Consider the following 57,671-nt stretch of genomic DNA (forward strand, 5'->3'; position numbering starts at 1 on the left):
GCAGCGCAAGGACTTCGTAGCCTTTCTGGCGGAACTGCTCGGCAGGATCGAAGTAGAAGCTGGAAGTGTAGTAGAGGTTGCCCGATAGCGTGAGTTTGCCGCCGCCAAGGTCAAGGCCGTAACTCGCCCCGATATTGCCGGTGAATTCGGGCGCCCGTTGCATCTTGAAGCCCGAGGCATCGGTCGAGGTCTGCGTCAATGCGCCGGGTCCGGAACCGCCCAGTGAAGTCGGGATACAGGCCATCGAGTTGGTGAGATCGATGACCGCCGGATCGCAGTAGCTGTAATAGGGCGCGTTGGCGAACGACTTGTAGCGGGCATGCGTCCAGGATGCGCCAGCCAGCAGCGAGAACGCGCTGCTCACCTTGTAGCGCAGCTGCGCCTCGATCCCGTAGATTTCCGAAGAGGCGGCATTTCGGATTTGCGCAGTGCCGTTCTGGTAGCTGGAAACCTGAAGGTTTTTGTAGTCGTAATAGAAACCCGCAAGATCGGCCGAAAACACCCGGTCGTCGTACTTGTAGCCCACTTCGAAGGCGTTGATCTTCTCAGGCTTTACCGGTTGCTGCGAATAGCCGCCCACGTTGAGGATGCCCGCCTTGTAGCCCTTGGTGTACGAGGCATAGACGCTCGATTCCTCGCTGGGCTTGAAACGGATCACCGCGCGGGGCGTGAAGCTGTCGTTCTTCAACGTCGCGACCGGGATGTGGACGCCGGCGCCGCCTGTCCAGGGCACCACCTCGCCATTGGGCCCGGTGTAGCCGGTGGTGGTGAAATTGGTAATGAAGAAGGCATCCCCAACCGTATCGTGGCTGTAACGGCCGCCCAGCGTCAGGAACAGCTTGTCGTTCACCTCATAGGTCGCGTCGACGAAGGCCGCGTAGGACTTCGTCGTCGTGCTGGAGCCGCCGAACGGCAGATAAGGCGATCCGCCGAAGCTGGCACCAATGTCCCAGGTGTCGCGGATCTGGAAGTAGTTGAGGCCTGCTGTCCATTGCAGCCGCGATCCCGGCTTGGAATTCACCAGGAATTCCTGGCTCCAGGTTTCGTCATTCACGCCCACATAGATGTTGAACATCGGGATCGCAGTGGCATCGAGATCGCCGTAATAGGGCGATAGATCCTTGCGATACTGCGTGTACGAGGTGAAGTCCGCAAAGCCCAGATCAGCCTTCAGCGTCGCCTGAAGCGCATCGGAATTCGACCGGAAGCTCACTGGCGTATTCAGCAGCACATCGCCCGGCTTGGTCGCATAAGTGCCCGAAGGCGCGTAGAAGTAGACGAGCGGCAGCCCCTTGGAACTGGACGTTCCATAGATTGCCTGACCGGCCACCGAAACCTTGTCGAAGAAGCCGGCACTACCGGTCTTGTCGACATCGGCGTTGACCAACTGGGTTGTGGGATCGTTGGTCTCCGCGTGGACCCAGCGCAAGAGCAGGGAAACATCATCGGTCAGGTCGGCCTTCATACCGACACGAAGCGACCAGTCCTCGTACTTGCCGATGTTGTCGTTGCCGTTCGAAAGGTCCGTGAAGTAGCCGTCCCCGCGCCGATAGAGCCCCTCGACATCGATCGCGACCCGGTCGCTGATCCCGAAGGTGGCGTAAGCCTGTGCGTTCAGCGCGTTGAAACGACCATAGCTGATTTTCGCCTCTCCGCTCGTCTCGGTGCTGGGATCGGCAGTGGTGACGATGATCGCGCCGCCCGTAGTATTGCGGCCAAACAGCGTGCCTTGCGGCCCCTTCAGGACCTGGATGCTGCGCACGTTGAGCAGGTCGAAGTCCGACATGTAGGTGTTGGCCTGGAAGAACCCGTCGACGTAAATGCCGACGTTGGGGCCGCCACCGGAGGTCGTAATCGCCGTGCCGACACCGCGAATGGTCGGCTGGACGGCCGGCCCTTGCGTATCGAACCGCAGGCCAGGAGTGATCTTCGCCGTGTCAGACAAGCGCTCCACGTTGGCTGTCGCCAACTGTTCGGGGGCCAGCGAGGTAACGCTGATCGGCACATCGCGGGATGCTTCCGAGCGGCGCTGAGCGGTGACCACAATTTCGGACGCTACCGGCCCGCCGGGGTCGCTGTCTGATTGTTGGGCTAGCGCCATCTGGGGGCTGCTCACTAGCCCGCAAGCGACCGCCAAAAGCGAAGCTGATCGCGCAGTGATACCAATCATGAAATCCTCCCGTCGATGCGCGAGGGTTTCTGCACGCGTTTATGCGCCTCGCGATCCGCCTTTGGCGTTTCGCTCAGATGAAACGGTCACTCGGCCTAAATCTTGATCGATCATGACAAATTGACACCTACCGTCGAACTTCGCCGACGCGATGCTACGGGCTTTACGAGTAGATTGGGCAATACGTCCAAACCTGCCTCCCCAAGTCCGTCCTTCCCGACATCAATGGCTCCCGTCAGACCAGAGCCTCGACATGAATTTACGCACTTCCCGCGTGATGTGATGCTCCTCCGGAGCTCCGTGAAAATTCCCGTGTGAAGCCGCTTCGGTGACGTGAAGTTCGGCCTCTACGTCCGCTGCACGCAGCCTAGCGTGCATCCGGACCGTATCGGATAGGAATAAGTCTCGCGTTCCCGTACTCAGAAAGGTGGGAGGAAAATCCTCAAGTTCCCCGAACAGCGGCGAGAGATACGGGTTCCTATAGTCCCCCCCAGGTGCATAGATTGTGGTGATCGCGTTAAGATCGTTTCCCGTGAGGACAGCGTCTAGCCCGCGATTGGCATAAAGCGTATCGCTTCCGTTGGTCATATCGAGATGCGGCGTGTGAAGGATCAGCCCCGCCGGAAGCAACAAACCTTCAGCGCGCGCGCGGTGCATCAGCGCAGCTGACAAATTGGCACCCGCCGATGCACCGCCGACAACGATATTGCCGGCGCCATGGCGCTCGACCAATGAACGGTAGACCGCAAGACAATCATCTAGCGGCGCTGGATAGGGGTTATCTGGCGGAGAGCGATAATCGACCGAACACACCCGGATCTTGAGGTCCCCTGCTACCCCGATCGCCTGGGCTCGGCAGGCTTCGCCAAACCCGATGATGTATGCCCCCCCATGAATGTCGAGCAAAATGCGCGGGTCGGCATGATCCCGCTTGGCGGGCACGACATCGTAAACTCGGACGCCCTCGATCTCACTGTCGATGCATGTGGCGTCAACTTGTGCGGCGCGCGCCTGCATGGGCCCGATGATTGCTTGGTTCACTGCATTGGCATACCGCCGCCAGCTCTCGAGATCGGTCACCTTGGGATAATCGGGAAAGACGCGCGGCGGAGCGGTCAGGATAGCGCGCGCTTCGGCGCTAATCCCCGTCGGTACGGGTACGTCGCGGGCGGGAACGTGCAGCATCATGGCCTTGCTCCTTCAACTGACCCATCGGGCTGTCCCACATCAATGCGGTAGTTGGCACCATTGATGAAGTCGGAAAATCGACTGGCCAGGAAGCCCGGTCTATAACCGCACAATCAAAGGTAGCGGTGTGAGATGGCGATAACAGTCTCGCCCTCGGGAGAGATGCTGCGTCTGCCGTCCGCCTATCGCTAGCTCGGTAGACACAGCACAGACCTCGCCCACCACGATATTCGATAGATGATTGCGATCATCAACTGTTGGGCGAAAGTCCTGCACGACGAGATCTCGGCCGGCTGCCGAGTTGATCGAGTGCATCTGCATTTTGGTAGCCCCAAGCATAGAGCAGTTCGATCGGCTCCACGAACCGCCTGCCAAGCAAGGTGAGACGGTATTCCACCGCTGGTGGAACAGTGCCTTGCACATGGCGGGTAACCAGGCCGCTCGCCTCCATCTCTCGCAGCGTCTGGGTAAGCATCTTTTTCGATATCCCAGGCACACTGCGGAGCAGCACGCCGGTCCTCGCCTTGCCGTCCAGACGGACGTGAAGAACGTGCAGAAGCATGCTGGTCCATTTCGAGGCGAACAGTTCCAGCACGCGGCGCGGTGCGCAGTCTTCGCGCCAACTGTCATCGATAAAGGAAGCGTCCACGTGGTTACCTTATGGTGCCTATGTTCCAAAAAGGTGCCGTCTAGTACGATCGGCTGCGCTTGCCTAGCTATTCGCCGTAATCGAACTGGAGATTGATTGTATGGGCAGCACGGCACTGGTGGTGGGCGCGAGCGGAATCGTTGGGAGTGCGATGGCGGCGCTGCTAGTCGAACAGGGCTGGTTAGTTCACGGCTTGGCGCGGCGGCCCGTGCAGCAGACCGGCGTCGAGCCCATTCCAACTGATCTGCAGGATGCCGAGGCAACCCGGGTCGCGCTGGCCGGCCTGCGCCCGGACGTAGTCTTCATCACGACCTGGCTGCGACAGGAAAACGAAGCGGACAACATACGCGTAAACTCGGCTATGGTGCGTAACCTGCTCGAGGCACTACGCTCTGATTGCGCGGCACCGCGTCATGTCTGCCTTGTCACCGGGCTAAAGCATTATCTCGGGCCGTTCGAGGCTTACGGCCAGGGCGTTCTCCCGCGGACTCCGTTTCGCGAAGAACAGGGGCGCCTCGATGTCGACAATTTCTACTACGCGCAAGAGGACGAGCTATTCGCTGCCGCCGAGCGCGATGGCTTCACTTGGAGCGTGCATCGTCCGCACACCATCATCGGCCAAGCAGTCGGCAATGCGATGAACATGGGAACCACCTTGGCGGTTTATGCGACGATATGTCGTGAAACGGGGCGACCTTTCCGTTTCCCGGGTTCGGCTGCCCAATGGGAGGGCCTTACTGACATGACCGATGCTGCTCACTTGGCGCGGCACATGCTTTGGGCCGTGGAAACGCCTTTGGCAGCCAATCATGCGTTCAACGTCGTCAACGGCGACGTCTTCCGCTGGAAGTGGATGTGGGAGCGGATTGCAGCGTGGTTCGGGTTGGAATCTGCACAATTCGACGGCAAGATCATTCCGCTGGAAAAGCAGATGGCACAGGATTCTGCCGTTTGGCGCCACATCGCGGAACGAGAGCGTCTCGCGGAGATGGATATTGGACGGTTAGCCTCACCATGGCACACCGATGCCGATCTTGGTCGACCGATTGAGGTGGTCACCGACATGTCGAAGAGCCGGCGATTGGGCTTTACGGCATATCAGCCAACTGACGATGCTTTCTTCCGGCTCTTCGAGCGACTGAAAGCCGATCGGTTGGTCCCATAGCGGCCGGCCGCAGGGGGGCGTAAGGCCTGCTAGCCTCGCGTCCCCTGGCGCTAATAGCCATGCCGGGATTTTGATCGAGACCGGGCGTGGTGGCGTCTCATCATAACCAGCGTTTACGCGTAAGCCTGGTCTGTAAAAGCAACTTCGACACGAGCTTACGCCCTTCCTCAGTGCGAAGGAGCGTGACAGGCAAACCGTCTAGGGCCGGGACAGGCCGATCAAACCAATCGAGGAGGCAAGCCCTTGCGTCGAAGCCCTCGGGATTTCCCGTCTCCTCGACCATCGTTTCAAACTACGAAAGCAGCTCTGCAAAGCCCGTGAGGTGGCCAATCTCCCCTATGGAGCTGTGCTTAGTATCCACTATGCTTGATAGATCATGGCCTACTTCGATCCAGATCATAACAAGCTCCGCGCCCTCAAGCTCATTCGCCGATCCGAGAGCATGTCCCGTGCCGAACTCGCAGCCGCGCTCGAAATCACTAAAACGTCGGTTACAGGTTTGGTCAGTGACCTGATCGATAGAGGCCTGGTAATCGAAGATCGCACCGTCGCGCTGGGCAGGGGCCGTCCCAAAACGGCGCTGCAAATCAACGCCCAGGCCGGCTTTGCCCTAAGCCTATTCCCCGTCCTCGATGGGCCGACACCAGTCGATATCGTCGATCTGAAGGGTACACCCGTTTCATCTCACAGTATCGATCTTGGCGGCCTCAATGGGTTGGAAACGTTACCCGCCAGGATAAGCGAGGCTCTCGAGGAAGCTCTGCAGAGCACCTCCGTACGCCGACAATCCATTAGCTGCATCGGAATCGGCCTACCTGCCTTGGTCGACCATCGGAAAGGGATCGTCCACTGGTTGCCAGCCTTTCAGGATAAGGGGGCCATTCCCCTTAGGCAGATGATTGAAGATCGGTTCGGCATAGCAGTTACGATAGATAGCCGGACGGCGACCATTGCACGGGCTGAACATTGGTTCGGGCATGACAGTGATCTGGACACTTTCACCGCCATTTCGCTGCTCGACCTGGGAATCAACGCGGCGCGCTATCGCAATGGACTGCTCCAGACCGGGCACAACGGAATGAGTGTCGAATTCGGCCACGTCAAAGTCGCGTTTGCGGGCGGACGGACCTGCAGTTGTGGTGGCTCAGGGTGCTTGACGACTTATGTCGGAGGCAACGGGATCGTGACGGCGCTATTTGAAGAGCGAGGACTGCCTTCTCCCCCGCCTTCGGAGCGGGCAGGAGCGCTCAGGCAGGTTTGTGCGGAAGCCATTGCGGGTGTCGAGGACGCAGGCGCGGCGTTTCGCTCTGCCGGAGAAATTCTTGGGGTTGCGGTCGCAAGCCATATCAATGAGCACGACCCCGGCCGCGTCATCATCACCAGCAGCATGCCGGAAATCCCACGATTGTTCAGCCAATCTGTAATGAAGGCGGTAGAACGTGAGTGCTTGTCGCCGATATTAAAGCGAACGAGGATTGAGTTTCGACTCCTATCCCAGAGCGACTACTGGAAGGGTACGGCAGCCTTGGCCTTGGAGCATATTTATCGCGAGCGCGGAACGCTCCGATAGCTCAACTATAGCCCCTCAAAGCTATTTTGTGAGTTGACCTCACTAAATGCTCCCGTTTAGGAAGTGAGCACATCGCATACGTGGGTGAATACCCACGCACGCGGTGCGTAATTCGTCTTCAAACGCAGCGGACGGAGGCGACAACGCCACTCTGCATTCAGCTTCAGACCGCATCGATCTACTCGCCTCCACCGGCGGGCACCGAATTGCGCTCTGTATGCGGTCAGGGGAAAATCAGTCGCAATGTTGCCTGCAGCCAACCGAAATCTCAAAAACAACACTGCTCTCGCCGCGTCTTCGGTGATCGCGCTTGCCATGCTCAGCGCACCTGCGCGCGCGAAACAAACAGAGCTCCCAATGGCCAACCCTGATATCGTTGTGACAGCGCAAAAGCGCAGCGAGCGCCTGCTGGACGTCCCCCTTGCGGTTGCCACGCTGTCAGGCGATCAACTCGCAGCCAGGCAAATCAACGATACAAGAGCGCTGACGCTCGCGGTACCATCGCTGACCTTTCAGCAGGCCGCCAATCCGGTCGCCAGCAGCTTTCGTATTCGTGGCGTCGGTACGTCACTATTTGGCCTCGGTACAGAGCCGGCCGTCTCCCTGGTAATGGATGGGGTAGTAAGTGCTCGGCAGGCGCAAAATTTTTCAGATTTTGCAGATATCGAGCGCATCGAAGTCTTGAGAGGGCCCCAAGGCACCCTGTTCGGCAAGAACGCCACTGCCGGCGTCATCAGCATCATCACCCGCGCGCCCTCGAAAGAGTTCGAGGGACAGGTATCGGCTACTGTGGCGGAAATGGGCGAATATCGGCTTTCCGGAACCGTCTCGGGGCCAATCACAGACAATTTAGGCGTGCGCCTCTCTGGCTACTACAACGACGTCGGTGGCAATCTCGATAACGTTCTCACCGGGCACGATGCCAACAGCGAGCGCAATTGGGGCGTCCGGGGCAAGGTGGAATGGAGCCCAACCAGCACTTTGACGTTGTTGCTTTCGGCCGATTACCGAAAATCTGACGCAAATTGTTGCCAGCCGGTCCTAGTTCAAGCGAACAATCCGCTGCGGCCACAGGTGGCCGGCCCCGTCTCAATCGGCCCCGACAACAGGCAGGTCTGGAATAACGACCTCACCTTGGCTGACAGCACCCAGCAAACGTACTCGCTCAAAGCTGACTGGGATCTCGGTGGTTCCACCGTCACATCGATATCCGCTTATCAAATCTACCACCTCACCCAAAACCTGGAGGTAGACAACATGGGCTACGAGAAGCCGATCTATATAAGCCCGTTCGCCACCGCGCAAATGAGCCTGAATTTCGGTACGACCGATCTTCATAACTTCAGCCAGGAGCTGCGCCTCGCGTCCAATGGACAAGGCAATCGTCTGACCTACGTCTTTGGTGTCTACTACAACGATCTCTCGGTCGACCGCTATTTCGCGCGGCGCCGAGCGGTTTGCTCCACTGGCACATTCGGACAGCCCTGCCCGGCTCCAGCTTTCCAATCGCTTGCCAGCTTCTCCGAACTCTCGAACAAGAGCATAGCCGGCTTCGGGCAGGCAGAGCTTAAGGTTGTCGGTAATCTCAGCGTCATCGGGGGAGCTCGCGTCCAGCGAGAAACTCTCTCAGTCTATGGGCAAACCCTAGGTCCGATCGTCGCAGGCGATAGCTACTTCGGTGGGGTGCCTAGCGATTGGGCAGGTCAATCGTTCAGGAACACGGGGTTCAGCGGCAAAGCGGGCTTGCAGTATAAATTCAGCCATGACGCTCAGCTCTACGCAACCTATACCCGTGGTTACAAGGGGCTCGGCCTTTACACCGACATTGGAACAAATTTCGCCAGCCAGGCGCCGGTGCGCCCGGAACACGTTGACGCATGGGAAGTCGGTTTCAAAGGGCAAACATCGGACGGAACCTTAAGTTTTGCCGCAGCCGTCTATCTGGCTGACTATACCAACCTCCAAGTGCAGACAAACCGATCGGACGCCGTCAGCGGTGTCATCGCCTTTGTGCCGACCAACGCCGGATCCTCGCAATCCGAGGGCTTTGAAATCGAAGCGACTTTACGGCCCAGTCGCGAGTTCTCGGTCAATGCCAGCCTGGCTTACACGAAAGCGAACTTTGATATCGATGGGCTGAATTGCCCCTCACAGTTCCAGGCCACGGCGCCGACGATCGCCTTTGGCGCGGCCCGCCCCATCAACAGCTGCTATCGTTACCAGTATCGCAACGCTGCTGGCGCACTGTTGACGAGCGGACCGGTGCAGGATGTGCGCGGTGGGACGCTGCCGGCATCCCCGGAATGGCGGATCAATGTCTCGCCGGGCTACGAGCGAGCGTTTGATGATAACCTGATCGGCTTCGCCCAACTCGACCTGACATTCCAGAGCGGTCAGCAATTCGCCTTGGAACAGGACCCGCTGCAGCGGACCGATGCCGTCGCGCTCGTCGATCTCTCCGTCGGAGTTCGGCAAGGCAAGAAGGGTTGGAGCGCCGCAGCTTTTGTCAAAAACCTTTTCGACACAAACTATTACACGGGTGTGTCGCCTACCGCGCTGAACCCGCTCACCCCTGCATTGATTGATGTCTACGCCTTCCGGCCGAAGAATGCCGACCGATACTTCGGCGGGACTGTGGGCTTCAGTTGGTGATCCGCTAAACAAATTGGGAGATGGATATGTTGGTCAATCGTAGGATTATGCTTGGACTGCTCGGCTCGACCGCCCTGTCCGCTATGATTAGGCCGAACCTGTTGTCGGCGCGGACTGCTCGCAAACCGAATTTCATCGTCATCTTGTGCGATGATCTTGGTTACGGGGACATCCAGCCAACGGGTGGCAAGACTATACCCACTCCCAATCTCAATCGGATGGCGCGAGAAGGCTTGGTCCTCACCGACTATTATGCGCCGCAAAATCTCTGCACCCCCTCGCGTGCCGGTCTGCTGACGGGCCGCTACCCGATCCGCAGCGGCCTGGCGTGGGGTGTGATCATGGAGAACGACAAGCGTATTCTTCCCACCAGCGAGGTTACCATCCCGCAGGCTCTGAAGCCCGCGGGCTACATTTCTGGTCTCTTTGGAAAGTGGCATCTGGGCCACCAAGGACCGGACTGGCAGCCGAACCGCCACGGTTTCGATTATTTCTTTGGCATTCCATATAGCCACGACATGGCGCCGCTATCGCTTATCACTGATACGAGCCCGGATGTGCCGCCGGTTTTCGAGCCTGCAGACCTCAGTGAGTTGCAGCAGCGATTTTACAATGAGGCCATCAAGTTCGTCGAAACGAACAAAGACCGCCCATTCTTCGTCGAACTCGCCCTCAGCGCGCCGCACATTGAAAACTATCCAAACGCCAAGTACCGCGATCCCAAAATGGCGAGTGCATACGGCGAGGTGGTTGAGGAGATCGACGGCATCGTCGGCAGACTCTTGGCAAAATTGCGCGAGTTAGGGCTGGAGAAGGACACTCTCGTCATCTTCACGTCGGATAACGGCCCGTTCTTCGAAGGCTCCTCTGGCGTGCTGCGCGACCGCAAGGGTGGTGCAGGTTATGACGGCGGCTATCGCGTGCCATGCATCGCCTGGCAGCCGGGGACCGTACCATCTGGCCGCCGCACCAATTCCATCGCAATGGGCATCGATTTCTTACCCACCTTCTGCGCAATGGCAGGATCGGCGAATCCGGCCTCGGTCGTTCTAGACGGCAAGGATATCAGCGGCCTCCTAAAGCGTGGCGAACCATCCCCGCACGACGCTCTGTTCCTATTCGACGATGAAGAAGTGACCGGCATAAGAACGCAGCGTTGGAAATGCATTTCCCATGCCGACTACCACGGCCACATCTTGCCAATCGATCGCAAATACCCCCAGCTTTACGACGTCGTCGCCGATCCCAGAGAGAACTACAGCGTACACCAGCGCTACCCCGAGGTCTTGGCAGAGATGCGTAATAGACTGGCCGAGGCGCGCTCTACCTTTGGTCCGCTCAAACGAGGTATGCCCTCGTTTAGCGGGCCCGCGCGCGTGGGGACGTCGCGTCAACAGGACTAATAGATTTGCTTCGAGCCTATGTTTTGTTTCGCCACTATTCCAAGCGCCTCGGCGATGGAAGCGAACATCGAAGATGTAGGCTCGACGCCGCATTGACAGCGGAATTAAATGTACTACTCGTAGTTCTATCAGCAAGGACCTCCCTCCTTTGCTTGTGCGAACCGCAAGCCCGCTGACTACCTTGCCGGGCAGCCAAAAGTGACGGTTTTCCCCTCATTTGTCGTGCTGCCCGGCCCGTTTCTCACATGGGCGCTAATTGAGCGAAGCGACTTTGGTTTGCCAGAGGAGGAGAATTGCGATGGAAATAACCAGAAGGCGTGCGGTAGTCGCAGCGTCAGGTGCCCTGATTGCCGGTTTGTTCGCCGGGATTGAACGCTCCGCGGCGGCAGGCACGCAGCATTTGCCCAATATCCTGTGGCTTGTGAGCGAGGACAACAATCCATTCCTCGGCGCTTACGGCGACACGTTAGCCCACACTCCGAATCTCGATGCCCTCGCAAAGAAGGGCGTCGTTTATCGAAATGCGTTTTCCAACGGTCCCGTATGCGCGACTTCACGCTTCGGCATTCTTACCGGAGCATATGCGGAAAGTTGCTCGCCAGCCCAGCACATGAGGGCAAACGCGCATTTGCCGGAGCAACTCAAAACCTATCCGCAGTTCCTTCGAGATGCAGGCTACTACTGCGTCAATAACTGGAAGGAAGATTACAATTGTGACGTCGATGCGAAGCGGATTTGGAATGAGTCCAGTCGCAAGGCGCAATGGTACAATCGTCCTTCCGGAAAGCCTTTCATGGCGGTGTATAATGACTTCACGACCCACGAATCGCAGGTCTTTTATACGACCCCTGGCCGCGTAAAGCCCGAAGACGTAAGAGTTCCTGGCTATCTGCCAGACACGCCGGAAGTTCGGGGCGATATTGCAAGTTACTACAATCGCATCGAGATCATGGACAAGAACTGCGGGGACAGGCTCGCCCAGATTGAACAGCAGGGCGTAGCCGACGATACAATCGTCTTCTATTATTCGGATAACGGAGGTATCGCACCGCGTAGCAAGCATTTTGCCTACGATGAGGGCTTCCGTACAGCCCTTATTGTTTACGTCCCTCCCAAATGGCAGCACTTGGCTCCGGCCCCTCCCGGCAGTGAAATTTTCACGCCGGTGAGCTACATCGACCTTGTCCCTACTCTCTTGTCATTGATTGGTCAGCCCAAAGCCCCCCACATGCCGGGCCGCGCGTTGTTGGGCCCCTTCAAGGGGAAACCTGAAGAATTCGCGTTTGGAAGTCGTAACCGCATGGATGAACGGTACGACTTTGTCCGCACAGTCTGCGACGGCAGGTTCAGATTGATTAGGAACTACAATCCGGATCGTCCTTCGGGCATCAACGAGGCCTTCGCCTGGCTCATGAAAAGCTACCAGTCATGGGAGTTGGAGCACCGAGAGGGACGGCTTAATACGGCCCAGGACAGCTTCTTCCAAGTTCGACCGTTCGAGGAATTCTATGACCTTCACACGGATCGGGATGAGCTCAGCAATCTGATTGATGATCCAAAACACCAATCACGGATCGCCAAAATGCGGCGCGCGCTCGATCGGCATATGCTGGAGATCAATGATAATGGCTTCATCCCCGAGGGGGCGCCCGGAGAAGGTTACTTCGAGAGCCGGAACCGATCTGTCTATCCGCTAGAAAAGCTGATGCGCTTGGCAGAGCGCAGCGCCAAGCGCGACTCTGCCAACCTTGCTGAATTCATGGCCAATTTGAACGACAAGAACCCGCTGGTTCGCTACTGGAGCGCTACCGGGTTACGGGGCCTCGCAAAATACGCTGGCCAAGCCCTTAGCGGCCTTACGAAAATGGCTAACGCCGACGCATGTGTCCATGCGAGGATAGCTGCTGCGCATGCGGTCGCTGAAGTCGGCGAGGCCGAAGCCGGTGTGTCGCTGCTGACCCAGATTTTCGACAGCGATGAAACTGTGCCGGTCCGGCTCCAGGCACTCGACGCACTAACGCTGATAGGCTCCCCCGCTCGCACGGCGCTGCCCTCACTGCGCCGGGCGGCTACCACGCCGCCGCCGCCAAGCGCAGGCGGAGTTGACGACTATATCGGGATCGCGAGCCGTTATCTGGTGGCCGTACTAGATGGTACCTACAAGCCCGATAGTCCCGTGTTCGGCAAGTGGCCCGCGGTAAAGTTTCCGCCGCCAACGCTCTAACCCCGGCTGCCACCGCAGACGCTGCTGTCTGCGGCCTTCTACCAGATGCTCTTCCCTGCCAAAAATACGTCCACGGCCCGCTCAAGGTGCTCGGCCGTTTCGCCTTCCAATTCCAGATCATCACGATCGGCGAGATAGCTATGTACTCCGCCGATGAGTCCTAGGAACATCTCGGATGCCAAGCGCGAATTCAAAACGTTCATGCCGTCGAGAGCACCGAATTTTTCGATGTCGCTCTGGATCACATCCACCATCCGATTGTAGCGGATCGACTGGATTTCCTCAGCCACCGCGCGGGTATTGCCCCAAGCTTCTCGGATCAAGTCGCCGAAAGCTTTGACTTCCGGATCTCGCCTCCAGCGCGTCAAGGAGCGCGCATAATGCTGCAGGCGTTCCCGAAGTGTATCCCCGCGAGGTTGTGGCCGGGCATCAGATATCGCTGACCATGCCGCTACACGGTCATGCATCACGGCACGCAGAAGCGCAGCCTTGTCATCGTAGCGTTGGTACAGCGTGGCCTTTGTTACACCGGCCTTTGCGGCGATCGCGTCCATAGTCGTCGCCGAAATTCCGTCGGCCAAAAAGCTACTTCTAGCGACATCGAGAACCCGTTTGTCGATGGCCGCAGCCTCGGCACGTGAAGGACGGCCACGAGAACGGCTTGCTCCCGCCAAACGGCCATTCTCGGGATCCTTCGGTTTCATTTCGAGCTCTAATTGCGGACTGTTTTCCATTCTCCTCGATCACTGGACCGATCATCAGTGTCAAGCAAGCGCCGTGGCGATGGAATCATACCGACGGTATATTTAATTGACGATGAGCCCTGTCGTTCAGATTATCAGCCTTCAAGAACAATGCTGACGAGAGCAGCGAGCCATCCGCGATGAGCGGATGTGGCGATACAAATGCAGGGAGAGTTTAATGGGGATGTCGCTCCGCAAACCGGTGGTTCTGACGACTTGCATCGCGGCGGTCGCAGTTTGTCCTGCCAATCTTGCAGCCCAACAGGCACCCCTGAACGCGGCTAAAATGCAGAAGATCGGTGAGGTCGACCGGCGCTACCAATCCTACAACCTTGACCTGATTGCCATCACGGGAATGTCGAGCCAGCCCGCAAAGGCGGCACCCAAGGGCAGTTCAGACGCGGACCATAGCGACGAGCGCGTGAATACCGTGATGAGCGGCGTCAAACTCGAAGAACCGCTCAATTTGTACAATCACCGCTTGCGTGCCCTCGCAGCCGGCCTTGGCCCAGCATATCTGCGAACGAGCGGCACCTCGGCGAACTCGGTGTTTTTCCAGAACGACGACAAGCCCGCGTCCCCTCCCCCTACCGGCTACAACACCGTCCTGACCCGCCAGCAATGGAAGGGCGTGATCGACTTTGCCAAGGCTGTCGACGCCAAGCTGCTCATGTCGTTCACGATCAATTCGGCTGTCAGGGATGCCCAAGGCACCTGGACTCCACTGCTTGCGCAGCCGTTGGCTGATTACACGCACAGCCTCGGTGGAGAAATTGACGCCGCCGAACTCGTAAATGAGCCTAATCTGCCCAACTACGGCGGCGCCCCCAAAGGCTACGATGGAAGCTGGTTTGCTCGCGATCAGGTCGCGTTCCACGCCTTTGTCGCTAAAACGCTGCCGAAGATGAAGATTGTGGGGCCGGGCGACGTGAATGTCGCCAATCTGCCACTTCCCGGCAACATTACGGCCAGCGCGCTCATGTCGGGTACGCCAACTCCCAAGTTCGACGTCATATCCTACCACTTCTATCCGGCGGTGGCGCCAAGGTGCGCCCCTGCTGACACCCCGGTGAGCACAACCCCGGAACTTTCCATGACGGACGCATGGTTCGCGCGAACGGAGAAGTCGTTCCTTGAGCACAAGGCGTTGCGAGACCGCTTCGCGCCTGGAGCGCCGATCTGGAATACCGAGACCGCTGGAGCCGCTTGCAGCGGGGCTCCTTGGAGCAGCACGTTCGTGGACAGCTTCCGCTATGTCGACCAGTTGGGGCGACTGGCGAAACTCGGGGCAGATGTGGTGTTCCACCAGACACTTGTGGGCGGCAACTACGGCCTGCTCGAACCCGAAACGTTTGCACCCCGCCCGAATTATTGGGCCGCTTTGTTGTGGAATCGGCTCGTCGGATCGACTGTCCTCGACGCTGGCGACCAACAGAAACCGGGTCTGCACGTCTACGCTCATTGCTCGGCTCAAAGCAAAGGCGGCGTGACCCTGGTGGCAATCAACGCGAGCAGTGCCGGGGAAACGCTACAGGTCTCGAAGGGGAGCCAAATCTACACGCTGACCGCACCCGAACTACAATCGAAGTCGGTCCTCCTGAATGGCAAGGCGCTCGAACTTGGCAGTGAAGACAGCCTTCCGTCGCTACGCCCTCTGGGCCTAAGCAGGGGATCGGCAACGCTGCCAGCAACGAGCATCTCCTTCCTGCAAATCCCGGATGCCCGAAATCCGGCTTGTCGTTAGTGCCTGGGGTGGATCACATGCCGATGCTCCCCATTCGCAATCGCCGGGTGCCACGCACAACTGCGACGGTAACCGCAATGTTGGCGATAACCCTCATCTTTTGCCCGCCCTTACCGGCGAAGGCACACCAAGCCGCGCGCGAACCGCGTACCGCGGCACCAGACTTCGCCGTGCTTCCCCCGACATTCGGAATGGGCACTATCGATCCCGCGCTGAAGGCCACAGTGCTGGCGCGCGCCAAGAGCTATCTCAATCGCCCACCTCGACCTGCGGCGCATATCCGGATCGAAGGCGTAAGCTCTGGTCAGACAGCCGCGCCGGGGGCCGCAAATCCGGCGCCTTCGAACGTGGGAGCGATCAGGGATGCCCGGGATAGCCTTGAGGACATGCCGATCATGTTCGATCTGGCATTCGCCTGGCGGCTCACTGGTCAGAAGGCATATCTCAAGCAGGCCGACCGCTATCTTGATGCTTGGGTTACCACCTACGAGCTGTCATTTAATCCCATCGACGAGGGTCGCTTCGACAGATTGATCCTCGCGTACGATCTCGTCGAAAGAGATCTGCCTCGTCCGACGCGCACCAAAGTCGACACGTTCCTGCGTAACATGGCTGTCGGCTACATCGACGCCATGGAGACCGGCAATGTCCCAATCAAGCCCACCCTGACGAACAACTGGCAAAGCCACCGCATCAAGCTCGCGGCGATGGCTGCCTTTCAAATCGGTGATGCGGATCTGGTTGAACGCGCGCACAAACTATTTGAGCGGCACGTCGACGCCAATCTTCGTCCTGACGGATCCACACTCGATTTCGCCCAGCGGGATGCACTGCATTATGTGAGTTACAGCCTCACTTCCCAGCTTCTCGCCGCCTTGGCTGGCAAAGCGCACGGGCAGGATTGGTTCGGTTACCACGGCGCCGATGGCCGAAATCTGCCGACCACTCTCAACTGGTTGAGCCAGTTCGCGAGCGGCGCCGAAACCCACATCGAATTCGTGAAGTCGGTTGTCCCGTTCGACCGGCAGCGTGCCGCTGCCGGTCGAGAAACTTACCAGAATAAGCCGTGGAATCCGGCGACCGCCAGCCACGCGTACCTGATGGCTGCCTGCCTTGACCCTAAATGGGACGCACTGGCCACCCAACTTGCGCGTCAGGCTGCCGTAACGCCCGGCCCGGATCAGGATGAGGACGGTCCAGGCGAGTGGCTGATGGTGCTGGAAAGGGAAGCTCAAAGGTGAGGGACGACATGACCATAGGACGGCGAGGCTTCCTTGTGGGATCCGCAGTGACCGCAACTGCCGCATCGTTTCCTGCGCTGGCTGCCCTGCCTCTCGAGACAGTGCCAATCCGGATCCGATCTCGTGAGGACATTGGAGATCTGCCACATATCTGGAGCTGCGTCGGCTCGGACCGAGCCGCGATCACCATGCGAGAGAGCTGGCGGGAAGATATTGACCTGGCGCGGGAGCAAATCGGTGTCCGACAGGTTCGCTTCCATGGCATTCTCAATGATGAGCTCGGAGTACTCACCCGCTATCCGCAGCATCGGTCCGGTACCGCTAATTTCCGCGATGTCGCTGAGGTTTATGACGGCTTGGTTGACCGCGGGCTGTCACCGTTCGTCGAGCTCAGTTTCATGCCCAGCGAACTTGCATCAGGCACGGCTGCGTTCGGGTTTTATAAGGGCAACATTACACCTCCGAAATCGATGGAGGCGTGGGGCCAGTTCATCGGTGACTTCACCCGTTTTATCGTCGATCGGTACGGCCTTGAAGCCGTGGCGAAATGGCCGATCGAGATTTGGAACGAGCCCGACCTGCCATTCTTTTTCACCGGCAAACAGTCCGACTACTTCGAGCTCTACAAGCACGCCGCCGTCGCAGTGAAGTCGGTGTCGCCGAGGCTTAGCGTGGGCGGGCCCGCGACGTCGGGCACTAAGTGGATTCCTGAGTTCCTAGACTTCTGCGCGGCCGAAAATGCGCCAGTGGATTTCGTCTCAACCCATAGTTATGCCGGTGGCATCGGCCCGGAAAAGGAGGGTGCCCCCGGTCTCTCCGTCAACGACATCATTCCTGATGCGATCAAAAGCGCACGGGCCTCGATAGCGGCCAGCAAAATGGCCAAGTTGCCCCTCTATATAAGTGAATGGTCGGCAGACAGCCCGGCTATGATCGCCCATGTCCTAAAGAGCGCTTTGGGAGAAGCGCAGATCATGTCCCATTGGGTTCTCAGCGGGACATATGAGGAGCTTGGCCCGGCAGACTATCTGCTGCAGGATGGCGCTATGGGTTGGTCCCTCCTGCAGCGCGGGATCCCGCGACCGGGATATAACACCTACCGCCTCCTCCACGCTCTGGGCGACAGGCGAGTATTCTCCGAAGGTCCGGCGCTGGCGTCGCGGAAGTCGAATGGATCGTTTGCAGCGCTGGTCTGGAACCTGGCTGAAGTTCCGCAAGCAGCCGGCATCCCTGGGGCCGATGCAACGCGCAATGTCGTGGGAACGCAGAAGCAGTTGCAGATCACAATCGAAGACCTCAAGCCGGGACAGGAACTCCTGGTCACCCAAGTCGACCAAACGCAAGGATCTCCGTTCCCTGCTTGGCGAGCAATGGGATCACCCAAACTTCCGACCTCTGCTCAAATCGCAGCACTGCGGAAGGCGGGCCAGCTTCCGCCCCCACAGCGTTACCGGCTTAATGGCGCTCGGCAGCTGTCACTGACACTGCCGCCAGAGGGCATCGCCCTCATCGAATCCAAATAGGTTCCAGAACCAGACGACATGCCGTCGAGCCCGCGATAGCGTCGCCAAAATCCTAACCTTCCTAAGGCTCTCAGGCATTCCGCCTGCCCCGAACTGCTCGTCCATCGCCGCAGCGAAAAACAGACGGTTCGACGCCCAAATGTCGTACAAAAAATTGACTCTCGGGGGCATCTGGCCAAGACCAATTACACTAATCGTACAATAAATGGGAGGGATTGAATGAAGGTCCATACGCTATGGCTGTGCTCAGCCGCGATGGCGGGTTTCACCACGCCAGCAATGGCTCAGCAGCAGACACAGCCTGTCGCCAACGAAGCCGATCCGACCAATGTCATCATTGTCCAGGCACGACGCCGCGACGAGGACGTGCAGGACGTTCCGGCTGTCATCGACACTGTCACCTCTGAGGAAGTCGCCAAACTCAACCTCCGCGACTTCAAGGATGTTTCGTCGATCGTTCCGGGTCTCCAACTGACCACGGAATCGAACGGCACCGGCGGCAATGCACGCATGCGCGGCGTGAACTTCGACATCACGGCGAGCGGCAACAATCCCACCGTCGAATTCTACTTCAACGATGCTCCGATCACCGCCGGCGTCATTCTGCAGCAGATGTACGATATCGGGCAGATCGAAGTTCAGCGCGGCCCGCAAGGTACCCTGCGCGGACGAGCGGCACCGTCGGGGGCTATCACTGTCACCGCGAAGAAGCCGGATCTCTATTCCTATGGCGGTGTGGTGGACCTGACCGCCAACAATATCGGCACGACCAACTTCAAGGGTGCTGTCAATATCCCGATCATCGAGGGCATCGCCGCCATCCGCGCGGCCGGCGTCTGGGATGAAGGTGACGGCGACCGCGTGCGCACCATCTACAGCGGCCGCGATCCATATGCCCGCACCAAAAGCGGCCGCATTTCGGCGCTCGTGCAGCCGACTGACTGGTTCAAGGCTGAAGCGCTCTATCAGCGCCTCGACCGACTGTCGTACGCCTACGACCAGGTTGCCTCGTTCAGCGAAGCCAACCCGGACGCTCTGCCGAGCCCGGTCTTCATTTCGACTAAGGATCGCCTTTCCAATCAGGAAACCGCCCGCCGCATCCATCAGGTCTATGACATCTACAACTGGCGTGCAGAAGCAACGTTCGCCGGCCAGAACCTGATCTATCAGGGTCAGCACTACACTCAGAAGATCTCCTCTACGGCCAACCAGGACGGTGCGAACTTCTTCCCGGGGGACGTCTGGCAGACCACGTTCTCGCACCCTTCCTCGACCTCACATGAAGTGCGCCTCCAGAACAGCGAACGCATGTTCGGCTTCCTGGACTACGTGGCAGGTTTCTTCGATTATAAGAACAGCTCGCCAACCGAGCTGACCAGCCCAACGATGATCGGCTTGCCCACTGGACGGCTGATTACGGTTGTCTACACGCCCGTCGCGCGCGTCGGCAACTCGCATGAGCAGTCGTTCTTCGGCAACCTGACCGGCCATATCGGCGATGCTTTCGAGCTCTCCGGTGGCCTGCGTCATATCGATTACACCTCGCATGACGAGACGATCGTCAACGGAACCACCATTTCCACGGACGGGCAGGATGCCAAGAAGTGGATCTACTCCGCGTCGGCGAAGTACAATATCAATCGCGACCTGATGGTCTACGCGAGCACGGGAAGCTCCTGGCGCCCGGGGATCAATGTCGTCGGCGATTTCAGCCTCGCCCGCTCGGCGCTTGAGAACTCGTTCACCAATCTTCCGGCGGAATCCTCCAAGTCGTACGAAGTTGGTGTGAAGAGCACCTTCCTCGACGGTAGGCTCCGCGCAAACCTGACCGCCTACCATCAGAAGTTCAAAAACTACCCGTACCGCGTTGGCGGTCAGGGCGTCTATTTCGTCAACACCGTGGCCGTCCGGAATGCCGCCGGCGCCGTAACTGGTATCGCGCAGCAGGTTTCGCAGTTCAATTTCGTCGGCGCAGTTCCCGTCGAAGTGAACGGCCTGGAAGGCGACCTCAATTTCAGCGTGACACCGCAGTGGTCGATCGGGGTCGTCGGCAGCTACTCGCTTGGTAAGATCAAAAACGGCACCGTGCCGTGCAACGATCTGAACGGCGACGGCATCCCGGACTCGGTTACCTCGGCGCCTAGCTTGGCTCAACTGCAGGCCGCAGTCGGCGCCAACAATCTGGCCTCCTGCAAGGTCACTCAGCGTTCGGGCTTCCAGGCTCCGTTCAGCGCGTCGGTAACCAGCGAGTACACCTTGCCAATCTCGGACAAGGTCGACTCCTACCTGCGCGGTCTGTTCAGCTTCAATGGCAGCTCGCAAACCGACCCGACCAACAGGTTCGACGATGTCGGTGCTTACGGCCTGCTCAACCTGTTCGCGGGCATCCGTGATCCGAAGGGGGCGTGGGAAGTATCGCTGTTCGCCAAGAACATCATCGGCACGACCAAGACGCTCTCGCGGACCAACCCGCTCTTCACGAGCTACCTGATCCCCACGGGCGCCACGTCCACGGTCGCAGCTACGGCAACCAGCACCTATACGGGCGTCACGACGACCACGCCTCGCGAGTTCGGTATCAACGTCCGTTATGCTTTCGGCTCGCGCTAACTAGTTTTGAATGAGCTCCCTCCGAGCTCCCAACCTTGGCGGGTGCCCTTGCGGCCCCGCCATTTTTTGTTTGCCACAGCTGACACTAATTTGCTGGACGGACTTAGATCTGGAGCCCCTGAAGGGAGTTGAAGCATGAATTTGCAAAGCTCGAACAAGGCTAAAATCGCGCGCCGGCTTATTGAAGTCCTGGAATATTTCGACGCCGAACATCGTGACTTGACCGTGATGGATATCGTTCGACGCTATAACCGTCCGCAATCTAGTACGTCAGAACTGCTGACGAGCCTCGTCGAGCTTGGACTACTCTATAGAGATCCTGAGCTACGAACCTATCGACTGACTGCCCGGGCGGCAATTATGGGAACCTGCGGTCAATCGGGAATCATCCGTGATGGACGGATCGTTCGCCTCATCGACCACATCGTTGAGCAAAACGGCCTGACGGTCATGCTCAGCTCACGCGTTGGAATCGACGCGCAGCTTATTGCCTGCCGGCATGGGGAGCGCTCAGTCGCGATAAATCGAGGCATCACCAATGGAGTAAAGGAGCGTCTTTCCAACAATGCACCGGGATGGTTAATGCTCGCGGCCTCAGCGGAGGGGACCTGGGAAGGATTGCTCCGGCGCTTAAACCATGAAGCAACGGCCGAAACCAAATTCCAAATCTCGGAAATGTTGGGAAGGATCTCACGCGTTCGCGCGAACGGCTACTGCGTGGGACCAGCTGGTTATGGAATATCTGCGAACTCAGTCTCGCGCTTGATCCCGCAGCAGGACAGCGAACACCCTTTGGTAATTAGTATCCTGCCAGACAAATCAGGAGTGGCAGAAATCCAAGACCTACTCGATGTCCTTGATAATTCGATCCAAGAATGTCTTAAAAATGAACATGGTCATTCTATTCATCCAGACGATGGTGGCTCGGTTGAGTTTCTGATTGATCGTTGAATTTTCCAACATGCATTAGATCGAGAAGATTATTCAAGCTGCAACCTCGCACGATAATCTTGAGAATGGTTCTCGGTTGGCTCCGAATTTGGATCGAGGCCGCCACCGCGATCACCGATGGATCGCAATTGACAGACGCGGCCTGCTCCATAAAAGAAACTGTTAGTAGTTTTTGGTCGAGGGAACCGGCAGGCTGTTTTATGCCCTCCCCCGACGAATTGGCCCGACCGAGATCAAGAAATATAAGCTAGCTTGGGTAAGGACGTTATGAGCTTTCAACTAGACCGACGCACCCGTCGCGACGAGGATCGCAAATCGGCCATCGCCCCGGGCCAATTTTTTAGCGAGGACTTGCCGGCGCTCCTTGAGCTTCATGGTGATGTTGCTACCGCTGGTTATCAAGCGATGAGCCCCCGTGCGCTGACAATCAGAGTGGCGGATGAAGCCTGGACGCTGTCCTTATCTTTTTTGGGCGAGCGGATTGTCGTCGAACCCGGGGAAACCAGCGATGCCTTGATTGTCACGCTGACGGCTCAGCAATTTACCGAGCTTGCGCAAAATGAGATTTCATTCAACGGCTTGCTTACCGCTCGCGCGCTACAATTCGAAGGCGGCTCGTTGCTCGATTTGTCAATCTGGGACTCCCTTTGGATCTCCATACTCGAAGGGTGGCCATTGGTCTCCGGCGAGCTTGGCTTCCGGGATCAGCGAGGCGCCACACTCGATTTGAAGCGCAGCTTTGGACCGGAAGATTCCGCTGAGGAAATTGGTCATTTTCTAAGAGAAGCAGGGTTCGTCCACCTCCGAGGCTGGGTCCCGCCAAGCCTAATCGAGAAAATCTCGCGGGAGATGGATGAAGCGCGAAGCGCCTATGCGGAGGGTGATGGAAAATCGTGGTGGGCGCAGCTCGCCGATGGCCAACGCGTTTGCGTGCGCCTGCAGGAATTTGTCGAGCGCTCACCATCCACTCGCGAGTTGTTGACGAGCGAACTTTGGGAACGGCTCATAACCGTTCTGGAAGCTAACGACGCGCTCGCCCGTAAGCCGGCCGAAGGGCGCATCATTGAAGCGTTGTTCAAGCCTGTAGGTGTCGTATCAGGGCCTTCAGACCTGTCCCTTCACCGTGACTGCCATCTGGGGCGCCATAGCTATGCGTGCGCTCGGATGACGGTTGGGGTAGCTATCAGCGCCTCCAGCCCTGAAAACGGCCAGCTTCGCGTCGCAGCGGGTTCCCACCGGCTCGCAATGCCGGTCGAAGTAGCAAAAAGCGCCCCGTACCTCCCGATTGTCGCCCTTGTTACAGCGCCCGGCGATCTGACCGTTCACCTCTCTTGCACATTGCATGAAGCGACGCCGCCGCTCACTTCGGAGCGCCGCGTCCTCTACACCGAAATTCCGCTCCGGGAAGACGATGGCCGTTTGATCGACACCAGCGTCGGTGAGTTGCGGGAACAGGTCAGCGATCTAATTCGCGATTCAAGCAACTAGATCGCTGCCCGGGGAGGGGTAACCATGCGGGCACATAACATCGAAGGGGGGCTAGACGAAGGCAGTGTTGCGCCGTCTCTCCGCTCTCCCGGACGGCGCCTACAAGGCTCAGTCATTCACAAGATCGGCCAAGATATCATTTCGGGCCACTATCCAGCAGGCAGTATTCTTGCTGGCGAATTGGTCTTGGCAGATCAATTGGATATCTCGCGGGGGGCAGTGCGTGAGGCGATGCGAGTTCTCGCCTCCAAAGGGCTGATCGAGAGCAAGCCCAAATGCGGAACCCGCGTCCTCTCGCGGGATCGGTGGAATATTCTCGATCCCGAAGTCATCGCTTGGGCCTTTTCGGTAGAACCCGATCAGGAGCTTGTTCGTGACATTTTCGAGCTACGGGGCGCTGTTGAACCAGCGGCCGCACAATTGGCCGCACAGCGCCGGACCAGTGAGGACCTGACGGCAATGCGGAACGCTCTTGCGGTAATGCGAGAGTCGATGGCTGGCACGAGGGGGCGCACCGCCGACCGCGAGTTTCACCACGCGATACTTCGTGCAACCCGCAATTCAGCCCTGCTGGGCCTGCAAGCCAGCATCGATGCGGTGATCACATGGACAACCCGTTACAAAGAACGGGCCACGGTCTTGCCGCGAAACTCGATCCCGGATCACGTGGCCGTATATCGCGCCATTGCAGCTCGAGAGCCAGAACAAGCACATGCGCATATGAAGCGGTTAATTGAGCGGGCCTTGGAAGATACACGCAGCGCATCGGCTACTTTGGCTGATGCGGCGATTCCAAGATAATCCAAAGAGGGGCAGTTCATACGCCTTCGGTGTCGTGCCGCAGCTATTCCAACCTTGTTTGTTTGCATCGCCACAGAGCGCTTAAGAGAGGATAGATCAGATGAGGAACCTGTCTCGCCGTGGGGTGCTCGCCGGCGGCGCCGCAATCGCCGCGAGCCAGGCAATTCCTGTCCTCGCGCAACCCCGAACTTCTTCACGGAACAGCTCATTTCTACCCGGTGCGGAGTGGCTCGACACGGCCGGCAAACCCATCCAGGCCCACGGCGGCTCCGTCATGCGCGTCGGCGACGCATTCTACTGGTACGGCGAAAACAAGGAATTCACGAGCGCAACCGGCGATGTCTGGACGTGGGGCGTTCGCTGCTACCGCTCGCAGGATCTCTACAACTGGGAGGACCTAGGGCTGATCATCGCGCCTGATGAGCACGACCCCGCCTCACCTCTCAACCCGCGAACCGTCAAACTGGACCGCCCACACATCCTCTACAATCAGCGAACACGCAAATTCGTGTGTTGGCTCAAGATCATGGGCAAGACGGACCAAACACGCACAATCCTGACGGCGGACAAGATCACGGGCCCCTACACGATCGTCCGCAGCGAGTTACGGCCGCTAGGCATGAGCGCGGGCGATTTCGATCTGGTCGCTCATCCCGCCGATGGCAAAGCCTATATGTACTTCGAACGGGTTCACAGCGAACTCATTTGCGCAGATCTGACGGACGATTACACGGACGTGACAGGCTATTATTCGACACATTTCCCTTACGGTGCACCACCGTTGGTTCGGGAAGGTCCTGCGTTTTTCGCGCGTCGAGGTAAATATTATCTCGCGACATCAGGGACCTCCGGCTACTTCCCCAACCCTTCGCAGATCGCGATCGCGGACACATATCACGGGCCGTGGGCCAACCTGGGCGATCTGCACCCCCAGGATAGATCCCGGACCTCCTTCAACTCGCAGATCAGTTGTATCTTCAAGGTCCCATCCAAACAGGACCTGTACATTGCGATGGCGGACCGCTGGATGGGGCCACAAGATAGCGTCGCCTTCACGAGCGGTGAGACCTCTGTTCTCCTTCAAAGTGCCATAACCAAGGCCATGCAACGCCCGCGCGGCGAACTGACTGCCGAAGAACGCCGGGTAATGCCCATACTGACGGCCAACGTGGATACGTCGAAAGCCCGCTACGTCTGGTTGCCTCTGATCTTCCAGGGTGATCGCCCTACCATCGCGTGGCGCACGCAGTGGTCGCTGGATGAATTTGCGTAGGTCCTCGGCGGAAACATACGCCGTCTAGCACGGCGTCCGGTCTGGCGTTGATCTTGACAGGAGGCCGCTTCCCCCCGCATCGCTGGATTGTCGCACCGTTTTAACCGATCTCATCCCTCCGGTGCCGTTCGTCATGCCCCACGATCGGGTGAGACGAGCGATGGGGACGCGAGAGGATTGAAACGTGATCGACGCAACACAGGCCGAACCCACCGCCACGCCGACTCGGAGTGACGGACGGCCTACGGGTCGTGGAAGGCCGTCTCGCGCGCAATCAGTTGCAATTACCGAAGCAATCATAAAAGTCGCCACTGAGATGTTTCTCACGGACGGCTTCGACGCGACGACTATGGACGCCATAGCGCTCGCCGTCCCTGTCCCCAAAACGACGCTCTACAAGCGTTTTCCGGATAAGTTGGCCGTTCTCAATGCCGTACTCCACTCCAGGATCGCAACCTGGTCTCGAAAAACGACCCAGCAGTCCGCGCGATTGGGCAGCGACCTGCGCGAACGGCTGATCCATCACACGACCACCATGCTGGTGTGGACCACGAAACAAGAGGTTCGCGACTTCACACGCCTGGCACTAAGCGCCGTGGGGCGCGGCAACAGCGGCATTAGCGCCGAGTTTTTCGGCTATATCGAGATGGTCGCATACCTCCGAGATGAAGTCGTAACCTACGGCCCAGCGGCCAACATCAACGCCAAAAACCCCGAAAAGGTCGGGCAGGCGATCATGGCGATGATATCCGGATGGTTGAATATCCAGGGAATTGACCGGCCTTTGACCGCGGCACAAGCCCGCGAGCAGGCCGAGTTTATCGTCGGCATTCTTATGCAGGGTGCCGAAGTCTGGTGACGGGTCAGATCTGCAGTGCGGCTCGTTCCTACCTAGCCACAGGCAGGAATCCTAGCCGTTCGAGACGCGCCACGGAATCGCGGGCAACCGGTGCTATCTCGCCATTTGGCAATTGAATGGTGCGGTTGCGTCCGTCGACGTTGACCTCTGAAACACCGGAATCGGCAACCCACCAACTCCGATGAACTTGCTGGCCAGGCGTCCCCTCCATCTCAGCGATAGCATCGCGCAGCCGCATGAATAGAAGCTCACTGCCCGTTGTACCGTGGACTCGCACGTAATGGTCCTCACTTTGAATGGCGCTGACCGGCCCTTGAAACTTTGAACTCAGACGCTTCATCAGGCGCGTTTCGCTGAGTGCGGCCGAGGTTGAAGACATCTCCTGGGCGACGATTTGTATTTCCCCAACCGGCTCTGCAAGGCTGTGGGGGAGCATAACATTTGGTCGATCAGCTGGTCGTTTTTCTGAAAGGTGGGCATCCGTACGTCTGGCCCACCAGACGACGACAAGCACCGTCATCGCGCTGAGCAACGCAAAGGGGAGAATTCCGATGAACCCTCCCAACTCCCGAAAAAATACGCTGGCGCCCCATCTCCATATCAATGCGAGAGGGAAGCTCGAGATAGCCACGCCCCAGAAAACAAGAGTGCTCTTGGGTAAATCCATCGCTGAGGCGACCATGCTCCACAATACGATCGACGGCCGAACGAGAACGTAGGCGCCCATTAAATGGATCCACCAGTTTAGGACCCGTTCGGGAAAATCGGCTTGAAGGTATGTCCCGAAGGGGCCGAGGAATCCGACAATCGCCGCGAACACGATCATCGCCCAGAGTTCAATCACAATGCGGCGTATCCTGTTCACGTCTTCTCCTGCCGATTGGCGATGCGCGAACCGGAAAATACCGATACGGCGCCGATTTCACGTCATTTTTGCTACCGTAACGTAAACCCGGTTGCGGGCCAATCGCGGCATGCCACTTAGTCGCCAACAGCTGAACACTTCGGTTCGGCAATGGAGATTTGATCATGGCTACCGCCCAATATCGCCCCGTTTTGTTCGCAGGCACCCTTGCTGTCGTTGCTCATATCGTTGCCTTCGCGATTGCTCTGAGCTGAGGTCCAAAATGTTTTCCTGGTTTAGCGCGGAACATGCTTTGTCATTGTGGCTTTGGGCATTCCTGGCCACGGGATTCGTCTGGGGGGTTGCCAGCGGATTTTTCAAAGCCCGGAAAATTCAGCCCAGGGGCTTCAAGTGGAAGACATTCCGCAACGAAGTGTTGTTCGCAACGGTCAACCTGACTGTCACCGCGTTTCTGCTGGGGCCGACCACCGGTTGGCTCAAAGCACAAAGCTGGATCACGTTTGCCTCAAGCCCCGCGAGTTGGTGGGTGATCGCACTGGAATATGCGCTCTATTTTTTCCTATTCGACACTTACTTCTACTGGCTTCACCGTTGGATGCACAAAGAACCTTTCTACACGTGGGTTCACAAGCTCCATCACCGTTCCACATCGCCGAACCTGTTGACCACTTTGTCGGTCAGCCCGTTGGAATCGCTCATCAACGGTGGCTTCGTACCGCTGTTCCTGACCCTTTTCACGGTGCACGACGCAACAATGGCGCTGATTGCGCCGACCAACATCATCATGGGTCTTTACGTCCATACCGGCTATGAATTCTTGCCGCGCTGGTGGAACCGAAGTTGGGCAACGAAGTGGTTCATCACCACGACCTTCCACGACCAGCACCATCGCTATTTCAACGGCAACTACGGCGGCTACACGACGATCTGGGACCATCTGTGTGGTACGGTACGCAAGAAGTATGAGGCGGACTTCGCTGCGATCAAGGACCGGTCCCGTACGGTTCGGCCGCCCCTGGATGCCCCAGTGGCAACTCAAGCTGCAGCGGCCGAATGACGTAGACCCGGAAAGAACCGGGTGATGAACAAAGAGGATTGCCGCCGATGCGACATCGGCTGCGATCCTCGCTGTGAGCGTGAATCATACGCAAAAACAGTCGCCTACCGAAACGTATAAGCGCGCTGCACAGCGTGCTCGGGCGTCCAATGCCAGTGCCAGAACATTACAAAATTCAAGTTAGCAGGGAGAGAAGAATGACCGGGTTGCGGATACGGGCGGCGCTCATGTTGGCGGGTTCAATCGCAGTGCTCGGCAACGCTCATGCCTCGCGGGCAGAACCTGCTCAGTCCGATAGGCCTGCTCTCGACGAAGAGTTCGAAAATCCACCCGCCGCTGCGCGGCCGCGCGTCTGGTGGCACTGGATGAACGGCAACATCACAGAAGACGGAATCGCCAAAGACATCGAGTGGATGCAGCGTATCGGGCTTGGTGGACTGCAGAACTTCGATGCAAACCAGGATACCCCCCAGATCGTCGCCAAACGTCTCCCCTATATTTCCCCGGACTGGCGACATGCGTTCAAGTTCGCCGCTGAAAAAGCTGAGGCGTCCGGCTTGGAGCTCGCTATCGCATCTTCGCCGGGCTGGTCGGAAACCGGCGGACCATGGGTACCTCCGGCAGACGCAATGAAGAAGCTGTCATGGTCGGAAAAGCTGATCGTTGCGGGAGCCGGCAGCCCTATCCAGCTTCCAGCACCTGCAGAGACGACCGGTCCGTATCAACACTTGTCGGCCGAGACGGCCGACGCGGCCACGATGTACCGTGATATCGCCGTCTTTGCCTACCGCGTGAACCACCCGAACTCTCTCCCGGTGCCGGTCTATCATTCCGCTGACGGTCAGTTGCTTAACGGCGACGCCCTTGCCGATGACAGCCTCACGTCGTTCGCGCCGCTGAAGGCAGGCTCGCGGGAGGCTCCTGGTACCATCAACATCGATTTCCCGTCCGTTCAGATCGTGCGATCGCTCACCCTTTTCGTACCCGGCATAGCCCCCAACCCCCGCGGGCCCGGCCTCCTTCCTCGCCTTGAGGTCAGCGAGGACGGGCAGGCCTGGACGAAAGTGATCGACATCCCGGTCAGCGATGCCCCCAGCACATCAAGCTTCGCGCCTGTGACCGGTGCGCACTTTCGCGTGATCTTCGCACAACGACCCGGTGCCAGCAGCGCTTTCGGCAGCGGTGTTCCGGGCAAGCTCGAGGTTCGGCAGCTTACGTTGTCGGGGGAGAGCCGAGTCAATCTGTTTCAAGCGAAGGCCGGTTTCGCCACGGTACCCGATTATTACGCGCTCGACGCTGGGGTAGATAAGGACGCGAAGGGCCTCGCGGCCTCAGATATCGTCGACTTAACGAAACGGGTCAAATCGGACGGCACGGTCGACTGGAAACCCCTCTCCGGGACGTGGCGAATTGTGAGGCTGGGGTGGTCCTTGATCGGCAAGACGAACCACCCCGCCAGCCCTGAGGCGACCGGGCTAGAGGTGGACAAGCTCGACCCCGCAGCCGTGCGCCGCTATCTCGACCACTATCTCGGAACCTACCGGGAAACCACAGGCAGCCAGTTGTTTGGATCTGCCGGCGTCCGGGCGCTAGTCAACGACTCCACTGAGGTTGGACCGTTCAATTGGACCCCGGCATTGCCCGCCGAATTCCGCCGTTTGCGCGGCTATGACCTTACGCCGTGGCTTCCTGCATTGACTGGAGCGATTGTTGGATCACGCCAACAAACCGACGCCTTCCTCTACGACTTCCGCCGCACAATCGGGGAACTCCACGCTACAGCGCACTACGGCACGATCGCCGAGGTCGGTCATCAAAACGGCCTCAAGCTTTACGGGGAAGCCCTCGAGAATGCGCGAAGCACATTGGGCGACGACATGCGAATGCGCAGCTTCACAGACTACCCCATGTCCGCCATGTGGTATGTCCCCCGCAACGCATCCATCCCTGGCCCGTTCATTGCAGATGTGAAAGGCGCTGCGTCCGTCGCCCACGTTTATGGTCAGAACATTGCAGCGGCAGAATCGCTCACCTCGATCATGATGCCTTGGGCCACGGGGCCTAACGAGCTTAAGCGGATCATCGATTTCGAATTTGTGCTCGGGATCAACCGGCCGGTCATCCATACTTCCGTTCATCAGCCCGTTGACGACAAGGTACCGGGCTTGTCGCTTGGCATGTTCGGCCAGTATTTTACTCGCCACGAAACCTGGGCTGAAATGGCACGGCCCTGGATCGACTACATCTCTCGAAGCTCCCTGTTGCTTCAGCAGGGACGCAACGTCGCCGACGTTGCCTATTTCTATGGCGAAGAAGCGCCGCTCACGAGCCTCTTCGCGGGCGGTTTACCCTCCGAGGTCCCTCGCCAATACGCGTACGATTTCGTCAATCCAGATGCCGTGCTGCGCCTCCTGAAAGTCGACGGAAAGGATCTGATCACGCCGACCGGTGCGCGATACCACGTGCTCTATCTCGGCGGCTCGAGCTCCAGAATGACTCTTCCAGTTCTGAAGCGAATTGCTGCCTTAGCAGCAGAGGGCGCCACCATAATCGGCACTCGACCCACGAGCTCGCCCAGCCTTGCAGATGATCCCGCCCAATTTGCGTTCTTGGTGCGAAGACTATGGTCGGGCGCACCGATCACGCGGGTAGGGAAAGGACAGGTCATCACTGGATCTGACGTCGCAGGCGCGCTCAGCACCCTGGGGCTCGTGCCGGACTTCGAGTACAAGTCCCCTCTCGCCGACACCCAGCTGCTTTTCCTACATCGCAAACTTCACGATGGTGACGCCTACTTCGTCACAAACCGGCAAAACCGACCGGAAACTGTCGAGGCAAGCTTCCGCGTCACCGGCATGGCCCCCGAGCTGTGGCGAGCGACGACCGGTAAGACGGAGCCGCTCTCGTATCGTATCGAGCAAGGGAAAACGATTGTCCCCCTGCAGTTGGCAGAGGAAGACGCCGTCTTCATCGTGTTTCGCCAACCGACAACGACGACAGCTCGCACGGTGTCATCTCCGGCTCCTGTGATGCTAGGAGAGCTCAGCGGGCCGTGGAAAGTCGGCTTCCAAGCCGATCGCGGCGCGCCAAAATCAATCAGTCTGGAGCACCTCGTATCGCTCAGCGAAAGCCAGGATCCGGGGGTGCGTTACTTCTCCGGTGTGGCCACGTATTCGCAAAGCTTTTCCGCCCCTTCGGATTGGCGCCCCGGCATGAAAACCTGGATAGACCTGGGGGATCTACGAGATGTCGGAAGTGTCACCGTAAACGGCCATTACGTCGGCGGGCTCTGGCATGCTCCCTATCGCCTAGAGATCGGCGGGTTCCTTCAGCCAGGTCAAAACGCGATCGAGATCAAGGTCGCCAATCTGTGGGTCAATCGGCTTATCGGCGACCAGCAGGGCGACCTCGACAAGGTGACTTGGACAAGCTTTCCCGCTTACAGCAAAACATCCAAGTTGAGGCCTTCGGGACTGCTCGGCCCCATCCGGTTGCTCGGCGAGAAGGATTCTGAAGGTGCCCCGGCCAACTAAAGCTGGGGGACGGTGCCTGATTTAATTCATTGTTTCTGGCGGATCACATGTCCCAGGCTCTACCGCCTGGGACATTTCACAATCGGAACAGCGTAATCTTCGATGCACCGGCAATCCCACTGGTTAGTCAGGAATGACGGTAGCTATCACCTTGCTTTCGAGAAACTCCTCCAGTCCCTCAATGCCCCACTCACGACCAATTCCACTGGCTTTTCGGCCGCCGAACGGAAGATCACCGGCGATGCACATTCCGCCGTTGACACTAACCGAACCGGTTCGAATGCGCCTGGCCATGGCTTCCGCGCGACCAGTATCTTCTGAAACGATGCCGCCCGATAAGCCGTACGCGCTGTCATTGGCGATGCGAATGGCATCGTCGTCATCTTCGAAGGGGATGACGACGAGCACGGGGCCGAAAATTTCCTCCTGCGCAATGCGCATGTCGTTCGTGACATCGACAAAGCAAGTCGGCTCGACAAAGAATCCACTTCCCTTGTCCGGGCGAAGCTGGCCGCCCGCGAGCAGCGTCGCACCCTCAGCGATGCCGAGTTCGATATATCCATGAACCCGATCGAGTTGACGCTGCGAAATCACAGGGCCCATGACATGGGCCGGATTATCAAATTCTCCCCAATTGTCCGTGAAGGCAGAATAGGCATGCCTCAAAGCCTCCACCGCTTCGGCATAACGGCTACGCGGAACCAGTAGGCGGGACTGCACAGCGCAACCTTGCCCTGCGTGGAACACAAGCATGGACTGTGCGACCTCGCGGCTAAAATCTGGCGCGTCATCGAGGATGATCTTCGCCGACTTCCCCCCGAGCTCCAAAAAGACGCGCTTAAGCGATCTCGCTCCTGCCTCCATGATGCGTTGACCCACGCCGGTGGAACCAGTGAAACTGATGAGATCGACCCGAGGGTCTCCTACCAGCAGTTCTCCCGCAAGGGCAGGATCGTGACCCGTGATGACGTTCAGGACGCCCGGCGGGATCCCTGCCGCGTCAGCCCATCGTCCGAAGATTGCGCCCATGCCCGGCGTGTCCGGTGCTGGCTTTAGGACAACCGTACAGCCCGCGAGCAGCGCCGACACGACCTTACCAACGTTTACGTAAAGTGGCACGTTCCAGGGAGTAATCGCTCCCACCACACCGATGGGCTCGTACACGACTTTGCGCCGCGTCGTGCTGCCGTGGTGCACGCGATTTCCAAAGTCTCGCTCCCATTGCAGATCCGGGAAAATGGATAGCAAATCCTTGAAGCAAGTGATGGCTTGATCGACGTGTGCGCGGCGCGCGGCACCGAGAGCTGCTCCTGCTTCAAGGCGAGCCAAGGCAGTGATGCTCTCTTGGTCATTCGCCATTATCTCGTACATCTTGGTCAGCTTGGCGAAGCGGCCCGCGTGATCGCATTGCCAGTCGGAGTTGTCGAATGCATCGCGCGCAGCGGCGATCGCCGCGTCGACATCCTCGCTGCTGGCATCTGCAGCCGAACCGACAACCAAACCTGACCAGGGATTGATCACGTCGAACCTTCGGCCGCCCTGCGCATCACAATACGCCCCGGCGATGAACAACTTCGCGTCGGGAAGGCGATCTATTTCACCCATCGAAATTCCTCTCCATCTTTCTTCACGGCATGACACGCCGTCTCCCATCAAGCGGTGTGCGCCGCAGAATTCCGGGCCCAACGGTGCGCCAGAATATTCTTGCTCACCGTCTACGATGCCATTTAAGCTACGGAAAGTGCGTTTTACGGTGACTGACATCCGTCGGCGGCGCGATCGGTTCCGCGGCCCTTTGAATCGCTCGTGAGCTTCGATTCAGCATAGCAATTTGCCGTCACGCCATATATGGACGATTGGTACATTTAAGGCACGGCCCACTCGAATCTATCGTTACGGGACAACGGGCAAAATGGAGAAGGAACCTGAGCATGATCACGTACAAAACGATTGCCTTCGCAGCGGTGCTTTCGCTGGCTTCAACCGCGAACGCCCAGGCTTCCAAGTCGACGACGTCCGCCCCGGCGGCGCAAGCGCCTTCAAAGGCTCCGCGTTACACTACCGAAGGAACCGACATCGGAACGCTTCTCGACGACCCTGATTCGAAGGCAATTCTCGCCAAGTATCTTCCCGACCTGGTGAAGAGCGATCAGATCGACATGGCGCGCGGCATGACGCTGAAGGCGATCCAGCAGTATTCGAGCGACATGATCACGGACGAAAAACTAGCGGCAATTGACGCAGACCTCGCCAAGCTTCCTCCGAAGAAGTGAACTCCTGATCAGTGGGGTGGCTTTTAGAGCCGCTCCACGCACACCTGGCCAGGGATCCCCCTTGCCGGACATCACCACCCCACAGCTTCAATGTGGGGTGCCCGTTTGCGCGTTCGCGAGGGAAGAGACTAACGTGCGTATCTTCAAGGCAACTGCCAAAACGGCACTTCTCGCGGGCCTCTGCTGGTCACAATTCGTTCCAGCGGAACCCGCTGGTGCTGGCACTGCAACACGTAACCAAGGTAGTGAGAGTGCAGAAGCCCGCGCACGCGCATTGCTTGCCAAGTTGTCTCCCGAGGAAAAGGCCGGCCAACTCAGCCAGTATTTCTACTTCGCTCAGGTCCCCCGACTTGCTCAGGAAGTCGAAAAAGAGATCGCAGCAGGCCACGCTGGCGCGGCGCTGTTCGTCACCGATCCCAAGCTGATCAATCGTGCGCAAAAGATCGCTGTGGAACAGTCTCCTCACGGCATTCCGTTGCTGTTCGGGTTCGACGTCATCCATGGCCTGCATACCATTTTCCCAGCGCCGCTCGGAATGGCAGCATCGTGGGATCCGGCCGTAGCGGAGCGCTCGCAGGCGGTTGCGGCGAAAGAAGCGCGCGCGGTTGGCCTGCATTGGACCTTCGCACCGAACGTCGACATCGCGCGCGATGCGCGCTGGGGGCGGATCTTCGAAGGGGCCGGTGAAGACCCGTACTTGGGATCGGCGATGGCCGCAGCCCAGGTTCGCGGTTTCCAAGGTTCCTATATAGGCGCACCGGATCATATCATCGCAGGACCCAAGCACTTCGCTGGCTACGGCGCCGCGACCGGTGGACGCGACTACGATGAAGTTGCCCTTTCCGACAGCGATCTGTGGAATGTTTATCTGCCACCGTTCAAGGCGGCCATCGACGCGGGCGCGGGCAACATCATGAGCGCCTACATGCCGGTCAACGGCGTTCCCGCGACGGGAAACCATTGGCTGCTGACCAAGGTGCTGCGCGAAACCTGGGGTTTCAAGGGCTTTGTCGTTAGCGATGCCGATGCGGTCAATTCTCTGACCCAGCACGGCTTCGCAAAGGATGCCGCCGACGCTGCGCTCCGTGCGTTCAAGGCCGGGGCCAACATGGAAATGATCCCACCTACCCGTCCCGCAACCATGCAGAATCTCGTTGAGGCGCTGGCACAGGGAAAGATTACCACTGCGGAGTTGGATCAGGCCGTCCTCCCCATCCTGGAAATGAAGTTTCGCATGGGGTTGTTCGAGAAGCCATATGTCGATGAAGCCGCAGCGGCCAAAGTCTGGGCCGATCCCGCACATCGAACCCAAGCGCGCATAGCGGCCGAACGATCAGCGGTCCTGTTGAAGAACGAGGCTTCAGTGCTTCCGCTGGACCGCCATGCCCTCAAATCCATCGCCGTGATCGGGCCTCTGGCCGACAGCACGAGGGACGTCCTGGGGTCTTGGGTGTTCCCGCTGAACAAGCCGGAGGGAGCCAGTATTCTCACCGGAATTAAAGCTAAGCTCGGCACAAGCGTTCAGATCACCTACTCGGAAGGCGTCCGGATGCCGGCGCGTACGTTCCCCTCACCGTTTGTGATGATCGATGGAACGCCTGCAAAACGGCCGCCCCTCGACGAAACGAGCGAGATCGCGCACGCAGTCAGCCTAGCGCAAAATGCTGACGTGTCCGTGCTGGTACTTGGGGAAGGTCAGGACATGAGCGGCGAAGCCGCCTCGCGTGCGTCCTTCGAACTGCCTGGCCGCCAGCAAGAACTGCTCGACGCCGTCGTCGCAACCGGCAAGCCGGTGGTGGTTCTGCTCATGAGCGTGCGGCCAATCAATCTGCATGATACCAAAGCTGCCGCGATCATGGACCTCTGGTATCCTGGAAGCGAAGGCGCTGCCGCTGCTGCCAATCTGTTGGTCGGCGACGCTGTGCCCGGCGGCAAGTTGCCGATTTCCTGGATACGCAGCGCTTCCCAGGCACCAGTGACCTATGCCCATCTCACCACGCATGATCCGGCAAACACCGACAAGCGATACTGGGATGGAACCAGCGCCCCCACCTATCCGTTCGGGCACGGCCTCAGTTATACCACCTTCGCGTACAACGATCTGAAGGTCGAGAAGCCATCGTATCCGGCCGCGGACGTCAAGATCAGCGTCGATCTCGCCAACACGGGCAGGCGGGCCGGGGATGAGGTTGCGCAGCTCTACATCCACCAACGCTACGGCACTTCGGCGCGGCCCGTGCGCGAACTCAAGGGCTTCCAGCGCGTCACACTGAAGCCCGGCGAACACCGGACCGTTACCTTCACTCTTCGCCCCGACGACCTTCGGTACTGGAGTGCGGCCACAGGCGGTTGGGTTCAGGACGAAGCCCCCTTTGATGTCTGGATCGGCGGCAGCTCGGCCGCAAGCCTGCATGGCGAGTTCGAAATTTCAGGCCATTGAAGCTCCAAAGGATCCGCGAAGATGGACGCTCCCAAGTACCCCGCCGCCAAAGCCTTTGTCGCACCGCAGCGAATTCCCCGTCCGCTTTCTACGCGCGAAACGTCGATTGCCGAACTTCGGGCAATTCCGGAGGCATGGGCCATGGTTTCGGCCGAAATCCCCAATGTCGAAGCCCGGATTGGTAACGAGATGATCAAGCCGCACCTGGGAAACTTTTCGTTCCAATCGCTGATCCAGTTCGGGGTCGTCAAAGCGGATGCGCTTGCCCGGCTAGATGAGCGCCTCAAAACACTGGGAGCACGCTGATGGATTTCGAAGGTTTGAAGGCCGATCGCCGTCAGGTGCTCGCAGCGGCGGCCGTATGTGCAGTGTCCGGCATGCCGGCGGCCGCCCAGGCTGCTTCGATGCGAACCAGCGCAATCGAACCTTCTGCGTCGACACGCCGCGAGCCCTTCGATGCAGACTGGTGTTTCCAGCTGGGTACGATCGAGGGTGCCGAAAACGGGCAGTTCGACGATGGGCACTGGCGAAGCGTCCATCTCCCGCACGACTGGAGCATCGAGGACCTTCCCGATCAGTCTCCTAATGCCGTTGTTGGTCCGTTCGACAAGAAGGCCATCGGCCGAACTGCCACCGGCTTCACGCGCGGCGGCGAAGGATGGTATCGCAAGCGCTTCCGGGTTGATGGTTACCCTGCCGACGCCCGGATTGAGATCTTGTTCGACGGGTCCTACACAGAGACCGATGTCTGGTTAAATGGGCAACCTGTTGGCCGCAGCGTCGCCGGATACGCACCGTTTGCGGTAGACCTCACACCGCGACTCAATCGGACAGGCGACAATGTCCTTGCGGTACGCGTCCGCAACCTTGGCCGCAACAGCCGCTGGTATTCGGGATCGGGTCTCTATCGATCCGTCGAACTGGACGCGATGCCTGCCGACAGCCGCCTCGACCGTTGGGGTGTCGCCGCCTCAACCTCAAAGTTGAGCCAGGGCACGGCTTTCATCGACGTTGCCACCACTGTAGTAACACCGGGGCGTCGTGATATCCTCCGCACGAAGCTTGTCGAGCAAGACGGCAGCGTGGCGTGCGAAGCCAGTGGCCCCGCCGCCAAATCCGTCAAACAGAGCATGAAGCTACGGGGACCGAGGCTATGGTCTGCTGACAATCCCAATCTCTACACGTTGCGGACCGAGCTTGTTCGCGACGGAAATGTACTCGACCGCATCGAGCAGCCTTTCGGCATCCGGATCGTCGATTTCGACCCACGGATTGGCATGTCTGTGAACGGAACACGCGTGAAACTGCGCGGCGGCTGCATCCATCACGATAACGGCCTGCTGGGCGCCTGCGCCTTTCCGGATGCCGATGAACGCCGGCTGCGCCTGCTGAAGGCCCGCGGCTTCAACGCCATTCGATCGTCGCACAATCCGGCTTCCCGCAGCCTGCGCGAAGCATGCGACCGCGTGGGCGTCTACCTGATCGAAGAAGCTTTCGATGCCTGGCATGTCGGAAAGGAGCCTCAGGACTTTGCTGGGGAATTCAAGGAGCATTGGCGCGACGTAGTTGATGCGATGGTTCAATCCGCTCGCAATAACCCGTCCGTCATCATGTGGAGCATCGGCAACGAAATTCCCTTCCGTTCGACCGATGAGGGCGTCGAGTGGCAATGGAAGCTCGCCAATGCCGTCCGCAACCTGGATTCAACACGCCCGATCACCGCTGGCCTAAATGGCGTCCTCGGCAGCGAGATGATCGCGCAGGAAGGCACCGCCCGCGTCGGCCGAGCCGGCAAAAAGGATAATGCTTCCACCATCTTTCTCGACGTTCCGGGATATAACTATCGCCTTGAGGACATCGAAAGCGAAGAGACGGTTCACCCCGAAAGGGTCATTTATGCATCCGAGACATTCGCTCGCGATGTTTACGATTATCAGGCGCTGAGCGAGAAAGCCCCCTACTTCCTGGGCGAGTTCCTTTGGACTGCCATGGACTACATCGGTGAGGCCGGAATTGGCGCAACAGCGCGGATCAAGAACGGCAATTATCCGATCTATCTCCCTACGTTTCCCTGGGTCAATGCGTGGTGCGGCGACCTCGACCTCATCGGGCAACAGAAAGCGGCCTCCCTGGCTCGCGACGTCGTCTGGGGCATCAGTCCACTGGAAATGACGGTTCAGCGCCCCGGGCCCGAAGGCACGTTCGAATATGTGTCGAACTGGGGATGGTCGGATGAACTCGCCAGTTGGACATGGCCGGGCTCCGAAGGCCGAACCCTCAATGTCCGTGTGCATGCAGCAGGCGATAAGGTCGAACTGCGGCTGAACGGGGAACTGGTTGGAGAAAAGGCGCTTACTTCACAGGATCACCGCCGGACAGAGTTTGAGATCGCCTATGCTCCGGGGAAACTCGAAGCTGTAACTTACCGAAAAGGGCAAGTGCTTGCCCGCAAGCAGCTCGAAACCGTGAAGCCTGCCTCTCGACTACAGTCCGTTCTCGAAACGCCTCAAGGCCAATCCGGGCGAGACAGACTAAGTTACGTTCGGATCGAAGTAGTCGACGACGCTGGCAGGTTGCTTCCTGACGATGGGCGTCGCATCGATATCGCCATCGATGGCCCGGCAAGTCTGGCCGGCTTCGGTAGCGCCAACCCAATGGCTACCGGCTCCCTCACGAGCTCCAGCACCGACACTTTCAGAGGGCGAGCCCTCCTGATCTTGAGAGGCACAGGGGTCGAGGGACCGGTTACTGTCAGGGTTCGCTCAATCGGATTACCGGAATTACCAATCGTACTGCCAATGGCGTGATGAGCATCATGTGCAACGCCGGAATTCCTCTTCCGGCGTTGTGCTCCGCAGAAGACTGAAAGGCCTCGTCCATGTTCGATCTGTCGCGCCGAACTCTGTTTTCAAATGCCGCACTGGGGGTCCTTGGAATCGCGAGCCAGTCAGCATGGGCAGATGGACCTGCCCCACTTGGCGGAGGCGGCGGAAAGTTCGATCCAACGCCCTACGTCAATCCCGAGTTGCGCAGGTTCATACCGCAAGCTTTGTTGCAGACTCATTTCCCGCTGACGGCGCAAAACTTGCCGCGAATGCGTCAGGGTGCAGCATCCTTCGCCGCCCCGCCGTTGCAAACCCCTTCATGGGCTCCCCGAACGATCCCTGGGCCAAAAAATGGCCCCGAAGTGACAGTCTACGTCGTGAACCCCGCCAAGCCTGGGGACCACAAGCCCGCAATCCTCCACATGCACGGCGGCGGGTTCGTCATCGGTTCAGCCAAAGGCGATATCGCCAGGCTACAACCACTGGCAGCTGCGCTAGACTGCGTGATCGTCACCGTAGAATACCGACTGGCTCCAGAGGTGACCTACGCCGGTTCGGTTGAGGACAATTACGCGGCACTGAAATGGCTATATGGATCCGCCGAGCAGTTGGGTGTCGATCGAAATCGAATTGCCGTGATGGGCGGCAGTGCAGGTGGTGGGCATGCTGCGATCCTGGCAATCACTGCTCGCGATCGTGGCGAGTTTCCGTTGATCTACCAGGCGCTGACCTTTCCTATGCTCGACGACCGAACCGGGAGCACGGTCCACAAGCCGCCGTATCAAGGTGCGTTGGTTTGGACGCCAGAGCATAACCGATTTGGCTGGACGGCCTTTCTTGGCGTGCCCGCAGGGTCGGATCAAGTGCCGCACGGAGTGGTGCCAGCACGCGTCACAGATCTGCGTGGACTACCCCCCGCCTTCATTGGCGTGGGCTCCATCGATCTCTTTGTCGACGAAGATATCGAATATGCGCGCCGGCTGATTGCAACTGGAAATTCGGTCACGCTCAATGTCGTTCCCGGCGCATTCCACGGTTTTGACGGTCTGCCCGGCACACGTATCGGCGAGCACTTCAACGCCGCGTTGATAGCTGCACTCGCCGCTGCCTTCACAGCCTGAAGGCAACGCACCCACTATTCCAAGGAAGCCCGCCTGTATGGAACGGAAGCGCCGCCCAATCCGCCTCGCGCGTTCGATAGTCAGCTTGTTACTGTCAGCGGGTTTGGTCATCCCAATTGCCAGCGGTGCGAGTGATCGCAGGCAGGCGACCTACGCCAACCCCATCAATCTGCCTTATCGATATCAGGTCCCTGTCAAGGGAGACAGGCTGCAGATCGCGCCCGATCAACCCTACCGTGAGGCCGCCGATCCCACCGTAATAACGTTCGCGGGAGAATATTGGCTCTTTGCCTCACATTCAAAGGGCTATTGGCACTCGAAAGATTTAAAAAAATGGAATTTTATCGCTGCCTATGGGCACGATATCGACAAATTTGCACCTACTGTCGTCGTCATCGACGGCAAGATGTATCTCGCCGTAAGCGAATTTGCCAACCGCATTTGGACGACTGACGATCCGTTGACTGGACAGTGGCATGAAGCCGCGACCATCAAACCAGGCTACGTCGATCCAGCGTTGTTCCGCGATAACGACGGTCGTTTATACATGTACGATGGCCTCGCCCCCGCTGGCCCCCTCCACGGCTATGAACTCGATTCCAAGACATTCCAGCGCCTGTCGAAGATCGACATTCCGCAATCTCGAGATAAGGCAACTCGGGGGTGGGAAGTACCTGGCGATAATAACGAGAACGTCTCAGGCTACTCGTACGTAGAAGGCTCTTGGCTCACCAAACATAAAGGCAGATATTATCTGGAATACTCCGCACCCGGGACAGAATATCGTACATATGCCAACGGAATGTTGGTTGCAGAATCACCTCTTGGCCCGTTTACCTACCAAACATCCAGCCCGTTCGCCTTTAAGCCGACCGGCTTCATTGCCGGCGCAGGCCATGGAAGCACGCTCAAAGGCCTTGATGGGAACTGGTGGCATTTCGGGACTATGACCATTTCCAAGCGCCACAATTTCGAACGGCGCTTGGGACTGTTCCCTACGAAGTTCACATCGTCCGGCGACCTGATCGCGGATACATACCTCGGCGATTATCCGCACTTCATAGGCAATGGGCGCAAACTGACGGGATGGATGCTCCTGTCGCGCAATAAGGCGGTAACCGCCTCGTCGAGCCTCGACGGCCTGCCCCCCAAAAACGCCAATGACGAGGATGTTCGTACCTGGTGGTCGGCTAAGACTGGGAATCCCGGCGAATGGTTCCAGATTGATCTTGGTCAGGTGAAGCGCGTTGAGGCCGTGCAGATCAATTTTGCAGATCAGGACAGCCGGGGACGAGGCATAAGCTCGGACGTCTACAAGTACGAACTTTCGATTTCGAACGACGGCCAGTCTTGGCGGACCGTAATCGACCACTCGCATGCGGGGCAGGATGCTCCACATGACTACCAAGTTCTCCCTAAAGCAGCCAAGGCTCGGTTCGTCCGCCTCCGCAACGTCCATTCTCCGGACCAAGGGAAATTTTCTCTTTATGATCTTCGAGTTTTCGGCATCGGCGGTGGCGAGCCGCCGACCAAAGTTCCCATTCCGATAGTTCAGAGAGATGCATCCGACGGCCGTCATGCGACAATAAGCTGGGCGCCCAGCGCCAGAGCAGAATTCTATATCGTTAGGATCGGGACGACGCCGAAGCTTATGAATCAAAACTTCCAAATATATGATAACCAAACTCGGATTGATGTCAGAAGCCTTAATATCGGCGCGCACTATTTCGCAACGATAGATGCGGTTAATGAAAACGGTATCGCGAAATCGGATAAGATTGCATGTTTCGATTAATTGCAGTCGATCTAATTGCTTCAACGACATGTAGATGCGATGTGCTAGAGATGGTATCTGATCGAACACGAAGGCTTCGACCCATGAAAATGTATTTCTCGGCGTTCGCAATCGCCGCGTTCACTGCCTCCGCCGCTCTACCCGCCAATGCCGAAAGCAAAACAGCCAGTTCCGCAGCTCTCCGCTCCGTCACGGACTGCCCGATGCGCGACATGCCATTTTCCGTCGATTCACCACTGATCGACGTCTTGTTGAGCCCGGCCGCAAAAGCCTTGGTCGATGGTGCCGATCCTTCTCAGAAGTCTCGCATCCCAGCGCAATTCAGCGGAGGACAGGTGCCGAGCTTCAGCGCCATCATTACGCTCAAAGAGGCCTCGCGCTTCACTGGCATGAAGCAGGACCAACTAGGTCCACTCGATCAACGCTTGCGTGCGCTGCCCGTAACCGCGGCGGACAAGGTGGCACGCTGCGCCCGATACGATAATGAAGTGCCGAAATTCGCCCCATCTTCAGCACGCCCGCGACTTCTCTTGTTCGAGAAAATCGTAGGTTTCCGTGATGGCCCCTCAGTTGCTGCAGCGCATCAAGCCCTCTCGGAAATGGCGCAACGTAAGGGCTGGACAATTGAGACGACCGACAAAGCCGGCGCCTTCAATAAGAAGACCCTCCGCCAGTTCGACGCGGTAATCTGGAACAACATCAGCGGCGATGTGCTGAGCCTTTCCCAACGACGGGCTTTGCAAGACTACATGAAAGACGGGGGAGGTTTCGTCGGCATTCATGGCAGCGCCGGCGACCCCGTGTACTTCTGGGATTGGTATCCCGACAAGCTGATTGGCGCGCGCTTCAAGGGACATCCTATGAACCCGCAATTCCAGCAGGCGCGGGTTGTCGTGAACCACCAGCATCCCTTGGCTGCGACATTACCGACCGATTGGATCATGGAGGACGAATGGTATTCGTTCTCGACCAACCCACGTGCAGTAGGAGCAGACGTGCTGCTCTCTCTAGATGAGAGCACCTATAAGCCCGAAGGCATGGGTCAGGATTTACGCATGGGAGACCATCCGATCGCCTGGACGAACTGCGTTGGTAACGGACGAATGTTCTATTCCGCGATCGGCCATATGCCGCAGACTTATAACCAGCCACAGAACGTGGCGATGCTCGAAGCTGCTATTGACTGGACGGCGAACAAGAAATCGGCGTGTTCCCAAAGATAGTCTACCGTCATTCCGCCGGCGGTAGTTTCCATCGGATTGCTACGTGACGCTTAAATTCGACCACTCAGTTCAAGTGCAATTAAATATTACGATAGGGAGGAGGCCAGTCGACCAGTCAGTATCTCCTTAAGATACGCGATCCTTCTTTGGTGATTTTTGCCCCCGCGCCGGAGTCGGTCTCCCAAAGGGAGAGATGAATCAAACTCAGTGCTAATGCCTACGGCTTCATCCACGCAGCCTCGCCTGGGAGAACTACGCTATGAAGGTAATAAAGCAAGTTGGCTTGTCGGTGCTGATTGCTCTGATCACATCCGTGTCCGGGGGCTGCGCATCCCAAGATTTCCTTGCCGCAACGAAACCTGACGCACTAGGCAATTATGTTGCCATGGGCAGCTCGTTCGCGGCCGGTCCTGGTCTACCTCCCGAGATCGAAGGGAAATCGGACCGTTGTTCACGATCCTCCGTCAACTACGCTCATATTCTCGCGCGGAGTAAGAATCTCAACCTGACTGACGTCAGTTGTAGTGGTGCTGCAACCGCCAATGTCCTCAAGGCCTGGAATGAACTGCCGCCACAGATCGCAGCGGTAACCTCGCAGACCGAGCTGGTCACGATCACTATTGGAGGCAATGACGTTGGCTATGTCGGCGGACTGATCAAGGCCGCCATGTGTAACGAGTTGAAGCCTGCCCCGAGTCAATGTCTCAATAGCAGCCAGCCCGACGAGCAAGCCTGGGCAAATCTTGAAGGTGCGATACATGATATCGTCAGGCAAGTTCGCCTACGCTCGCCTCGAGCGCGTATCATCTTCCTCGACTATGTCACTATCGTGCCTAAAGTAGGCACTTGCCCGCAACTGGCAATTCCCGCCGACAAGCTTCAGGCAAGCCGCATTATTGCCGAGCGTCTGGCGGCGACGACGCAGCGGGCTGCAGAGGCGGATGGCGCCCAGGTCTTGAGGATATCGGCTCTCTCAAGCGAGCATGGGGCCTGTGACGCAGATCCGTGGAGTAACGGTTGGGCGTTGAAAAAAGAATTTGGAGGCGCGCGCTTTCATCCCAATGCGCATGGCATGGAAGAAATCGCCAAGGCCCTTGAGGAGTTCATCACGGCTCCCGGTTCTTGAAAAACACCTCGTCACGCAATTTGACACCATTAACAGACTGAGCGCGCCCGCTTGCAGAATTGCGAACCGGGGCGTTATTGTCTTCAGCCTTGATGCTCGAAGAAGAAACCGGCGCCTGCGGCTGCAGCGACCAGCCCGTCCGTTGGCGCATCGACTTCGACATATCCCAATGCCGAAGTGATACGAGACAATCTGGGCAAAAGTGAGGAATAGCCCATCTCGCCGTTACCAATGACAACCGCATGATCGGTGACGCTTCGTCCCCGTGTTCGATCTATGTCCTTGAGATGGAGCGACGTGGTGCGCTCGCCCAAGCGAGCTAGTATCGCAAGCGGCGCGACTCCCGCATACCAGCACCAGGCATGATCTAGTTCAATGCTGACATCGCTTGGAGACGTGGTCCCCAGTATCACATCCAAAGGAGTTTCTCCCCCGTCCAAGGGCAGGAAGTCCCACCAGTGGGTATGATAGGCGAAGCGTACACCACTTGCCCTGCACTCAGTCCCTATTTTCCTGAGTTCGGGCAACCATGCCTCGAACTCCGCGCGCGTCGCCACGCCAAGTTGTCGTGTAAGAAAAGGTGGCGCGGCAGTCATGGCAACTGCCGGCGCGTTTATTTCCGCGGCCTGGGCAATTTGCTTCTGGTAATCTGCGCCCTTCGGAATGAAGCGAACCACGCCGACTTCCATGCCAGCGTCTCGCACAATCTTGGCCTTCAAATCTGGTGAAAGCTCGGACGAATTGGGAGCGAAGGCGGCGAGGCGAAAACCAAAATGTGAGTAGCCCATCGCGGCGATCGCGCGAATCGTGCCCGCATAGTCCTGCCTCAGTTCCTTGCCGACGGTAACATCCGCAAGGCCAAGTTGTGGACGCGGACGAGCCTGGAGGTTCGGGGCAGCTTCCAGAACTCCAACCGCAACGCCGGTGCACAGGAAGGTACGGCGGTCAATCGCCACTGTGCGCCTCGTAAGATTGCTGCGACATTCCAAAAGAACGATAGGAAATCTCCGAAATCCCCGTCATTGGATCCACACCTCGGGATATGCACGGATCTTGTTCACACGAGAGCATCGGCATCTGGCAATCGTGATCCGCAAGTCCGCTCTAAACGAGCACTTTGCTGGCACTCTCGGCAACGAAAGGCCAATTTAATATACCATCGGTTCATTTATATCGCCTAGGCGTTTGTCACGCTATACCAATCGTAAATTGCAGTGCTCCGGACCTCCTTCACGAGGTTTCCAACTGTCTGCTTGTCGCTCTTGGAGCGGGTGACTCCCACATCAAACCTTGTCACGCTCACGCCTTGACGAGAGCCCAGGGCCTTTCCATCTGACCGGGGCAAATCTGAACCATGCGAGCCAAAGATACGATGACGACCGATTCCGCTATCGCCTCTGAAACCCGCGCCTTTGAGGCGGATGTCTCCAAGCTGCTGCACATGATGGTCCACTCCGTCTATTCGGACCGGGACGTATTCCTGCGCGAGCTGATCTCGAATGCTGCCGACGCGTGCGAGAAGCTGCGCTATGAAGCGATCGCCGACCCGTCGCTCCTGGGCGAGGACCCGCAGCCGCGGATCACCGTCACGCTGGACAAGGAAGCCGGCACACTGACCGTGGCGGACAACGGCATCGGCATGACCGCTGCCGACATGGGCGAGACGCTCGGCACCATCGCTCGCTCCGGGACCAAGGCTTTCATGGACAGGCTCTCCGCGGAAAAGAACGGAGAAGGCCAGCAGCTCATCGGTCAGTTCGGCGTCGGTTTCTATTCGGCGTTCATGGTGGCGGGCAAAGTCGACGTCGTGTCGCGGCGAGCGGGTGAAAGCGGCGCGGCGAGCTGGTCGTCCGATGGGCTTGGCACTTATACCATCGCGCCCGTCGATCCGGCGCAGGCGCCTGCACGCGGCACCAAGGTCATTCTCCATCTTCTGGATGACGCGAAAAGCTATGCGGAGCCCTACACCGTCGAGCGGATCGTCAAGGCCCAGTCGGGCCATGTACCGGTGCCGATCTTCATCGAGGAAGCCGGAAGCGACGAGGAAGCGCGGCAGCTCGCGGACGGTGCGGCGCTGTGGGCCAAGCCGAAGTCCGAAATCAGCGAGGAAGACTACGCCGACTTCTATCGCAGCGTGGCGGGCCAGTTCGATAAGCCCGCCCTGACGCTTCATTACCGGGCAGAGGGACGGCATGAGTATTCGGTGCTGACTTTCATTCCGGAGAGCAAGCCGTTCGACCTTTTCGATCCCGATCGCAGTGGGCGCATCAAGCTTTACGTCCGGCGCGTGTTCATCACCGATGAGGCGGAAATCCTGCCGCGCTATCTGCGCTTCGTGCGAGGCCTCGTCGATTCCGCAGACCTGCCGCTCAACATGTCGCGCGAGATGATCCAGGACAGCCCCGTCCTTTCCGCAATCCAGAAAGGCGTGAGCAACCGCGTTCTTTCCGAGCTGGAGAAGCTCGCCGACGCCGAGCCCGAACGCTACGCGGCAATCTGGGAGAACTTCGGGGCCGTGCTGAAGGAAGGTCTCTACGAAGACTTTGCGCGGCGCGAGACCCTGCTCGGCCTTGCTCGCTTCAAGACCACTACCTCGAACGGTGAGTGGCGCTCGCTCAAGGATTACATCTCCGCCCTGAAGGAAAACCAGACGGCGATCTACTATGCGACGGGAACCGACCTCGAACGGATCGCCGATTCCCCTCAGCTTGAGGGTTTCAGAGCCCGCGGCATCGAAGTGCTGCTGCTGCCCGACCAGATCGACAACTTCTGGACGTCGATGGGCGCGGACTACGAAGGCAAGCCGTTCAAGTCGGTTACGCAGGGTGCGGCCGATCTCAGCCTCATTCCCCTGGTCGAAGGTCGCGAACCAACCAAGGCCGCGGAAGATGTGACGGGGTTCATCGATTTCGCCAAGGAAGCCCTGGCAGCCCATGTCTCCGACGTTCGGGTTTCGGACCGCCTGACCACGAGCGCGGTTTGCATTGTCGCCCCCGACAACGCGATGGACCTCCAGCTCGAGAAGATGCTGGCGTCCGCCGGCCGAGGGCCAGAGCGGGCGAAGCCCATCCTGGAAGTCAACGCCGGGCACACGCTGATCGGGAAGCTGGCGCAAAGCAACGCCACAGACGATGAACGGCGCGACCTTTCGTTTCTTCTCCTCGACGAAGCCCGGATCGCCGAGGGCGAAGCGCCGGCCGACCCACGGGCTTTCGTGGAGCGGCTTGAGCGCTTGATGGCCAAATCTCTATGAAGCCTGCGAGGGGAGCCCCTTGGCTCCCCTCTGGCGTTGCCCAGACTATCTTTCAGCTGTCGGCGATGTGCTAGCGGGCCGTTACCCCAGCTTTTTCATCAGCCGCCCAGCGGCACCATGCTCGGCCGCAAGGTTGCGATTGTACGCCAGAGGCATGCGCGGGCTTTTCCAGCGCAGCGCGTCCATGATCCCGGCCAAGTCCTCGCCGCTGGCAAACAGGTCCTGGTTGAGCCCGACCCGCGTCGAGTGCCCGCTCACCTGGCCGAGCAGCCGCGCCAAATCGTCACGCGTCAGATCGGGTAGCGCCCCCGTGTCGAACGCGCGCGTGATGATCGCGCGCCAGATCGGCCCGACCGAAGAGGGATGCAATGGCCCTGCCCCACCGTGTATTCGGTGCGCGCCGGCACCGCCGGCTTGGGCAAGGTCTTGCGCAGATCCCAGGCCTCCCGGCCGGAGATCGTCGCCAGCTTGCGCCCCGGTTGCCGCGCCCGCGCCTTGTAGCGCCGCACGATCACCCGGCGGAACAGCGGTCCCTCGTCGATGTCCGCCGCCGCGGTCCATGCCGCCACCGCGCGCACGGTGCGCGGCGAGAGATAGGCGGTGGCGCCCTCGCATTCGGGATCGCCCTTGCTGCGCGTGATCCGCAGCAGCCGCGCCTCGGGATCGATTGCTTCCATCAGATCTTCGAGCTTCACCGCCACCAGTTCGCGCACACGCAGCCCGGTGTCGTACGCGAGGCTGAGCAGCGCACAGTCGCGCAGGCCCGTCAGGTCCTCGCCGCAGGCGTCGAGCAGCGCGCGGACATTGAGCCCGCGCGCCGGATCGCGCTCGACATCGCGAACCGGCCCCTTGAAGCGCAGCGGCGCGGCCTGGCGCTGGGCAACGCCCTTGTCACGGCGGATCGCCGACAGCGTCAGCTTGACCCACGGCGCTCCAGTCGGATCGGCGAGGCCAAGCAACTGGTGAAGCTTGGCGATCGAGGCCTTGTAGCGCGAGAGCGAGACGGGCCTGGCGCCCTCCCCTGCCCGCGCCTGCAGATAGTCGGCCACGTCCTGCGGCTGCGCCGGCAGCGTGAAGCGTCCCGCCTGACGGCACCACAAGTCGAAGGCGGCGAGATCCGAGCGCAGCGCCAACAGCGAATGCCGCGAACTGGCGGCGGCGTAAGCGGCGAGGAGCGCGGCATCGATCGCGACCCGTTCGAACGCGCGCAGCGAGACGAAGAACGCCGACAGCTCCGTTCCCGGATCAGCTGTGGGGTGGCCCGATCGCGGCCCCGTCTCCCGGCATTGCGGTAATATCGCGGATTTCCGCCATTTCGCGTCCTTGGGCCGCACGGCTGTGCGGGCTGCCATCCTTATAGACCCGCGCGATATGGACATGCGATAACTGCCATACCCGCATGTTCATCGCCTGTTCCGCTCGCAGGAAGCCATTCCCACACCCGCCATGTCGACGAAACAACACGGGCTCCCGCTTGGCACGAGAGCCCGTCAGAACTGCCGATGAAGCAGGGCTGGCTGCGTTCGTTCGCGAGCTGTAGCAACGGCGCGAACCTTAATGCGGCACAGAAACCTAGATCATGCGCGAACGCTCAATTGATGCTCGCATGTTCTGGCAGCGACGCGGACGACGGCGAAACCATTTTCTCCGCCCCCATTTTCTGTAACGTCTCGGCATCGACAAGCCGGGTAACGATCGGATGGAGCCGCAGGGCGCCCTCCTTCACCACCTGCTTGAAATTGGCAATCACATTGGCCGTCGTGCGCTGATCGGGCGCGACCACGTCAAGCAGCCAATTAATGCTACCCGAATTCCATTCCTCCGTCTTCAAGCGGATTGGGAACGTCCCGGCCTGGATTTGCTCACGAATGCGGCCATCCACTTCTTCACTGACACTCGCCCAAATCGCCAGTCCCGCCATATCGGCCAGCGGGTCATCCCCCTTGTCGCCACGATAGGCTAAGGAGATGCGGTCACGCATCAGCGGTTCTAGAACCAAATGCTGAAGGTCGGCGAGGGTCTGGTTGCGGTAGCGGGGTTGGACCATCATCGCCATCACGATCTTGCCGAAGCTCTCGCGGATATGCGCACGAACTGCCGAAATCTTTGCCGCGACGTCCGAATTCATCTCCGAACTTCCCGAAACCTCGCCGTTATTTTTGTTAATGACTTCGTCAGACCTATTGGTAACCATTAGCAGTCCCCTTAAATTCCAAATCCGGTTCGGAAAACAACATCGCCGCCGGTCGCAGTGAGCATACAACCAAAAGGTTCTACGCACCAACAACCATCACATTCCGGAAAGCAAGAATAATATACGAGATCGCACCGAAATTAAAAATCTGTAACCTGTTGCTCGGAATTTTGATGGCGGTGAACCACACACTTTCATCATAAAAAGGAGCAATTTTCTATTGCATAGATTGATGTCTCTGGCATCTAAGCAAATGAAACGAGGGGTGCGTCTCTATGCTTTTCCATTGCAGTAGCCACACTGCGGTTTTTGGCTGTTTTAGGTCGTTCAAGCGGTCAAGAATTCATAGTTTATCGAATTTTTGCTGGGACTGGCCCATTACTGCCGTGTCGCAATCGCGGTGCTAGATCCTTCGAATTCCGAAGGACACCAAGCCCACCCAAACACTCCGACGTTGCGGCCATTGGCGACGTTTTCGTATGCAACTGCCTCGAGCTAGTGCTGGAAGTTAATCCTATGACCATTGAGAACAATTTTGCTCCCGCGACTGAAGATTGCGCGGACATTTTCGATGCAAACCTCAAGCTTCGATTAACAACCGGTCGCTGGAATCCCGAGGCAGATGCTTCTGGTGGCAATATAGACATTCTTCTATCTCACGACCCCGAAATTATTGCAGGGAGATGGACGATGCCACCTCCCAACAAATTGTCTCAGACGTTTGAGACATTCGGCAGTGCGCCGCCGAAAAACGTGCCCTTCGAGTCCGACAGAAGTCGAACCATATTAACATATCAGGTTAGCATTCAACGAAATAGTGACGAGGTATCACTAATCCTCATCGCCGGAAAAGATGCTACGCTTGGCACATCCGTGCGATTAATCGAGATGGCCGACATAGATCTGGTCAGCAAATTTGCGTGGGACACCGCGCTTTACGCCCTCAAGTCTACGGTTATTCTGCCAATTTGGCAAAGCCAATATGGCAATCAATGGTGTTCTCGCAGAGTTTGCCTGTACTTACCGGCGAAAATTGCCGCTGAGCTTTCGGAAAATTCCACCACTCCGCTGCCCGCCCCCATAGACGGTCTTGTACGCGTTGCCTGCCGGGAGTTTGCCGCATGAGCGCGATGAGCGATGCAGAACTGTTTAATCGTGCGATTGAAAGCACTACAAGTACGCTCCAGATCGACGACGGCTCAGGAACGTTGCGCTCACTGAACTCGGACGAGGTGGCGCGCTTCAAATCGCGGCTAACGAGTATTGGCTTCGACACAAGTGCTGCCAATTTTACCAGAGACAATCCGGCGGATCTCAGTTTAGCCGAAGGAATAGGCGCTGGGGGGCAGCCTGTATACGTTGTCTACTCTGGCGATGGTGCAGGTGCTGATGCTACGCGCTACATCGAAGAAATGCGCATATCTGGCCTTAAAGCTGGCACAATTGGCGACACACCCTTTGGAAAGCAATTAACGCTTGCCACAAGAAACGGCGCGTTTGAAGCTCAGGTTTCTGCACTAAATGATGAATTTGGCGGCCTCCTCAGATATAACGGCAACCCAATAGGTGACGGTTCTATTGCCGATATCCTTTGGAACTATGGCTCTCAAGATTATATCCAGCACGGAATAGAGAACGGCGCAGGATATTTTAGAGGTTTCTTCAACGAGCAAAATCTGAGCCCTCTCCGAGGCTTCGGCGCAGTTGAGATACCTAATCTTGAAGACCAATGGTTGAATGGAGAAAAAATAACTGGAAACTACTCAATCGATGAGGCTCTAAGTCAATACGACGCGTTTTCCAGAGCCGAAGATGCCCATAAGCAATTTTTCAACGATCAGCTCTACATCGATCGACAAATGCTAGAGCCGATATTGGAATCTGATGATTTTCGCGAACATGTCAAAAGGTCGAGACTGCTCTCGTCGGATCTAACAAAATCTCCGCAGGACGGACTTTTTACGCAGGCCGATCTCGAGAAAAATTTTCTTGCAGAATATCGTTCAGACACTGCAAAAATGACGCAGTATGCTGAATACATCGAAAATCGAGCTCACCTTATCGTTGATGCATCGATACAACGCGGCGACGACGTGCCAGATTTTGTTCGCGCAGGCTTACGAAAAATCAAAGATTATTACTCCACCCCATCGGGAAATATTGACAAGACAAAACTGGGAGTGAGTTTGGCGGCTAGCGCGCTGGCCGTTGGAAATATTTGGGTCGAATGGAATAGGCGGAAAGATACACCAGGAGCCTTTGAGCAGTACATAAAGGCAGCTGCTGCTGACGCCACATCATTGACTAGTCTGGCATTTGCGGGAGGAATGATGGTAGCAGCCATCTCGCCGCTGGGCCCGATTGTGATGTTTACAGCTTCATCTGTAGCGACTTATGCGGCTATCAAAAACATTGTAGATTACTTAGCAAGTGATGAATTCGGTCTCGACAAGACGGGCTACACCTACAAGGTCGTAAAGGACATCAGCGATAGCCTCACTGCCTTCGAAACAACCATACGGGGATACATTGACGCTGCGACAAACGAGTTCAAAGATGTCGCTGAGCGGACGTTGGAAGCGGTTTCAGGGCGAGCAATTGAGTGGGTTTCTGAGCAGGCTGCTTCCATTGTAGGAGACGGAAATGACATCTTAGTTGGAGACGATGTCACGATCCTGATCGGCGATGACAAAGACAACTGGCTCGTTCATCGTTCTGCCGGCGAGGTTTTGGGCGGTGGAGGTGACGACGTTCTTGTTGGATGGCTTCCCGAGTTAATTCGGGCCGGCGAAGCTATCGGTGGCTACAGCACCTCCGACGGCTACGTGTCGGCACGAGAAATCCGCGATAGTGAGCGCGCTCAACAACAACAGTTGGAAGAATGGCGCCGCACCGGAGATCCAAGAGGATTTAATCCGGACGGGTCGCCAAAGGAGGTGTCTCCCGACCCTCACGCAACTCGCGCCGAAGTTGATTATACACTTAAACTCGATGGCGGCGAGGGCAATGACTGGGTCATCACCATCCTCGGCGATGCTCCCACAAACAAAGGCGACGCAGGAGCCATCACAATTGGCGGCCTTGGCCGCGACTGGATTTTCAACACATCCCCGGGCGGATTAATCTACGGCGACACAGAAGACGGTTTGTATCAACGTCAAAAGCGCGATGCCGATGGGTTGCTCATGTTTGATGAGACCGGCCAGCCGTTGATGGAGATTGTCCCAGTCGAAGACAATTCGAGCAACAGCGACAACATCTGGTATTTTGCCGATACAACATTGATGGACGCGCAGCATAGTGATGTCCTTAAGTACTTTGGAATTCCGTTAACTGGCGGCGATGCAAACGGAGGCCTTGCCGGACTGGGTATTCTCAATAACTTATTGGGATCTTCGATCGGTTTAGCGAACATCGCGCGATACTCGACCGGTGGAGCAACCGATTGGACAGGTGAAGTTTATGTAGACCATCTACAGCCATGGATTCTTTACACCTTCAAGGTCGACGAAGACGGAAACGTCGACATGTATATCACCAATGCCTTCGAACAGATATTCGATGGCATGATGGCCGCACTCGGAAGTGAGGCTAGCTCGACATCTGGCGTCAACAAGGGCTGGATGAAGATCGAGAACGTCGACGTCGTTGGTTCGAGGCTAGGCAGTCTACAAGAAGGCCTTGCGGGTCAAGGCGACCTCGGCATGGTCTTCCGTGCGGTAAATCCGCTTCAGACCTTGTTGCCGATGGTCAGCCCCCTCTTGGGTATGGTCGGTGCTGCACTCTACTACAGCGTCATGGCGGACACGCTAGCGTCCACCGTGGCCGCGACAGAACGCTTCACCAAGGCGCTCAAGTGGGCAGAAGGTACCGACCCCCTTGTCATCGACCTCGATGGCGATGGTATCGAGACTATCAGCCTTGATAACAGTTCTGCATACTTCGACGTCGACGGCGACCTGTTCGCTGAGAGAACCGGTTGGCTAAAGGGCGACGACGGCTTCCTTGTCCTCGACAGCAACGGAAATGGCCGTGTCGATGACATCGGCGAAATGTTTGGCAGCCGCGCAGGCGGCGGCTTCGCAGAGCTTGCGCAGTACGACAGCAACGGCGACGGAAAGATCACGTCCGCCGACGTGATCTGGTCGAGCCTCCAGATTTGGCAAGACAAGGATCGCGACGGCATAACCGATGCTGGCGAGCTAAGGACGCTCGATCAGCTCGGCATTGTCTCGATCAACCTTTCAACGACCGCACTTGGCGTCACGACGCCCACGAACGCTCAGCTTGTTTCCAGCAGTACGGTCACGTTCGACACCGGTCGTACTTCCAACATCTTCGAAGCCCTGTTCACGGCAAACGAAGTCGACACCAAATACGCCGGCGAGAGTGGCCTGGCGCCCTGGCAATCGGACACGACGCTGAACGCGAAAGGGTTTGGTAGCGTCACCGATCTCGCGGTTGCCGCCGCCAATGACCCCGGCTTTGCCGAGCTGGTTCAAGATCGCGCCTCTGCGATGACCACGCCCAAGATGAAAGACCTTGTGGCGAAGGTTGGCGATGTCCTCGGCGAATGGGGAATGACGCTTGAAACAAGCCGAGAGCTTGTCGCAGTCAAACTCGACGCGAACGGAGCGCTCCTTGACCGTGCCATTTACGTCGAGGATTCGACGGGGGGCTTCTGGACTCTTGAATCCGGCAGTCCTGTCCTAAGCGCACAGGGCACTGCGATCGGCCGCCCAACTCTTGAGCAGGTACTTGCTCAGGGGCAAAGCTGGCACCTCGAACAGGCATGGTCACCCTCTTCGCGAGGAACTGCCCTCACCTTCCGTGAGGAAGCCCCTTACCTGATGAGCCAGGTGAACGGCAGGGCTGTCATCCTCGACTACGGCATCCGACAGACGGACGGCAGCTGGGTGCTCGCCTCCAACCCGTCCGTTTCCTACGCCACGGTCGACGCCATCCTGGCCTTGCCGCATACAACCGGCACCGAGTGGCGCCGCGAAGACATCCAATACAACTCGTTGGCCGACCTGCCGGTTGATACCATTGCGGTCAATTTCATCAACGGCGTTGCAGTTGATTATACCGTCCAAATTACCGACAATGACGGCACGTTCTATGTCTGGGCTCGCAACCTCGATCGCGCGCTTCAGCTTCAGGCGAAGAATGGGAACGCTTTCGAGTTCAATCTCCGCAACTACGCAATCGATTTCAGCAGCCTCGATGAGGTTGGTTCGACGGACGACAGCGTCTATCGCGTCGAGTTGCTGACGCCTGCGCAATTCCATTTCGCGACCAGCCTCGGCGGCGTCGACTTCCGTCCCGAAATGCTGTCCGCAACCTACAATAACGTCACGGGCCAGCTCAGCTACAGTGTCAATGGCATTGATGGAGCCGGACGCTACGTCAATGAGGTCGATGCCGACGGCAATCCGGTTACGGTGACGTATTCCGACGGAACTACGGCCCAGGCGACCACCTATCAAAGCGACATCAAAACGATGATCGCCATGCTCCAGCCTGTCATGGAGCAATACATCGTAACATCGCGTCGCCTCGCAGTTCGCCTCGCGCTTCAAGGCGGGCTAAAGGACTTTGCGCGCGGGCTTACATACGACGCGTCGCGGGATGTCTTCGTCACTACGACGGACCGCCAGATGGCCCCGATGTTCGAAGCGATCTTCGAGGCCGCTCCAACGTCGAATGCAAACGATGCCATTCTCGACTATCTGACCGATTGGAACGAGCTACTTTGGCAGATCTATCCCGATTTCGCGCAAGATAGCGACGGCGGCGTCCTCGAAGCGAAGGTCGGGATCGACCAAGCCTACATCATGCAGATGCTGGTCGAGGCTTACGAAAACGTAGGCGTCAACCTCGACATCCGCGGCGTCGCACACGCGCTATCCGTCGATGAAACCCGCATTATCACGCATTCGAACACTGACACCGTTGTGGAAGGGACGAGCGGGACCGATTTCTTCTACATGACCGCCGGCGATCAAACTCTGCGCGGCGGGAATGGCGCTGACTACTATTTCGTTGGCAAGAATGCCGGAAACGATGTCATTTTCGATCAGGACCTCGGCGGCGACGACGAATTGCGCTTCACGGCCGTCGATTCAAAACATGTCACGGCCATTCGTGACGGCCAGGACCTGATCCTTGAAGTCCGCGACGACAACGGCGCCCTGCTCAATACCGTACGCCTGACCGACCAGTTCCTCGGGGAGCTCAACCCCTACCTTTCGAACGGCAAGCAGTTCGAATCTGGCGTCGAGCAGATCGTCTTTTCTGACGGCGTTATCTGGGACCGCTTCCGTCTTGCGCTTGAGGTGGCTGATCCGCGCGACAGCGGTGACGTCTATGCAGGTTCGGGCTCGGATGACGTCCTTTGGGGCGGCAAAGGCAATGACGTTCTTACAGGCGGTCTTGGCGGCGACATCTACATCTTTGCCAGGGGCGATGGCCAGGACGTCATCAGCGAACGCGGGGGTATCTCGTTCGGCGCAGCGGCGGCCGGCATCGATTTCCTCAAGTTCACCGGCGACATTACAGCCAACGATCTGCGACTGACACGAAGCGGCTCGGACACGAACCTACTGATTACGTTGCTGGACAAATCCGGCAATCCGACCGGTGACACGATCGAAATCGAGGACTATTTCGGCGGGCTGTCCCTTGGCCTCGGCCTATTGGCCGACTCCGTGGGGGGAAGCGATGGTCTGGATTATGTCTCGCCGAATCTGGTCGAGCGCTTCATCTTCGATGACGGCACCAGCCTTGAATTCACGCAAGTGGCCGAAAGGGTCCTCGCCAATGCCAAGACTGCGGGCGATGATGCCATTTACGGCTTCCTCAACGCCAACACGCTCGATGGCGGCGCGGGCGACGACTACCTGCAAGGCGGCCGCGGCGACGACACCTACATCTTCGGTCGCGGTTATGGTCACGACGTCATCGAGGACAATGGGCCGGCCTACGGCCTCTTTGATGGCCCTCAGCATGACGTCCTCAAATTCGCCGATGACATTCGCTGGACCGATCTCGACTATCTGCGCTCCGGCAAGAGCGACACTCTTGCTCTAAAAATCAAGGGAACCGATGATCAGGTCACGCTGGTCGATTTCCTCGAGCAACTGCCGTTCCTGGGCTACGTAAACGCGCTCGAAGACATCGTCTTCGGCGACGGAACCCAGTGGGACTATCTCCAGCTTCTGCAGCACTTTGTCGATGTCGGCCAAACTGCTGGAAACGACGTCATCTATGGCTTTGAAGGCATCGCCGATATCTTCAAGAACGGCGCTGGCGACGACCGTATGGAAGGTCTGTCGGGCAACGACACTTACTATTACGCACAGGGCAACGGCAACGACACCATCTATGATGAGGATGGTTCCGATCGAATAGTCTTCTCGAACCTTAATTTCTCCGATGTGACGGTCACGCGCACTGCGCTCGATCTTGTCTTCACGATCAAGGCCACGGGCGAGAAACTGATCGTCGAAGGGCAGTATATCCGCGAAGGCGCCCAGCATGCTGCGATTGAGCAGTTTGTGTTCGCCGATCGCCAAATTTCCTTCACCGACCTCAACCCGGAAGATATCGCCCTCGATCGGTTCACCGGCGGCGCAACCAATGGCGCGGACATCCTGACCGGATCCGATTTTGGCGAGATCATCGACGGGCGCGCCGGCGACGACCAATTG

Annotated in this window: 36 protein-coding genes and 1 pseudogene (2 of these 37 cut by a window edge); 27 read left to right on the top strand and 10 right to left on the bottom strand. The window is 58.2% G+C overall.

Annotated elements, in window-relative coordinates; genetic code table 11:
• From ACZ1JV_RS08135 to ACZ1JV_RS08145, 3 genes are all read right to left on the bottom strand, one after another.
• A protein-coding gene (locus ACZ1JV_RS08135) for a TonB-dependent receptor (protein ID WP_465149064.1) crosses the window boundary here: on the bottom strand, positions 1 to 2,101 show its 5' portion. The gene continues 167 nt to the left of window position 1, outside the view; 2,101 of the gene's 2,268 nt are visible here — the first part of the coding sequence; it begins with the start codon at positions 2,099 to 2,101; the stop codon falls past the left edge of the window.
• Between the two features lie 291 nt (positions 2,102 to 2,392).
• The gene (locus ACZ1JV_RS08140) at positions 2,393 to 3,358 is read right to left on the bottom strand and encodes an alpha/beta hydrolase (RefSeq protein ID WP_465139095.1); all 966 of its coding nucleotides are present in this window, start codon (positions 3,356 to 3,358) and stop codon (positions 2,393 to 2,395) included.
• Between the two features lie 250 nt (positions 3,359 to 3,608).
• A complete protein-coding gene (locus ACZ1JV_RS08145) occupies positions 3,609 to 4,007 on the bottom strand; it encodes a winged helix-turn-helix transcriptional regulator (protein ID WP_465139094.1) in 399 nt (132 codons plus the stop codon).
• A gap of 100 nt (positions 4,008 to 4,107) precedes the next feature.
• Between ACZ1JV_RS08145 and ACZ1JV_RS08150 the strand changes: the two genes are divergently transcribed.
• Positions 4,108 to 5,172 carry an SDR family oxidoreductase gene (locus tag ACZ1JV_RS08150; protein ID WP_465139093.1) on the top strand — a complete coding sequence of 355 codons (1,065 nt, stop codon included), beginning with the start codon at positions 4,108 to 4,110 and terminating at the stop codon, positions 5,170 to 5,172.
• Positions 5,173 to 5,272: 100 nt separating this feature from the next.
• Here the strand turns inward: ACZ1JV_RS08150 and ACZ1JV_RS08155 are convergent, their stop codons facing one another.
• Positions 5,273 to 5,455 carry an antitoxin Xre/MbcA/ParS toxin-binding domain-containing protein gene (locus ACZ1JV_RS08155; RefSeq protein ID WP_465139092.1) on the bottom strand — a complete coding sequence of 61 codons (183 nt, stop codon included), beginning with the start codon at positions 5,453 to 5,455 and terminating at the stop codon, positions 5,273 to 5,275.
• A gap of 93 nt (positions 5,456 to 5,548) precedes the next feature.
• Between ACZ1JV_RS08155 and ACZ1JV_RS08160 the strand changes: the two genes are divergently transcribed.
• The 4 genes from ACZ1JV_RS08160 to ACZ1JV_RS08175 all read left to right on the top strand — a co-directional run bounded on the left by ACZ1JV_RS08160 (position 5,549) and on the right by ACZ1JV_RS08175 (position 13,021).
• The gene (locus tag ACZ1JV_RS08160; protein ID WP_465139091.1) at positions 5,549 to 6,742 is read left to right on the top strand and encodes an ROK family protein; all 1,194 of its coding nucleotides are present in this window, start codon (positions 5,549 to 5,551) and stop codon (positions 6,740 to 6,742) included.
• A 243-nt stretch (positions 6,743 to 6,985) separates the two neighbouring features.
• Positions 6,986 to 9,394, top strand: a complete 2,409-nt coding sequence (locus ACZ1JV_RS08165; RefSeq protein ID WP_465139090.1) for a TonB-dependent receptor — start codon at positions 6,986 to 6,988, stop codon at positions 9,392 to 9,394.
• A gap of 26 nt (positions 9,395 to 9,420) precedes the next feature.
• The gene (locus tag ACZ1JV_RS08170; RefSeq protein WP_465139089.1) at positions 9,421 to 10,797 is read left to right on the top strand and encodes a sulfatase family protein; all 1,377 of its coding nucleotides are present in this window, start codon (positions 9,421 to 9,423) and stop codon (positions 10,795 to 10,797) included.
• 298 nt (positions 10,798 to 11,095) lie between these two features.
• A complete protein-coding gene (locus tag ACZ1JV_RS08175; RefSeq protein ID WP_465139088.1) occupies positions 11,096 to 13,021 on the top strand; it encodes a sulfatase family protein in 1,926 nt (641 codons plus the stop codon).
• Between the two features lie 38 nt (positions 13,022 to 13,059).
• Here ACZ1JV_RS08175 and ACZ1JV_RS08180 read toward each other — a convergent pair whose 3' ends face one another.
• Entirely contained in the window at positions 13,060 to 13,755 is a 696-nt protein-coding gene (locus ACZ1JV_RS08180) for a TetR/AcrR family transcriptional regulator (protein ID WP_465139087.1), read from the bottom strand.
• 187 nt (positions 13,756 to 13,942) lie between these two features.
• On the opposite strand from ACZ1JV_RS08180, the gene ACZ1JV_RS08185 reads away from it, so the two are divergent.
• The 9 genes from ACZ1JV_RS08185 to ACZ1JV_RS08225 all read left to right on the top strand — a co-directional run bounded on the left by ACZ1JV_RS08185 (position 13,943) and on the right by ACZ1JV_RS08225 (position 26,254).
• Complete coding sequence (locus ACZ1JV_RS08185) at positions 13,943 to 15,508, top strand: glycosyl hydrolase family 79 N-terminal domain-containing protein (RefSeq protein WP_465139086.1); 1,566 nt, start codon at positions 13,943 to 13,945, stop codon at positions 15,506 to 15,508.
• 191 nt (positions 15,509 to 15,699) lie between these two features.
• Positions 15,700 to 16,749, top strand: a complete 1,050-nt coding sequence (locus tag ACZ1JV_RS08190) for an alginate lyase family protein (protein ID WP_465139085.1) — start codon at positions 15,700 to 15,702, stop codon at positions 16,747 to 16,749.
• A 47-nt stretch (positions 16,750 to 16,796) separates the two neighbouring features.
• Positions 16,797 to 18,272 carry a GH39 family glycosyl hydrolase gene (locus ACZ1JV_RS08195; RefSeq protein ID WP_465139084.1) on the top strand — a complete coding sequence of 492 codons (1,476 nt, stop codon included), beginning with the start codon at positions 16,797 to 16,799 and terminating at the stop codon, positions 18,270 to 18,272.
• 219 nt (positions 18,273 to 18,491) lie between these two features.
• Entirely contained in the window at positions 18,492 to 20,882 is a 2,391-nt protein-coding gene (locus ACZ1JV_RS08200; RefSeq protein WP_465139083.1) for a TonB-dependent receptor, read from the top strand.
• Between the two features lie 135 nt (positions 20,883 to 21,017).
• Entirely contained in the window at positions 21,018 to 21,833 is an 816-nt protein-coding gene (locus ACZ1JV_RS08205) for a helix-turn-helix domain-containing protein (RefSeq protein ID WP_465139082.1), read from the top strand.
• A 267-nt stretch (positions 21,834 to 22,100) separates the two neighbouring features.
• Positions 22,101 to 23,321: a phytanoyl-CoA dioxygenase family protein gene (locus ACZ1JV_RS08210; RefSeq protein WP_465139081.1), complete on the top strand. Its 1,221-nt coding sequence runs from the start codon at positions 22,101 to 22,103 to the stop codon at positions 23,319 to 23,321.
• Positions 23,322 to 23,345: 24 nt separating this feature from the next.
• On the top strand, positions 23,346 to 24,122 hold the full coding sequence (locus ACZ1JV_RS08215; protein ID WP_465139080.1) for a FadR/GntR family transcriptional regulator: 777 nt from the start codon (positions 23,346 to 23,348) through the stop codon (positions 24,120 to 24,122).
• A 100-nt stretch (positions 24,123 to 24,222) separates the two neighbouring features.
• Positions 24,223 to 25,395 carry a family 43 glycosylhydrolase gene (locus ACZ1JV_RS08220; RefSeq protein ID WP_465139079.1) on the top strand — a complete coding sequence of 391 codons (1,173 nt, stop codon included), beginning with the start codon at positions 24,223 to 24,225 and terminating at the stop codon, positions 25,393 to 25,395.
• A 184-nt stretch (positions 25,396 to 25,579) separates the two neighbouring features.
• On the top strand, positions 25,580 to 26,254 hold the full coding sequence (locus tag ACZ1JV_RS08225) for a TetR/AcrR family transcriptional regulator (RefSeq protein WP_465139078.1): 675 nt from the start codon (positions 25,580 to 25,582) through the stop codon (positions 26,252 to 26,254).
• 28 nt (positions 26,255 to 26,282) lie between these two features.
• On the opposite strand, the gene ACZ1JV_RS08230 is transcribed toward ACZ1JV_RS08225, so the two are convergent.
• A complete protein-coding gene (locus ACZ1JV_RS08230; RefSeq protein WP_465139077.1) occupies positions 26,283 to 27,119 on the bottom strand; it encodes a LytTR family DNA-binding domain-containing protein in 837 nt (278 codons plus the stop codon).
• Between the two features lie 262 nt (positions 27,120 to 27,381).
• On the opposite strand from ACZ1JV_RS08230, the gene ACZ1JV_RS08235 reads away from it, so the two are divergent.
• Together ACZ1JV_RS08235 and ACZ1JV_RS08240 are read left to right on the top strand one after the other, a co-directional pair.
• Positions 27,382 to 28,176 (top strand): sterol desaturase family protein, encoded by a 795-nt coding sequence (locus ACZ1JV_RS08235; protein ID WP_465139076.1) that lies wholly within the window; start codon positions 27,382 to 27,384, stop codon positions 28,174 to 28,176.
• A 197-nt stretch (positions 28,177 to 28,373) separates the two neighbouring features.
• Positions 28,374 to 31,709, top strand: a complete 3,336-nt coding sequence (locus ACZ1JV_RS08240) for a glycosyl hydrolase (protein WP_465139075.1) — start codon at positions 28,374 to 28,376, stop codon at positions 31,707 to 31,709.
• Between the two features lie 123 nt (positions 31,710 to 31,832).
• On the opposite strand, the gene ACZ1JV_RS08245 is transcribed toward ACZ1JV_RS08240, so the two are convergent.
• Entirely contained in the window at positions 31,833 to 33,305 is a 1,473-nt protein-coding gene (locus ACZ1JV_RS08245) for an aldehyde dehydrogenase family protein (RefSeq protein ID WP_465140297.1), read from the bottom strand.
• Positions 33,306 to 33,640: 335 nt separating this feature from the next.
• Between ACZ1JV_RS08245 and ACZ1JV_RS08250 the strand changes: the two genes are divergently transcribed.
• The 8 genes from ACZ1JV_RS08250 (at position 33,641) to ACZ1JV_RS08285 (ending at position 44,512) form a co-directional block, all read left to right on the top strand.
• Complete coding sequence (locus ACZ1JV_RS08250; protein WP_465139074.1) at positions 33,641 to 33,982, top strand: hypothetical protein; 342 nt, start codon at positions 33,641 to 33,643, stop codon at positions 33,980 to 33,982.
• Between the two features lie 133 nt (positions 33,983 to 34,115).
• Positions 34,116 to 36,422: a glycoside hydrolase family 3 N-terminal domain-containing protein gene (locus tag ACZ1JV_RS08255; RefSeq protein WP_465139073.1), complete on the top strand. Its 2,307-nt coding sequence runs from the start codon at positions 34,116 to 34,118 to the stop codon at positions 36,420 to 36,422.
• Positions 36,423 to 36,443: 21 nt separating this feature from the next.
• Positions 36,444 to 36,728 carry a hypothetical protein gene (locus ACZ1JV_RS08260; RefSeq protein WP_465139072.1) on the top strand — a complete coding sequence of 95 codons (285 nt, stop codon included), beginning with the start codon at positions 36,444 to 36,446 and terminating at the stop codon, positions 36,726 to 36,728.
• Positions 36,728 to 39,229: a glycoside hydrolase family 2 TIM barrel-domain containing protein gene (locus ACZ1JV_RS08265; RefSeq protein ID WP_465139071.1), complete on the top strand. Its 2,502-nt coding sequence runs from the start codon at positions 36,728 to 36,730 to the stop codon at positions 39,227 to 39,229. The genes ACZ1JV_RS08260 and ACZ1JV_RS08265 overlap by 1 nt, the downstream gene beginning before the upstream one ends.
• Before the next feature lie 71 nt (positions 39,230 to 39,300).
• Entirely contained in the window at positions 39,301 to 40,368 is a 1,068-nt protein-coding gene (locus ACZ1JV_RS08270; protein WP_465139070.1) for an alpha/beta hydrolase, read from the top strand.
• Positions 40,369 to 40,405: 37 nt separating this feature from the next.
• Positions 40,406 to 42,163: a family 43 glycosylhydrolase gene (locus ACZ1JV_RS08275; protein WP_465139069.1), complete on the top strand. Its 1,758-nt coding sequence runs from the start codon at positions 40,406 to 40,408 to the stop codon at positions 42,161 to 42,163.
• Positions 42,164 to 42,246: 83 nt separating this feature from the next.
• Complete coding sequence (locus ACZ1JV_RS08280; RefSeq protein WP_465139068.1) at positions 42,247 to 43,386, top strand: ThuA domain-containing protein; 1,140 nt, start codon at positions 42,247 to 42,249, stop codon at positions 43,384 to 43,386.
• A gap of 259 nt (positions 43,387 to 43,645) precedes the next feature.
• Positions 43,646 to 44,512: an SGNH/GDSL hydrolase family protein gene (locus ACZ1JV_RS08285; RefSeq protein WP_465139067.1), complete on the top strand. Its 867-nt coding sequence runs from the start codon at positions 43,646 to 43,648 to the stop codon at positions 44,510 to 44,512.
• A gap of 83 nt (positions 44,513 to 44,595) precedes the next feature.
• On the opposite strand, the gene ACZ1JV_RS08290 is transcribed toward ACZ1JV_RS08285, so the two are convergent.
• Positions 44,596 to 45,468: a sugar phosphate isomerase/epimerase family protein gene (locus ACZ1JV_RS08290; RefSeq protein WP_465139066.1), complete on the bottom strand. Its 873-nt coding sequence runs from the start codon at positions 45,466 to 45,468 to the stop codon at positions 44,596 to 44,598.
• A gap of 416 nt (positions 45,469 to 45,884) precedes the next feature.
• On the opposite strand from ACZ1JV_RS08290, the gene htpG reads away from it, so the two are divergent.
• The gene (gene htpG / locus ACZ1JV_RS08295; RefSeq protein WP_465139065.1) at positions 45,885 to 47,765 is read left to right on the top strand and encodes a molecular chaperone HtpG; all 1,881 of its coding nucleotides are present in this window, start codon (positions 45,885 to 45,887) and stop codon (positions 47,763 to 47,765) included.
• Positions 47,766 to 47,846: 81 nt separating this feature from the next.
• Here the strand turns inward: htpG and ACZ1JV_RS08300 are convergent.
• Positions 47,847 to 48,997, bottom strand: a pseudogene (locus ACZ1JV_RS08300) (tyrosine-type recombinase/integrase).
• Positions 48,998 to 49,356: 359 nt separating this feature from the next.
• On the bottom strand, positions 49,357 to 49,959 hold the full coding sequence (locus ACZ1JV_RS08305) for a toxin-activating lysine-acyltransferase (RefSeq protein WP_465148502.1): 603 nt from the start codon (positions 49,957 to 49,959) through the stop codon (positions 49,357 to 49,359).
• Between the two features lie 516 nt (positions 49,960 to 50,475).
• Here ACZ1JV_RS08305 and ACZ1JV_RS08310 point away from each other — a divergent pair.
• Entirely contained in the window at positions 50,476 to 51,084 is a 609-nt protein-coding gene (locus ACZ1JV_RS08310; protein WP_465139063.1) for a hypothetical protein, read from the top strand.
• Positions 51,081 to 57,671: the beginning of a tandem-95 repeat protein gene (locus ACZ1JV_RS08315; protein ID WP_465149065.1), read on the top strand. 23,208 nt of this gene lie beyond the right edge of the window; 6,591 of the gene's 29,799 nt are visible here — the first part of the coding sequence; it begins with the start codon at positions 51,081 to 51,083; the stop codon falls past the right edge of the window. The genes ACZ1JV_RS08310 and ACZ1JV_RS08315 overlap by 4 nt, the downstream gene beginning before the upstream one ends.

It is taken from the genome of Novosphingobium sp. BL-S-19 (genome assembly GCF_055521675.1).

Bases quoted from the DNA above. Each gene is read 5' to 3' on its own strand.
- ACZ1JV_RS08190 (WP_465139085.1), top strand. From the start codon at position 15,700: ATGGGCACTATCGATCCCGCGCTGAAGGCCACAGTGCTGGCGCGCGCC.
- ACZ1JV_RS08150 (WP_465139093.1), top strand. From the start codon at position 4,108: ATGGGCAGCACGGCACTGGTGGTGGGCGCGAGCGGAATCGTTGGGAGT.
- ACZ1JV_RS08205 (WP_465139082.1), top strand. From the start codon at position 21,018: ATGAATTTGCAAAGCTCGAACAAGGCTAAAATCGCGCGCCGGCTTATT.
- ACZ1JV_RS08210 (WP_465139081.1), top strand. From the start codon at position 22,101: ATGAGCTTTCAACTAGACCGACGCACCCGTCGCGACGAGGATCGCAAA.
- ACZ1JV_RS08220 (WP_465139079.1), top strand. From the start codon at position 24,223: ATGAGGAACCTGTCTCGCCGTGGGGTGCTCGCCGGCGGCGCCGCAATC.
- ACZ1JV_RS08155 (WP_465139092.1), bottom strand. From the start codon at position 5,455: ATGGTCGAGGAGACGGGAAATCCCGAGGGCTTCGACGCAAGGGCTTGC.
- ACZ1JV_RS08200 (WP_465139083.1), top strand. From the start codon at position 18,492: ATGAAGGTCCATACGCTATGGCTGTGCTCAGCCGCGATGGCGGGTTTC.
- ACZ1JV_RS08170 (WP_465139089.1), top strand. From the start codon at position 9,421: ATGTTGGTCAATCGTAGGATTATGCTTGGACTGCTCGGCTCGACCGCC.
- ACZ1JV_RS08305 (WP_465148502.1), bottom strand. From the start codon at position 49,959: ATGGTTACCAATAGGTCTGACGAAGTCATTAACAAAAATAACGGCGAG.
- ACZ1JV_RS08310 (WP_465139063.1), top strand. From the start codon at position 50,476: ATGACCATTGAGAACAATTTTGCTCCCGCGACTGAAGATTGCGCGGAC.
- ACZ1JV_RS08275 (WP_465139069.1), top strand. From the start codon at position 40,406: ATGGAACGGAAGCGCCGCCCAATCCGCCTCGCGCGTTCGATAGTCAGC.
- ACZ1JV_RS08175 (WP_465139088.1), top strand. From the start codon at position 11,096: ATGGAAATAACCAGAAGGCGTGCGGTAGTCGCAGCGTCAGGTGCCCTG.
- ACZ1JV_RS08215 (WP_465139080.1), top strand. From the start codon at position 23,346: ATGCGGGCACATAACATCGAAGGGGGGCTAGACGAAGGCAGTGTTGCG.
- ACZ1JV_RS08235 (WP_465139076.1), top strand. From the start codon at position 27,382: ATGTTTTCCTGGTTTAGCGCGGAACATGCTTTGTCATTGTGGCTTTGG.
- ACZ1JV_RS08160 (WP_465139091.1), top strand. From the start codon at position 5,549: ATGGCCTACTTCGATCCAGATCATAACAAGCTCCGCGCCCTCAAGCTC.
- ACZ1JV_RS08140 (WP_465139095.1), bottom strand. From the start codon at position 3,358: ATGATGCTGCACGTTCCCGCCCGCGACGTACCCGTACCGACGGGGATT.
- ACZ1JV_RS08165 (WP_465139090.1), top strand. From the start codon at position 6,986: ATGTTGCCTGCAGCCAACCGAAATCTCAAAAACAACACTGCTCTCGCC.
- ACZ1JV_RS08280 (WP_465139068.1), top strand. From the start codon at position 42,247: ATGAAAATGTATTTCTCGGCGTTCGCAATCGCCGCGTTCACTGCCTCC.
- ACZ1JV_RS08250 (WP_465139074.1), top strand. From the start codon at position 33,641: ATGATCACGTACAAAACGATTGCCTTCGCAGCGGTGCTTTCGCTGGCT.
- ACZ1JV_RS08185 (WP_465139086.1), top strand. From the start codon at position 13,943: ATGGGGATGTCGCTCCGCAAACCGGTGGTTCTGACGACTTGCATCGCG.
- ACZ1JV_RS08240 (WP_465139075.1), top strand. From the start codon at position 28,374: ATGACCGGGTTGCGGATACGGGCGGCGCTCATGTTGGCGGGTTCAATC.
- ACZ1JV_RS08285 (WP_465139067.1), top strand. From the start codon at position 43,646: ATGAAGGTAATAAAGCAAGTTGGCTTGTCGGTGCTGATTGCTCTGATC.
- ACZ1JV_RS08265 (WP_465139071.1), top strand. From the start codon at position 36,728: ATGGATTTCGAAGGTTTGAAGGCCGATCGCCGTCAGGTGCTCGCAGCG.
- ACZ1JV_RS08260 (WP_465139072.1), top strand. From the start codon at position 36,444: ATGGACGCTCCCAAGTACCCCGCCGCCAAAGCCTTTGTCGCACCGCAG.
- ACZ1JV_RS08180 (WP_465139087.1), bottom strand. From the start codon at position 13,755: ATGGAAAACAGTCCGCAATTAGAGCTCGAAATGAAACCGAAGGATCCC.
- ACZ1JV_RS08270 (WP_465139070.1), top strand. From the start codon at position 39,301: ATGTTCGATCTGTCGCGCCGAACTCTGTTTTCAAATGCCGCACTGGGG.
- htpG (WP_465139065.1), top strand. From the start codon at position 45,885: ATGACGACCGATTCCGCTATCGCCTCTGAAACCCGCGCCTTTGAGGCG.